This is a genomic window from Micromonospora sp. WMMD956, from assembly GCF_029626125.1.
Lineage (GTDB): Bacteria > Actinomycetota > Actinomycetes > Mycobacteriales > Micromonosporaceae > Micromonospora > Micromonospora carbonacea.
The window spans coordinates 247,705-305,375 of record NZ_JARUBI010000005.1 but is presented as its reverse complement, the minus strand read 5'-3'; the positions used below and the strand labels follow the sequence as shown (position 1 = coordinate 305,375).

The following is a 57,671-nucleotide window of genomic DNA, read 5'->3' as shown; positions in this document are numbered from 1 at the left end:
GGGCCCCGGGCTGCTCGCGATGAGCGCCGCCGCGCTGGCCGAGGCGGCCCCCGGCCGCTTCGCCCTCGGCATCGGCGCGTCCTCCCCCGTGGTGGTGGGCGACTGGAACGCCGTCGCCTTCGACGAGCCGTTCAGGCGCACCCGGGACGTGCTGCGCTTCCTGCGCGCCGCCCTGGCCGGGCAGACCGTCGACGGCGCGTACGACACCTTCGCGGTGCGCCGGTTCACCCTGGAACGGCCGCCGGCCGTGCCGCCACCGCTGCTGCTGGCCGCCCTGCGTCCGGGCATGCTGCGGCTGGCCGCCGCCGAGGCCGACGGGGTGATCCTCAACTGGCTGGCCGCCGACGACGTGCCCACCGCCGTCGCCGAGCTGGGCGGGCGACCCGACGGGTTCGAGGTGGTCGCCCGCATCTTCGTCTGCCCCACCTCCGACGCCGGCCACGCCCGCGCCCTCGGCCGCCGGCTCATCACCACCTACCTGACCGTGCCCGCCTACGCGGCGTTCCACCGCTGGCTGGGCCGGGCGGAGATCCTCGACCCGGTGTGGCGGGCCTGGGCGGCCGGGGACCGGCGGGGCGCCGCAGCCGCCGTGCCCGACGAGGTCGTCGACGCGCTCGTGCTGCACGGCTCCCCCGAGCAGTGCCGCGACCAGGTGCGCCGTTACGCCGACGCCGGAGTGGACGTACCCGTGCTGGCCCTGCTGCCCACGCCCGAGCTGGCCGCCGGCGGCCCGGCGGCCCTGACCGACCTGATCGCCCGGCTCGGGCCCGCCGGGGGAGAGGGCCCGGCGTGAACCTCACCGACCGGGTGGCCGTGATCACCGGCGGCGCCGGCGGCATCGGCGCGGCCCTCGCGCACCGGTTCGCCGCCGAGGGCGCGGCGGCCGTCGTGGTGGCCGACCTCGACGCCGACGCCGCCCGCGCCGTCGCCGGGGCCGTCGGCCCGGTGGCCCACGCCGCCGGCCTCGACGTCACCGCCGAGGACCAGGTCCGCGCGCTGGTGGCCGACACCGAGCGACGGTACGGCCGCATCGACCTGTTCTGCGCCAACGCCGGGATCGCCACGGCCGCGGGGCTGGACGCCGCCGACGCCGACTGGGACCGGGCCTGGCGGGTCAACGTGCTCGCCCACGTCCACTCCACGCGGGCGGTGCTGCCCGGGATGCTGGCCCGGGGCCAGGGCTACCTGCTGCACACCTGCTCGGCCGCCGGGCTGCTCACCGCCGTCGGCGACGCCCCGTACAGCGCGACCAAGCACGCGGCGGTGGGCCTGGCCGAGTGGCTCGCCGTCACCTACCGCGACCAGGGCCTCCGGGTCAGCGCGCTCTGCCCGCAGGGGGTGGACACGCCGATGCTCGCCGAAGGGCTGGCCACCGGGCACCTCGGGGCGCGGGTGATCGCCGCCTCCGGCGCGGTGCTGCACCCCGACCGGGTCGCCGACGCGGTGATCGCCGGTCTGGCCGAGGAGCGGTTCCTGATCCTGCCCCACCCCGAGGTCGCGCAGCACGCCCTCCGCCGCGCCGAGGACCCGGACGGCTGGCAGGCCGGCCTCCGCAAACTGGTCCGCCGCCTCCGCGCCTGACCTGAGGACCGCCGCGGCTCGGCGTGCGTCCGTGTCTCCGCGTGCGTCCGTGTCCTCGCGTCTTCGCCGGCTCCGCGTGCTGCCGCATCTCCGCGTGCTGCCGTGTCTCCGCGTGCTGCCGTGTCTCCGCGTGCTGCCGTGTCTCCGCCTGGGCCCGCGTCTTCGCCGTGGCCCGCCGTGCCGGTCTTGATCGCGCTCGATCCGGGATTGAGTGGCCTCCACGCGACGCCGATGCCACTCGATCCGTGTAGCAGCGCGATCCTGCCGCGGGCGGGGCGGGCCGGCTCCGCGCGGGTTCGGTACCCGGCCCGGCCCGCACCGCCCGTCGTCGTCCCTCTGCCTCCGCGATCTTGCACTTGCGGCCCAGGCGTTACGGGGCGAAATGGACTTTCCGGGGGCCGCAAGTGCAAGATCGCCGGTGCGTGGTGCGTGGTGCGTGGTGCGTGGTGCGTGGTGCGTGGTGCGTGGTGCGTGGTGCGTGGTGCGTGGTGGTCGGGTCAGGGGCGCCAGCGTAGGGGGCCCGGGTGGACCGACCAGAGCAGTCGGCGCCACCAGGGGCGGGCGGCGCGCAGGGCGGTGACGTACTCGCCGGCCAGGGCGGCGGCCCGGTCCGCCTGCTCGGCGGCGGCAGCGCCCGGCGCGAAGGCGAGTTGGTTGAGCAGCCCGGCCAGCTCCGCCAGGTCGGGCGGCACGGCACCGGCGGCGGGGTCGGCGGCACCGGCGGTGGTCTGAGCCGTGCGCGTGACGGCCCCGGCGGTGCCGTCGCCCCCGGCCTCGCGGTCGGCCCCGGCGGTGCCGTCGCCCCCGGCCTCGCGGTCGGCCCCGGCGGTGCCGTCGCCCCCGGCCTCGCGGTCGGCCCCGGCGGTGCCGTCGGCCCCGGCCTCGCGGTCGGCCCCGGCGGTGCCGTCGGCCCCGGCCTCGCGGTCGGCCCCGGCGGTGCCGTCGGCCCCGGCCTCGCGGTCGGCCCCGGCGGTGCCGTCGGCCCCGGCCTCGCGGTCGGCCCCGGCGGTGCGGGTGGCACCGGCGGTGCGGGTGGCGCGGGCGTCGGCCAGGGCGGCGCGGGCCTGCTCCGCGACCTCCGTGGCGGCGAGGTCCCCGCCCACCGGCCGGCCCGCCAGCCGCAGCGCGTCGGTGACCTCCCGCCAGGCGCCGGCGATCCGCTGGCCGGGGTCGCCCGTGGACAGCCGCCTCCTCGACCGCGCCCCGCGCAGCCCGGCCAGCGCCACCAGCACCGCCCCCACCACCAGCAGCAGGCCACCCGCGCCGCCACCGACCAGCACCGGCGTCGACAACCCACCCGAGTCGACCGGGCGCGCCGGCCCCGCCTGCGGCGGCGGCGTCTGCGTCGGCTCCACGGTCGGCTCGGGCACCTCCGACGGCGGCGGGTCCTCCGGCGCCGGCCGGAAGTCCTCCTCCACCGGGCGCGGCTCGTCGTCCGGCCGGGGCAGCGGGTCGAACGCCACCCACCCGAGCCCGGAGAAGAGCACCTCCGGCCAGGCGAACGCGTCGGCCGCCCGCACCGGCCCGGTGCCGCTGGAGGAGAAGCCCACCACCACCCGGGTCGGCAACCCCGACAGCCGGCCCAGCACCGCGAACGCCGCCGCGAACTGCTCCGACGTGCCGCGCTGCCCGCCGCCGTTGCGTGGGCCGAAGAGGAAGAAGCCCAGATTCGGGTACGCGTGCCCGCTCGGCGCGTCCGCCACCACCCGGTAGTGCTCGGCGAGGAACTGCTCGATCGCCGCCGCCCGCGCGTACGGGGCCCCGTTGTCCTCGGCGAGCTGGGCGGCGAGCCGGCGCATCGGGTCGGGCACCCCGTCGGCCACCCGCAGCACCCGGGCCACCTCGTCCCCGGCCGGCACGTCCGCCGTGGCGAGCAGGTTGTTGTCGGGCCGCTCCGCCGCCGACGTGACCGTGTACCGCAGCCCCGGCGTCAGCCCCTCCGGCCGGATCAGCGTCCCCGTCAGCGGGTCGTACGCCACCCGGGCCCCGCCGACCTCACGCGGGGTGGCCACGGCCGGCAGCAGCCGCCCGCTCAGGTCCGCCACGGTGATCTCCTGCCGGACCGTCTCCACCGTTGCCCCCGGCGCGGGCTGCGCCGCCGGCAGGATCCGGCCGGCGTTGCGGTAGGTCGCGCCGACCCGCCAGGTCGCCCCGTCGTAGTCGCTGAGCACCGCGAGCCGGATCCGCACCGACCGGCCCCCGGCGGCGTTCCCGGTGGCACCGGGCGGGCCGGTGGGAGAACCGGCCGGACCCGGTGCCCCCGTCGGCGCGTCGGGGCGCTCGGTGGCCACGTCCAGCAGCTTCTGCTGCGGATTCAACGCCCAGCCGGAGATCCGGATCAGCGGGTTCTCGTCCAGCGACTCCACCTGCGGCGGCTCCACGTACCGGCGGGGGTCCACCGGGCGCTCGTCGACCCGGCCCGCCACCACCGGCCCGACCACGGCCGCCAGCCCCACCACCACGACGAGGCCGGCGGCCGCGGTGGCGGCGAGGCGGGCCCGGACGGCCGCCCGCACCCCGGGCGGCAACCCGGCCGTGGGGTCCGGACCGGACGGGCCCGGCCGCCCGGACGGCACCGCCAGCCCCAGCGCGGCGACCGCCGCGAACGCCACCGTGGGCCACACCGCCGGGTCCGCGTTCGGCCCCACCACGTACACCGCCCCGGCGTAGAGCAGCGCCGGCGGAAGGTAGCCCAGCAGCACCCGGCCCGCCCGCAGCGCCACCTCCGCCCCGGCCAGCCCGGCCAGCCACGCCGCGACCAGCGGCACCAGCACCGTGTCCGGCGTCGGCTCCACCGGGATCATCGCGGTCAGCAGCCGGGGGATGCCGTTGCGGGCCGCGTCCGCCGCCACCTCGGCCAGCGAGCCCGGCAGCCCCGCCGCGTCGGCCGACACCCGCAGCGACCACGCCGTGAAACCGGCCAGGCCGGCCACCGACAGCGGGGCGACCAGCCAGGACGGCAGCCGCCGGGCGGCCACGCTGACCAGCACCGAACCGACCGCCGCGCCGACCACCAGCCGGGTCAGCAGCCCGCCCGCGTACACCCGGCCGAGCGCCACCCCGGTCAGCGCGACCAGCGCGACCAGCGCCAGCGGCAGCGGCGCGGCCCGCAACACCCGCCACACCCTCACCACCGGCGGACCCCGTCCCACTCGGCCGCGAACGCCGCCCCGTCGGCGGCGTCGACGACGACCATCCCCGTCGCGCCGGCCGGCGTCGGCTCCGCCGCCCCGAACACCCCCACCACCACCGACGGGTACGCCCCGCGTAGCGCGCCGAGGTGCCCCAGCTCGCCCCGGCCGCCCGGCCCGGTGAGGAAGACCAACGTGTCGCCGAGCCGGTCCCGGCGCAGCCGGGTCGCCGCCGCCCGCAACGCCGCGGTGGCGTCCCCGGTGTCCAGCCGGGCGGCGGCGAGCCGGTCCAGCGGCCCGATCCCCGCACCGGTGGCCTCCCCGGCCGGTCCCTCCGGCGTGGCCAGCCCCTCAGGCGCGACAAGCAGCAACGACACCGGCAGGTCGGCGCGCAGCGCCGCCGCGACCACCGATGCCGCCGCCTCGCACGCCGCCTCGAACGACTCCGGATCCCGGCCCGGGTGGGCGCTCGCCCGGTTGTCCAGCAGCACCACGATCCGGGGCAGGCTGGTGTCGACGTTCTCCCGCACCATCAGCTCGCCCACCCGGGCGCTGGTGCGCCAGTGCACCCGGCGCAGCTCGTCGCCCACCACGTACTCCCGCAGCGAGTCGAAGGTGATCGAACCCTGCGGCACCCCGTCCACCCGGCCGTCGAGGCTGCGCCCCGCCCCCGTCGGCACCGCCGTCAGCGGGTGGATCCGCGGATGCACCCACACCGGCACCACCGACGAGTACGACCGCGCCAACGCCACCAGCCCCAACGGGTCGCGCCGGGTCACCCGCAGCGGACCGACCGGCACCACCCCCCGGCGGTCCGTCGGCACGTCGTAGTCGACCGTCGTGTCCCGCCCCGGCCGCAACCGCAGCACCGGCACCGGCACCGTCCGGTCGCCGCACCGGTCCTCCGCCAGCAGGTTCGCCGTCCGCAGCCGCCCCGCGTTGCGCACCGTCAGCACCATCCGCGCCGGATCGCCCCGCGACACCCGGTCCGGGTCCGCCCGCCGGGTCACCTCCAGCCGGGGCCGCCACAACGCCACCAGCAGCGCATACCCCACCGCCCCCGCCGCCGCCACGCCCAGCAGCGCCAACTCCGGGTAGGCGAACCGGAAACCGGCACCGAGCAGCACCGCCGCGGCTACGAGCAGCCCGACGCCCCGGGCGGTGATTCCCACGCCCCGCAGCCGCCTCAGCCCTGCACCAGGGGCGAGGCCGGGGACGGGGCCGGGGCGACCTGGCCCGACGGCAGCGGCACCGGCACCGAGGCGACCGCCTGGCGCAGCACCTCGGCGGCGCTCACCCCGCGCACCTGCGCGTCGGAGGTGAGCAGCAGCCGGTGCGCGAACACCGGCTCGACGAGGGCCTTCAGGTCCTCCGGCATGATCCAGCCCCGCCCGTCGATCAACGCGTACGCGCACGCCGCGCGGGTCAGCGCGATCACCCCCCGGGGACTCACCCCCACCCGCACCTGCGGGTGACCCCGCGTCGCGGCGGCCAGCCGGACCGCGTACGCGTACAGCGGCTCGGCGATGTGCACCCGCAGGGCCATCCGCACCATCTCACCGACCGTGTCGGTGTCCGTGATCGCCGGCAGCGCCTCGGGGGAGCGGACCGTCGCCCCGCGCAGCACCTCCACCTCGACCGCCTCGTCGGGATACCCGACGGACAGCTTCACCAGGAACCGGTCGAGCTGCGCCTCCGGCAGCCGGTAGGTGCCGTCCATCTCCACCGGGTTCTGCGTGGCCACCACCAGGAACGGCTGCGGCACCGGATGCCGCACCCCGTCCACCGTGACCGTGCGCTCCTCCATCACCTCCAGCAGCGCCGACTGGGTCTTCGGCGACGCCCGGTTGATCTCGTCGGCGATGACGATGTTGGCGAACACCGGCCCCGGGTGGAACTCGAAACCCCGGGTGGCCTGGTTGAAGATGGTCACCCCCGACACGTCCGAGGGCAGCAGGTCCGGGGTGAACTGGATGCGCCGCCACCGACCCTTCACCGTCGCGGCGATCGCCCGCGCGAGGGTGGTCTTGCCGACCCCCGGCACGTCCTCCAACAGCACGTGCCCCTGCGCGAACAACGCCGTCAACGCCAGCCGGACCACCTGCGGCTTGCCCAGCACCACCGAGTTGACGTTCTCCGCCAGCCGGGCGGCGAGGGCCGCGAAGCCCTGCACCTCCGGCTGGGTGAGCGGTTCGTGCGTGTTCACGGCGGTGCTCCTTGCCTGGTGGGCCGGTCAGCAGGTCGGCAGGACGTTGATGTTGTCGCCGCCTTCGAGGTTGAGCCAGGCCCACGGGATGTAGTTCTTCCCCTCGAACTCGACCCGCACCCACCAGCTGCTCTGCTTCTGGTCGTTGTAGATCCAGGAGTCGACGCTCTCGCCCTGCCGCTTGCAGTACGCCTGCAACCGGGTGCCCGGTCGGGCCCAGCCGACCTGCTTGTCGTTGTCCTGCTGGGGAACGGAGAAGATCTCGTTGCCGTTGCGGCCGTCCACGTCCTTGTTGCAGTACGTCCGCTGGTCGCCGTCGGGGCCGTTGTTGCACGTCGCGACCCCGTACAGCGGGTCGGTGCTCTGCGCCCGCCTCGCCGTGCCCGCCCCGGCGGCGTTGCTCGCCGTCACCGTCGCCGTGTACGCCGTGCCCGGCGTCAGCCCCGGCACGGTCGCGCTGGCGCAGTTGCCGGCCGTGACCGGCTTCTCGCCCGGGACGCTGACCGTGCAGGTGGCCTGCCCGCCACCGGCGTCCACCGTGAAGTTCACCGTGACCGCCGTGGCCGTCGCCGACGAACCGGTGACCGTGACCCGGGGCGGTGCCACCGTGCGGGCGGTGCCCGTCGCCGCCTCGCCCGGGCCCGCCTCGTTGACCGCCTGCACCGTCACCGTGACGCTCTGCCCGTCGCCCAGGCCGTCCACCGTGGCCCGGGTGTCGGTCACCTCGCTGCTGCGGCCGCCCGCCGCCACCAGGTACTTCGTCACCGGCCGGCCGTTGGCGGCGGCCGGCGACCACTGCACCGCCACGGTGCCCGGCCGGTTCGCCACCGTCGTCGCCCGCAGGTCGACCGGCGCGCCGGGCGCGGCGAACGGCACCACGCTGTTGCTCACCGGGGACGCCGCCGACCCGGCGCCCCGGTCGTTGACCGACACGACCGTGAACGCGTACTGCGTGCCGTAGTCCAGCTCGCCGGCCGGCACCACCAGCTCGGTCTTCGTCGACTCGCCGGCCGGCGCGTTGGCGCCCGCCGAGGTCGCCGTCACCGCGTACTTCGCGATGGTGTTGCCCTGGCCGTTCGCCGCCGGCCACTTCACCAGCACCGTGCCGTCGGGCCGGGCCTCGGCCGTCACGCCCGACGGCGGGTCCGGCACCGCCGCGGTCGGCGTCACCGGATTGCTGGACCGCGCCGGGCCGTCGCCCTTGGCGTTGACCGCGTGCACCGAAAACCGGTACGTCTCGCCGTTGGTCAGGCCCGTGACCTCCACCGACCGCTGGTTGGCCCCCACCTCGCGGCGCTCCCCGGCGCCCTCCACCACGTACCGGATGATCTCCGCGCCGTTCGCGGCCGCCGGCCGCCAGCTCACCCGGGCCCGCGCGTTGCCGGCCGACGCGGTGACGCTGCGCGGCGCGCTCGGCTTGCCCACCTTCGGCTTCTTCGGCGGGGGCGGCGGCGGGGGCACCGGCGGCGGGTCGCCGCCGAGCACGTCGTTGGCGTACTTGTTGACCTCGCGCACCCGGTGCTTGTCGTCGACCACCCGGGCGGTCGACGAGTCCGGCGCGTTGATGAACAGCCGGTTCTCCCGCACCTCCAGCTCCAGCGGGCCGGTGGAGCCCTTGCCGCCGATCGTGTCGACGAGCTGGCCGGAGGCGTCGAAGGAGTAGACGGTGCCCGTCGACTCGTCGGCGCAGTAGAAGCGGTCCGCCCACGCCACGGCCGGGCTGAGCTCGTCGCCCCGCCCCGGCACGGTGAACTGCCGCTCCTCGCCGCCGGCGCCGATCACGTGCACCTTCCGCTCGCCGGCGACGGTCACCGGCACCTTCGGCCCGCTCGTGCGCGTCGGCAGCGCCCCCGGCCCGGCGATCGTCAGCGGGGTGCGGACCACCTCGCCGCGCTGCACCCGCACCAGCGCGCCGGCCGTGCGGTCGAGCACCGCGACGCCGTCGTCAAGCGTGGAGACCATCAGCTCGTGGCTGGGCTCGGCGACCTCGTACGTCTCGACCCGCTTCGGCGAGATGCCGCCGCCCGGCGGCGCGGCCGGGCCCGGCTCGGACGGCAACTCCGCCGCCGTGACCGCCGAGACGGTGCCCTCGGCCGGCACGGCGACCCACAGCCGGCCCTCGCCGTCGAACGCCCCGCCGGTGATCCCCGGCGGGTAGCGCACCGGCTCGCCCACCGGGGCCAGCGAACGCGGGTCGAGCTGCCGGACGACGCCCTGCACGGCGTCCACCACGAACGCGGCATCGGAGTGCAGCGCCACGTTGACGCCCAGCCCCGGGGTGGTCCGGGTGCTGGCGGTGATCTGGAGGGTGGCCAGGTCCAGCGAGCTGACCTGCCCGGTGTTCAGGTCGCGCAGGATCAGCAGCCGGTCGGTCTGGACGACCTGCACCGGGTGCCGCCGCGCGTCGGGGACCTCCACCCGGGTGTCCACCCGCGCCGTCACGCCGTTGACCCGCGCCAGCTCGCTGCGCGCCGCGCTCCACAGCCAACTGCTGGCGTCGTAGTTGGCCACCGCGTTGTCGGCGGCGCCCAACCCGAGGACGGTGAGGCCCATCGCGGCCAGCAGCGCGGACACCGTGCCGACGGTGACGAGGCCACCGCGCCAGCGCCGGCGGCGGGCGGCACCCGGCCCCGTGCTCACGGCGTCGTCGATGGTGGCCACAAGCGGCTGCCTCCCCGTGTCGTCGTGGCAGGTGAGCGCCGTCCATTGGCGACCCTCCCGTGAGCCGGGTGCCATCATATGACCACCCTGAGACAGGGGAAACCCGCACCGTCGGCCCGCGCGCACCCAGCGTGCACGCCTTGTGGACGGTGGCTCAGCGCGGCGTGGCGGTCCGCTCCCGCTGCGTACACACCTGCCCGGAGGTGGCGAACGCGTCGGTCGAGTACACGGCGAGCACCGTGAAGCAGTAGTCCACCCGGGCGTTCAGCCCGTTCACCGTGTAGCTGGTCTGCCCCGGGTCCACCGTGGCCATCACCCCCAGCTTCTGCCCGGCCCGGCCACCGGCCACCATGAACGGCACCGCGCCGGCCGACGGGTCCGTCCAGGTCAGGGTGATCGTGCTGCTGTCGTCACGCAGCTCCAGGTCACCCGGCGGCGGACCGTCCACCGTCGGCCCGGCCGCCGCCGACGGCGTCGTGGTCGGCGGCGGCCCCGCGGCGCGACCGAGCACCAGCGCCGCGACGCCGACCACGACCGCGAGCACGACCAGGGCCGCCACCACGGCCACGACGACCAGCACCCGTCCGCGCCCGGCCTGCTTCTCCTCGGGGTACGTCGTCTGCCACGCCTCGCGCGGGGACGGGTAATCGTCGTCGGGCCCCCCGCCACCCCGCTCGGGCCAAGCCGGCCCGTCCCGCCCCGGCTGCCCGTCCCGCCCCGGTTGCCCGTCCCAGTCCGCTGCCGCCGGTGCGGGCGGGGCCTGGGCGCTCCCGGGGCCGACCGGTCCCGCCTCGACCGCTTCCCGCCCGGGCCACGGCGGCCGGTGGGGCCGGGCCGCCGGCCGGGGGTCGGGTGCGGGCGGCGGCGGGGACGCGTCCGGCTGCGCCGCCCCGTGGCCCGGGCCGAGTGCCCTCGACGGGTCCTGGAACGCCTGCGGCTGCGGTGCGGGTGCGGGTGCCGGTGCCGCCAGCGGTGCCGGTGCGGCGTCCGGTCCGGGCCCGACCGGGGCCGGACGCCCGGGAGCGGGCCCGAGGGGCGGCAGGGCCGTGCCGTCGGCCGTCGAGTGGCCTGCGCCGCCCGGTGCGGAGAGTCCGTCGTCGACGGGCTCGGCCGGCGACGGCGAGGGCGAGACCCGGCCCCAGGGCGGCGCGGTCATGCCCCACGGCGGCACGGGCGACCCGCTGACCGGCGTGCCGCTGACGGGGGTGCCGCTGACCGGCGTGCCGCTGACGGGGGTGCCGCTCACGGGCACGCCGCTGACCGGCGTGCGGCTGACGGGCGCTCCGCTCACGGGCCCGCTGGTCGGCGGAGCGCCCACGGGAGGGGCTCCGGTCGTCGGGGCCGACGAGGCGTCGCCGCCCGGTTCGGTCGCGGCCCGGAGGCCCTCCTGCCGGGCGGCCTCCTCCCGCAGCAGGGGATCGAGCTGCCGTACCTGGATGGTCGGTTCGTCCCAACCGCGCGCCGGCGCGGGCGGCGACGACGGCTGCGGCCCCGGCTCGGCGGGCGCGCGCGGGCCCGGCGGGTTCGGCGTGGCGCTCGGCGCAGGCGGGTGCGGCACCGGCCCGCCCCGCCTGCCGGGCCCGGGGCGCGGGGGAGCCGGGATCCGTGGCGCCGGTGGCGCCGCCTGCGGAGCCCACGGCGAGACCGGCTGCGGCGGCGCGTCGGCACCGGAAACGGGCCTCGTCGCAGCCGCCGGGGTCGAGGACACCGGCGAAACCGGCGGTGCGCCCGACGCGGTCGCCGGGTGCGGCGGCCCCGGCGCGTGCGGGGCGGGGGCGACGAACTCCGGCGACCGGGACGGCGCCGGGATCCGGGGCGGGGGCGGCGGCGGTTGCCGCGGCGGGCCGGACACCGGCGGCGGTAGCGGCGGCTGGCGCGGGAACGGCAGCGGGGACGTGGTCGAATCGCGCGGCGTCGGCGGTCCGGGTGGCGCGGCCGCGCGCGGGGCGGGCGGGGCGGGAGGAACAGGCGGCGTCGTGCCCGGCCCCGCGCCCCCGAGATAGTGCCGGGCCGCCTGCACCGCCGGGTGGTCGGCACCGAGCACGGCGGGCCCGGCGTCGGCCACCCGGGAGTAGTGGCGGCGGGCCTCGTGCCGGTTGCCCAGCTCCTCGGCGACCGAGGCGAGGTCGAACGAGAACGCGAGCATCAGCGGGTCGGCGGGATGCCACCGGCGCTCGCCGGCCGCGAGGGCCCCCTCCAGTACGCGCCGCGCGGCGGCCGGGTCGTCGGCCTCCCGGTGCAGCCGGGCGAGCAGGTGAGCGGTGCCCAGGACCTCCGGATGGTCCTCGCCGAAGCTGGCCCGCAGCGGGTCGATCGCGTCGGCCAACAGCCGGCACGCGCCCGCGACGTCGCCGGCGGCGCGCAGCGCGAGCGCCCGGTGCTGAAGTGCGGCCAGGGGAGAGGGCTGTGACACGTCAGCCATGCTGCCCGCAGAGGGCGGCCCGACGCCACCCGGCGGGTCGGCCATGATCGCCCGGCGACGCCTCCGAGCCGGCCGTCGTCGCCGCTGAGCTGGGCGGTCGGCGTGGTCCAAGGGTGATGTGCATGATCCACGAGGGTTGTGTAAAGTAAGCCCCCGTGCGGCCCGCCGGGTCGACCGGAGGGCAGCGAAAACCCCTTCAGGCGACACGGTAGGCTGGGCGAGTAGGTCCGGGTGGCGGAATGGCAGACGCGCTAGCTTGAGGTGCTAGTGCCCGTATAGGGCGTGGGGGTTCAAGTCCCCCCTCGGACACGTACAGTTACCCTACAGTAATCAGCGTCAGGCTTAGCCTCGACGCTGATTTTGTTTTGGCCGGGGCTGTAGTTGAGGGCGAGGCGTAGCTCGCGGTAGATGCTGCTCCGGGCGTCGCGCGGGGTGTTGCGGACGTCGTCGAAGCTGCCGACGAGGCTTCGAATGTCGTTTTCGGTGAGGCGGCGGGGAGCAGGTTCTCGTGCTGCGTTGTTGCGTTGGGGGATGGTCTGCGATCGCGCGGTACTGAACGAGGTTGGCGTCGCACGCGGCAATGATCTTGCTCGCCGCGACGATATCCGGAGCGACGAAGCCGGGGCCGGCGTTGGGTTTGGCGGCGTGGAGCCGGCAGATCGTATCGGTGAGCCGGTGCGGGGCGAACGCCTTGAGGGGCCGGTTGTCGAGCGCGGGCACGATGTTCCGCTCGGCGACGTAGACGTTGCGCGTGTGCTGGACGTGGTTGGCGAGGGCGTACTCGTTTGGGGTACCGGCACCGGCAGTAAGCGGCCTCATGTGCCTGGTGGCTCTGCATCTTGCGTCCGCATAGTCCGAGAGCAGCTCGATGGCCTCGCGGACATGACGCCAGGCCGTCGTGACGCCGATCTCGAATCCGGCGGCCAGGCGGGTCGGGGTGTCGCCGTTGCGCAGGTCGGCCAGTGCGAGCAGGGCTTGCCGGCCGGAGTCGAGGCGTCGCCACCGGGACCGGCGACGGATATGGCGGATACGGATACGTTCATGTCGTGGTCGGTCCGGGCGGGATCGCGTCCTGCCCGACCGTGCGTCCACGTCGGCCACGGCACCTGGCAGCCCGTTCACAGCATGGAAACATAAAAATAATCTGGTTCTTCGCTCCTTTGTGGACCTAGGCGGTGGTCGATGTCATGCTCATGCACGAGCGTCTATCGTTGTCGTGCGAGGATGGGGAACGCCTGTGTCGCTTGGTTCGCCATCGACTTCGTCGCCGCCCGCGTGCGGCCGTCGGTATGGGTTTGCCGCCGGGGCTGACGGCCCGCGCCTCGTCGACGACCCGATCCACGGCCAGAACGGGAAGGTGGCGGTGACATGAAGGTTCTCGTAATCGGTGGTGGTCCGGCTGGGAGCACTGCGGCGACGGCAATGGCCCAGGCCGGACTCGACGTGCGGCTCATCGAGAGCGCCCACTTTCCGCGATACCACGTGGGTGAGTCGCTCACGCCGTCGTGCCGGGTGGTGCTGGATGCGATCGGCTTGTCGAAGATAGTCGATGACTACGGTTTCGTGAAGAAGAACGGAGGCGTCATCCATTGGGATGACGACCAGTGGGCGTTCGACTGGCACGAGCAGTCCGGGGTGCAGTCATGGCAGGTGGATCGAAGCGAGTTCGACGCGCTGCTGCTGGAGCACGCCCGCCAGAACGGGGTTGCCGTCACCACCGGCGTCACCGGTCGGTCGGTGCGGTTTGCCGACGGCCGACCAGTGGCCGTGGAGTGCTCCCCGGAGGGCGGTGAGTCGTTCACCATAGATGATTTCGACTTCCTGATTGACGCCACCGGGCGTAACGGGCTGCTCAGCGCCCGTCACTTCGGCAACCGTGAGCCGCTGAGCAATCTGCGGAACGTCGGCATCTGGGGCTACTGGACCGGTGCCAGCCTACTGCCCGAAACGCCGACCGGAGGAATCAACATCATTTCCTCGCCAGAGGGTTGGTACTGGGTGATTCCGCTGGCCGGCGGGCGGATGAGCATCGGTTACGTCACCACCAAGGACGCCTTCGCCCGTGATCGTCGCGAGCACCCGTCGTCGGATGAACTGTACCGGCACCTGATCGCGGCATCGCCGACCGTGGCGGGCCTGACCGCAGGGGCGGCGTTCGTCGGTAGCACGAGGGTCGAGACCGACTACTCGTACATCGCGGATCAGTTCTGCGGGCCAGGTTACGCGATCGTGGGTGACGCGGCGTGTTTCCTGGATCCGCTCTTGTCCACCGGCGTGCATCTCGCGCTCTACAGTGCTTTGACTGCGGCCGCGTGCGTCGCTTCGGTGGACCGTGGTGAGGTCAGCGAAACCGAGGCACTCAGATTCTTCGAGTTTGCCTACCGTCGTGCGTACATGCGTCTCTTTGCGCTGGTGAGCATCATGTACGAGCGCTATCTCGGCAAGGACGGCTTCTTCCTCACGTCCGACCGGTTGATCGGAGACGAGCAACCCGCACAGGCGGAGGAAGGCGTTTCGTCCCGTTCCTTCGCGGAGATCATCGGTGGCCTTTCCGACCTGCGTGAGGCAGCCAACTCGTCCACCCGTGTCATCACCGATCGACTGCGGGAGGAGGCGGTGCGGGTGCAGTTGCGGGCCGTACGCGCACCGGACTCCACTGGGCCCGACTTCACCCCGGTTCGCGGCAACCCTCTCTCCGATGCGGAGTCGGCTGACTACCGCCTCGTCACCAGCCCGCAGCTCGGCCTCGAGCGGGTCCGTGAGCCACGTCCCTGAACTCGGCAAAGGTCGCTCTTCCCCCTGGCCTCGACGATCCGCGCCGGACGCGGGCCCGCCGGGCACGGCAGGTCTGCGCCTGCCGTGGAGGTCGGACGTGCCGACTGCGCGAACCTGTCCCGTGGTCGCGTAGCCGATCGTGGTTGCCCTGGCCGTGCGGCCGGGGCAACCTGGGGGCAGTGCGGCCAGGGTGACCTGGGGCCCGTGCGGGATGCGGACGCCGGGTTGTGCCGGACAGGACATGTCGGAGCCCGCGGCGGACGGAGTGCGGGCGGAGCAGGTGAGCGCGCGCAGAGCGTCGATGCGGGAGACCCGACGTGCCCCCGCTGCCGGTCCGACAGCGGGGGCACGGGCTGCCCGCCTACCGGGTCACGGCAGGGTCCACTTCTGGTTGGCGGCGGCCAGGCAGGTCCAGAGGTGGACGGCCTGGCCGTCGGTGGCGCTGTTGTTGGAGACGTCCAGGCACTTGCCCGACTGTGGGTTGCGCAGGGTGCCGTCGGCCTGGGCGGACCAGTTCTGTGCGCCGCTGCCGTTGCACGTCCAGAGTTGGATCTTCGTGCCGTCGGCGGAGCCTCCGCCCGAGACGTCGAGGCATTTGCCCAGTGCCTTGACCGTGCTGTTCGGGGTGACCGTCCAGGTCTGTGCGGCGGTGCCGTTGCAGGTGTAGATCTGGATCTGGGTGCCGTCGGCGGTGGCCGCGTTGCGCACGTCCAGGCACTTGCCGCCGAGCCCGACGACCGGCCCGGTGCCCGGGGTGCCGGGGGTGCCGCCGCCCCGGACCAGGGTGAAGTCGTCCACGTCGAACAGGCCGGTCCCGGAGCCGGTGAAGGTCAGGTACACGGTCTGCGTACCGGCGGGCACCCCGGCCAGGGTGGTGCTGACGTCGGCGTACGTGGTCCAGCTTCCGGTGTTGGGCACCGCCACCTGACCGAGCAGCGGGCCGGTGGCCGAGCCGGTCCGGATGCCGATGGTGCCGCCCGATCCCCCGGAGACCACCCGCGCCCGCAACGAGGTGACCCCGGCCAGGTCGAGACCCGGGTACGCGGCCCAGTCGCCCGGGTCGACGTAGCCGAGCGTCTGTCCGCCGTTGGCCCCGGCCTTGGTGAACGCGCTGACCCCGTTGGCCGAGCTGAACGCCTCGGCCTGCACGGTGGTGTCGCCGTCCGGCGGCGGGGTGCCGCCCAGCTCCTTGATCCGGACGTTGCGGAACGACACGTCGTCGCCCGTACCGTGGTTCTGGAGCCCGACGTGACCGGCGAGCGAGCGGGCCGGGTCGGTGTTGGTGAAGTCGTTGATCTTCCGCCCGTTGAGGAAGACCTGGAGGCGCTCCCCCTCGACCAGCAGCTCGTAGGTGTTCCACTCTCCCGGCGGGTTCAGGGCGGCGTCCCGGGCGGCCAGGTCGGCGGACTGGAAGGTGTAGACCGCGCCGGTGGTGCGGTCGGCCGCGTCGGTGGCATCGATCTGGATCTCGTACCCGTTGTCCACCGCCGACCAGGGGTCGGTCGACGGCGGGAAGCCGATGAAGACGCCCGAGTTGTCGTCGCCGGACATCCGCCAGTCCAGCTTCAGGGAGTAGTTGGTGAACTGCTTGGCGCTGTACCAGTACAGGCCCATGCCGCCGACGGAGGTGAGGGTGGCGTCGGCGTTGCTGAAGCTGCCCGGACCGGCCTGCGACCAGCCGGTGGTGGACCCGTTGTAGAGGTTGGTGTAGCCGGTCTCCGGACGGCAGTCGGCCTTCGCCCGACCCGCCGCGTACCGGATGCCGCCGAGCAGGTGGCTGCGGAACGCCGCCTCCGAGTACGACCCCTGGGTGTGTCCCAGCCCGGTGTAGAACGACCGACCGGAGTTGACCGTCTTGCACCAGGAAATCGGATGGTCGCCGCCCATCGAGCCGCCCGAGTACGACGATTCGTCCAGGGTGGCCAGGACCCGGGCGCCCGCGCGCGGGTTGGCCTGGTAGTTGTACCACTCGTCGGTGCGGGTCCAGGTCTGCGGCAGGTGCCCGGTGGCCGGGTGCGCCCGGTTCTCGATGCGGACGGTCGCCTGCTGGATGGCCGGGTGCGAGGCGAAGTAGCCACCCACCAGGCTGCCGTAGTACGACCAGCCGTACTCGGTGTCGGCGGCGGAGTGGACGCCGACGTATCCTCCGCCGCCGTTGACGTACGACTCGAAGGCCGTCTGCTGTGCGGCGTCCAGGACGTCTCCGGTGGTGTTGAGGAAGACCACCGCCTCGTACTGGGCCAGGTTGGCGGTGGTGAACCGGGACGCGTCCTCGGTCGCGGTCACGGTGAAACCGTTCGCCGCACCGAGTTCCCGGATCGCCTGGGTGCCGACGGCGATCGAGTCGTGCCGGAACCCGGCGGTCTTGGAGAACACCAGCACGTCGTACGGAGCATCGGCCGCACTGGCCGGAGCCGCCGCCGTCGTGCAGGCAAGAACCGTGGCAGCGGCGGTCACCGCGCCGAGGACGGGTCGAAGGAGTCTGCGCATGTCACTCTCCCGAACGGGGTGGAGGGTGGTGCCGGGGCGCCCCGCGGGTGCCCCGGCAGGCGGGTTACGGCAGGGTCCACTTCTGGTTGGCGGCGGCCAGGCAGGTCCAGAGGTGGACGGCCTGGCCGTCGGTGGCGCTGTTGTTGGAGACGTCCAGGCACTTGCCCGACTGTGGGTTGCGCAGGGTGCCGTCGGCCTGGGCGGACCAGTTCTGTGCGCCGCTGCCGTTGCACGTCCAGAGTTGGATCTTCGTGCCGTCGGCGGAGCCTCCGCCCGAGACGTCGAGGCATTTGCCCAGTGCCTTGACCGTGCTGTTCGGGGTGACCGTCCAGGTCTGTGCGGCGGTGCCGTTGCAGGTGTAGATCTGGATCTGGGTGCCGTCGGCGGTGGCCGCGTTGCGCACGTCCAGGCACTTGCCGCCGAGCCCGACGATCGGCCCGGTGCCCGGGGTGGTGCCGCTGGTGACGAACGCGAACGTGTCGAGGTCGAACAGCGCCCCGGTGCCCCCGGCGAAGGTGAGGTAGAGCGTGCCGGTGCTGGCCGGCGCGCCGGAGATGGCGCCGGTGACGGTGGTGAAGGTCTCCCAGCCGCCGGTGACCGGGACGGCCGCCTGGCCCAGCACGGTGCCGGTGGGCGAACCCATCCGCACCTGGAGGGTGCCGCCGACGCCGTTGGAGGAGACCCGGGCGCTGAACGAGGTGGCCTTGTCGAGCCGGTACGGCTCGAACGCGATCCAGTCGCCGTTGTCGATGCTGCCGACGGTCCGGCCGCCCTCGGCCGGGGCCTTGTCGTAGAGGGTCACCCCCGAGGAGGTCTTGAGGTGCTCGGCCTGGCGCTTGCGCGGCTGGAGGGTGTGCTGCTGGTGGGTGGTCAGCCCGCCGGCGTCGGTGTACTCGGCGTCGAAGACCGCGAAGATGTTCGCCGCGTCGTCGTGCTCGCCGTCGACCGGGATGGTGATCGAGCCGGAGCAGCCGTTCTTCGAGGTGATCTGGTGGCCGTGCTGGTCGTGGCCGAGCACGTAGGTCATCTTGACCTTGGCGCAGTCGATGGTGCCGTCCTCGGGGTCGGTGACGGTGATGCTGAACGGCACCGTGTCGCCGTAGGAGAAGAGCGAGCCGTTGGCCGGGCCGGTGATGGTGACGGCCGGGGCGGTGTTGCCGACGCCGATCTGCACGCTGGCGGTGCCGGTCGCGCCCTGCGGGTCCCGGACGGTCAGGGTGACGTTGTAGGTGCCGTTGGCGGTGAACGTCTTGCTGGGGTTGGCCGCCGTGGAGGTGGTGCCGTCACCGAAGGCCCACGAGTAGGTGAGCGCCCCGCCCTCCGGGTCCGACGATCCGGCCGACGAGAAGTTCACCGTCAGCGGGGCCGCCCCGGAGGTCCTGTCGGCGGTGGCGACGGCGGTCGGCGCGCGGTTGCCGCCGGCGACGTAGTCGTACCGGTACAGCGCCGAGTTGGCGTCACCGTTGAAGTAGCCGGTGCCGTAGTCGAGGACGTACAACGCGCCGTCCGGGCCGAAGGCGGAGTCCATGACCTGCCTGCCGTTCCAGGGAAACGACGCGTCGATGGCGCCCCGGGAGCCGTCGGCGTTGACGTGGATGGGCTTGATCCAGCCCCGGCCCAGCTCGGTCGCGAAGAACTGGCCGTCGAAGGACTGCGGGAACTTCGTGGTGGACGGGTTCGACGCGCTGTAGCGGTAGACCGGCCCGGCCATCGGCGACTCGGATCCGCCACCGAACTCCGGCGGGCTGCCGGCGTCACCGGCGTACCGGATCCAGGCCGGTTGCGCCCCGGGCAGGGTGGGCAGGCCGGTGTTGCGGAACGAGTTGTTGGTCGGTCCACCGGCGCAGTTGTACTTGGCGCCCGCGGTGCCGGCGGCGAAGTCCCACTCCGCGTACGTCTCGGTGGCGGTGTTGGCGCCGGTGCAGTACGGCCAGCCGTAGTTGCCCGGCCCGGTCACCCGGTTGAACTCGACCTGCCCACTGGGGCCGCGCGTGCCGGTGGTGCCGGCGTCTGGGCCGTAGTCGCCGACGTAGACGACCCCGGTGGCCTTGTCCACGCTCATCCGGAACGGGTTGCGGAAGCCCATCGCGTAGATCTCCGGACGGGTCCGCGCGGTGCCCGGGGCGAACATGTTCCCGGCCGGGACGGAGTAGCTTCCGTCCGCGTTCACCTTGATCCGCAGGATCTTGCCGCGCAGGTCGTTGCTGTTGGCCGCGCTGCGCTGCGCGTCGTACGCGGGGTTGCGGTTGGTCCGCTCGTCGATCGGCGCGTATCCGGCGGAGTCGAACGGGTTGGTGTCGTCGCCGGTCGACAGGTACAGGTTCCCGGCCGCGTCGAAGTCGATGTCCCCGCCGACGTGGCAGCACATGCCCCGGTCGGCTGGCACGTCCAGGATGTTGACCTGGCTGGACGTGTTCAGCGTCCAGTTGGCGTCGAGGGTGAACCGGGACAGCCGGTTGACGCCCTGCCAGGCGGAGAAGTCCGTGCCGGTGGCCGGGGCGTCCCCGGCGGGGGTGGACAGCGGCGGGGCGTAGTACAGGTAGACGTGCCGGTTGGTGGTGAAGTTCGGGTCCACGCCGACGCCCTGGAGGCCCTCCTCGTCGTGGGTGTAGACGGGGATCGTGCCGACCACGGTGGTGGTGCCGGCCGCGTCGGTGCGCCGCAGCGTGCCGTTGCGGGCGGTGTGCAACACCGACCGGTCGGGCAGCACCGCGATGGTCATGGGCTCGCCGACCTCGGCTACCCCCTTGGCCAGGGTGACCTGCTGGAAGTCGGTGGGGGTGATGGTGTGGGCCTGGGCGGGGGCCGGGCTGCCGAGGGCAACCAGCCCGGCGGCGGCGACCAGTAGTAGTGCGGAGCTGACCGACGCCGTTTGCCGGCCGAACGCGCCGTCGTGTGTGGACACTGTCTGTCCGTCCCTTCCTGACGTTCGAATGCCAGGGCGGGGCGCGCGCCGTCGCGCCGGATGCCGTAGCGGGGGAGGGGGGTCGATGGATCACCGCGCCGCCGGTTCACCTCGCCGAAACACTTTCGTGTTGGCGAAGACATTAAGCTGCTTCGATCTCGCTGTCCATACCTTCTGCCCGGTCGCGGCGAACTTTCGCTTGAATCACGAAAAGCCCCGCCGTTGCGGCCTGGACGTGCCGTCGGTCTTCGGCAACCCGACCCAGCGGGCAACCCGCGATGCCGATCGGTGATCCGCCCACCCCGCCGGCGCAGGAACCGGCCCCGGGCCGGCGCCGTTGGCCAGGGCGCCGCCCCGGGCCGGCCGCCCACCGGCCCGGGGCGGGGCCGTCAGGGAGCCCAGGGGCCGGCGACGTTCCAGGTGCTGTCCGCCGCCCACAGCCCGGGTGAGTTGTACGCCGCCCCGCCGGCGCCGTTGCTCAGCCAGACCTCCGAGGCGTAGTGGCGCAGGAACGACCCCCGGAAGTTGTACGACTCCAGCGACACGCCGCTGCCGGTGAGCCCGGTCCGGGCGCACCAGGTCGCGTCGGCGCGGAGCAGGGCGGAGCCTTCGTCGGGGGAGTTGCGGACCCGGGACTCGACGTGCCGCAGGTACTGACCCGGGAAGTTGACGGACTCGAACGAGTAGCAGCTCGGGTCGGCCAGGCCGGGCCGGATCGTGTACGTGGCGTCGTTCTTGAGCAGCGCGGGGCTGTCCGCGGTGACGATCTCGGTGTAGGCGAGGCTGTCCCGGTGCCGGAGGTACCGGTCGGTGTAGCCCGGGGTCGTCACCTGCAACGACCGCCGGGTGTCGACCGGCAGGGCGACCGGCTGGCTGCTCCCGACCGACCGGGACGCGTCGATCAGCCCCCGGTTCGCCGCGCGGACCCGGCCCTCGTCCATCTTGACGACCCGACGGTCGTAGGTGAGGAACCCGTTCAGCTCGCCTTCGACATCGGTGATCTCGGTGTAGACCGAGGCGCTGAGGCCGGTGCCGAGCATCAGGTTCCGGGTGCCCTGCACGAGGCCGACGTACCGGTCGGTGAGCGCTGTGGAGTTCGGCAGCCACTCGTACGCGAAGAAGCCGCCGCTCGGGCTGTGCTCGTGCCCCGGTGTCCGCAGCCCCAGGCCGCCGAACTCACCGAGCACCGCGATCCGGGAGGCTGACGGGGCCGGCGAGGCGGGGCCGAGATAGACGTGCCAGTCGTCGATGTCGCCGTTGCCGGGGTCGCCCAGGGACTGGCAGCAGTTGTGGCCGCTGTGCACGTTCACCAACCGGGTCGGGTCCTGGTTCTTCACGTTCTGCCCGACGCGGCGGGTGTCGGCCAGCGCACGCTCGCCCCACCCCTCGTTGTAGACCGTGTAGGCGACCACCGCGGGGCTGCTCCGGTGCTCGTCGACGATCTCCCGCGCCTCGGCCTCGAACTGGGCCTGCTGGGCGTTGTCGGCGTTGACGTCCTGCGCGGTCATCGACGGGAGGTCCTGCCACACCAGCAGGCCGAGCCGGTCGGCGTGGTAGAACCACCGCTGCGGTTCGACCTTGATGTGCTTGCGCACCATGTTGAACCCGAGGTCCTTGTGTTTTTGCAGGTCGAAGGCGAGCGCGGCGTCGGTCGGCGCGGTGTGGAGGCCGTCGGGCCAGTAACCCTGGTCGAGCGTGCCGACCTGGAACACGAACTGGCCGTTGAGCTTCGGCCGCAGCACGCCGCCGGCCAGGCCGGTGGTGATCTCCCGCATCCCGAAGTAGTGCGTCGTCCGGTCCACCTGGCCGCCGCCGGGACCGCGCAGGGTGACCCGCAGGTCGTAGAGGAACGGGTCGTCGGGGGACCAGCGTCGGGCGTTCGGCACGGGCACGCTGAACTCGGCGAAGCCACCGACGGCGGACCCCACCACGGTCGCCCCGGTCAGCGCCTCGGCGAGGACGCTGTGCCCGGTGACGTCGCCACGGGTGAACACCCGGACCCGGAGGGTGTCGTCGGCCAGGTTCGGGTACACGTCCACGCTGCTGATCGACGCGGTCGGCACCGGTTCGAGCCAGACGGTCTGCCAGATGCCGGAGCTCGGGGTGTAGAAGATGCCGCTCGGCGTCTTGGTCTGCTTGCCGATCGGGGGCAGGCTGCCGTTCTGTCGGCTGTCGGTGGGGTCCCACACCTTGACGACGATCTCGTTCGTGCCGCCGTTGAGCTGCGCCGTGACGTCGAGGGTGAAGCCGTCGTAGCCGCCGGTGTGCTGGCCGGCCCGGGTGCCGTTGACCCAGACGGTGGTCTGCCAGTCGACCGCGCCGAAGTGCAGGAGCGTCCGCCGGCCGGACCAGTGGGACGGGACGGTGAAGGTGCGCCGGTAGAACAGGTAGTGGCGGTTGTCGGCGGCGGCACGTTGCACGCCGGACAGGGCGCTCTCCACCGGGAACGGCACGTTGACGCGTTCGGGAAGGTCGGCGCCGAACTGCGGGGCGTCGTTGGTGGCGGACTGGCGTAGCTGCCACTCGCCGTTGAGGTTGAGCCAGTCGGGGCGGGTCATCTGCGGTCGGGGGTACTCCGGCAGGGGGGTGCCGGCGAGCGCCTGGCTGGTCCACGGGGTGGTCAGCGGGGGCGTCTTGGCGGGCACCGCGTGCGCGGTGGCCACCGGCGCGAGCAATCCGGCCAACAGGGCGAGGGCGGCCAGGAGGGGAAGGCTGCGGACGCGGACGTGTCGTGTCATGCCGTCTCCGATGGGGGCGGGCCGGCGCGGGCGGTGGGTGGGCCCATGGGGCGGGGGCCGGCGTCGTCCGGCCCCCGCCCCGCGCCGGTCAGGGGTAGTTGGTCAGGTAGACCACCTGGTTGGCGGTGTAGGCGGTGCCGCCGCTGTTGTTGACGACCCGGTTGATGGTGCCGACCCCGCCGAGCGAGACGGTGACCATGTTGGTGAACCGGACGTTCGGGTTCGTCGGCGCCTCGATGGCCCGGTCGGCGACCACCGCCGGGTTGACGTTGAAGTAGCAGTAGCTGCCCAGCCCCCACGCCTGGTGGCTGGTGACCGAGTCGGCCACCTTGTACGCGGCGTAGCCCCGGATCGCCCCGTTCGTCCAGGCGGCCTGGTTGGGTGGGTCGTACGGCATCTCGTTCTGGTAGAAGTACGTCCGGCCGCCGTTGCCGTTCCAGACGGTCTGGTACTTCTGGTAGTGCTCGACGAACAGGCCGTACATGGTGACGTCGTCGCCGTTGACGGTCAGCCCGGTGTCGGCGGTGTTCACCGTCCAGCCGACGCCGTCGCCGTGGTCGGCGCGCCACAGCCACATGTGGTCGCCGATGACGTCGTCGCTGTTGACGGTCAGGGTGGTGGTGGCCCGGCCGACGCCCGGCCCGCCGATGCGGAAGAAGACGTCGTGCAGCGAGATCGGGTTGGCCGAGTGGTCGGCCGACGACCCGGGCGGACCGACCTCCATGAGCACCGGCGAGGCGGTCTGCCCGGCCTCGAACATGATGCCGGCCACCTTGACCCCGTCGACGTCGGCGACCCGCATGCCGACCGCGCCGTTGTCGGTCTGGATGGTGGCCAGGCCGAGCCCGAGGATCACCGTGTCGGCGCGGTTGACCTTGATCGGCTCGGTGACGCGGTGCACGCCGGGGGTGAACAGCAGGTGCCGGCCCTGGGCGAGCGCGGCGTTGATGGTGGCCGCGCTGGTGCCCGGCCGGACGACGAAGAACTGGCTCAGCGAGATGGACGAGCCGGCCGGGGTCTTGCCGTACCAGCTCGTGCCGGTGGAGTTGGTGCGCAGGGCCGGGACGAACACCCGGTACTCGCCGGTGCCGTCGACGTAGAGGAACGGCTTCTCGCGGATCTGCGGGGTCTGCGCGATGACGGTGTGCGACGGGTTCGGGAAGTGCGGCGGGGGCGCGCCGGTCACGCCCTGGAAGACCATGTTCCACACCGAGCCGGTCCAGCCGTTGCCGAACTCGCTGTTGCGCGAGTACCACTGCTGCTGGGAGCCGGAGACGACGAGCCCGTCGATGCGGGTGTCGGCGAGCAGGCCGCCGCTGGACCAGCCGTCGCCGCCGTTCCAGAGCTGAATCTGGTTCTGCGCGCCGCGCAGGTGCATCCGGCGGTACGGCGCGGCCTGCGACACCGCCCAGCGTTCGACGGTCACCCCGGCGGGCAGGGTGACCGACAGGTTCTCCGCGGCGCGCCAGAAGTTCTGTGTCGCGTTGCCGCCGAACCAGCCCGCCTCGACCCGGACGTGGCCGTTCAGGTTCACGTCGTCGGGGCTCATGCCCAGCCCGGCGACCTGGGTGAAGAAGCCGAGGTTGACGTCGGCGGTGTAGGTGCCGGGCTTGAACAGCACGGCGTACCGCTGCGGGCCGAACTGGTTGGTCTCCTGCTGGGAGAAGAGGGTGTTCAGCCGGCCCTGGATGGTGGCCGTCGGCGTCGACGGGTCGAAGACGAAGGTGTTCGGGCCGAAGTTCGGGTTGCGCGGGTCGGTGGGCTCGACCGGGTCGACGACTCCGCCGCTCTCGCCGTAGACCTGGAACTCCCACAGCGAGTAGCCGTAGCCGGTGGCCCGGGTGGTGCCGTACATCCGGACGTACCGGCCGCTGCCGGTGACGGGCACCGTCTGGGTGCCACCGGTGCCGGTGGTGGTGCTCCAGACGGTGGTCCAGGTGGTGCCGTTGTCGGAGGTCTGGATCTGGAACGCCCGCGCGTGCGCGGCCTCCCAGACCAGGGTGACCTGGCTGAGGGTGGCCTGGACCCCGAGGTCGACCTGAAGCCACTGGGGGTCGCTGAAGGCACTCGACCAGCGGGTGCCGGTGTTGCCGTCGACCGCCGCCGACGCCGGGAAGCCGGCGCCCTCGGTCGACGACGCGGTGGCCGGGCGGCCCTGGGACAACAGCGCCGGCGCGGCGTGCGCCGGCGGGGCCAGGGCGGTCGGCGTCAGGGCCGCGACGAGCGCGACGACCACGCCGACGACGGTACGCCGCCAGGGCCGTCGGCCCGTTCTCGGGCGTGCGGGGGTGACACGAGATGTCATGGCTTCGCCTGTCGGTAGGGGGTGCGGACGCCGGGCGCGACGGGGCTGAGGAGAGCGGCCACGGGTGCCGGGATGGTGCCGCCGGGCCGGCCCCGCGACCGGAGAGCGCTCTCTCCCGAGTGTTGCGGCCGTGTTGCGCGGGCGTCAAGACATCGATCTATAGCAGTTTTATTTATCCCGCTTTGCTATTTATGGTGGTTATCGACCGCCGGCCGCAGCCCTCCGGTGGCGAGCAGCCGGGCCACCGGCAGGGTGGCGGCGCCGAGCGCGACCGCGTCCACGCCGAGCCGGCACAGTTCGATCGACGCCTGCTCGTACGGCTGGCGCAGCGCCTGCCGCCCGGCCGCCTCGCGGACCTCGGGCAGCAGGCCGCCGAGCGCCATCGCCACCCAGCCGCCCAGCACCACCCGCTCGGGATTGAACAGGTTGATCAGGTTGGCGACCCCGGCGCCGAGGTAGCCGGCGGTCTCGTCCAGCACCCGACGGGCGGTGGGCGAACTGGCGGCCGCCTCGACCAGGGCGGCGATCCGGGACTCCTCGTCCTCGCCGGGCACCGCCCGGCCGCCCTGGGCCTCCCGGTAGCGGTCGATGATCGCCTCGGCGCCCACGTACGCCTCCAGGCAGCCCCGGGCCCCGCAGCGGCAGGCCCGGCCGCCGTACGCCAGGGTGGTGTGCCCCCACTCGCCGGCGCTGCTGGACGCTCCCCGGTAGGAGGCCCCGTTGGTCACCAGGGCTGCGCCGACGCCGGACCCGACCAGGGCGAACACGGCGTGCCGGGCGCCGCGTCCGGCTCCGAACCACATCTCCGCCTGGCCGAGGGTGTTGGCGCCGTTGTCGATGTGCAGCGGCAGGTCGGTGCCCGACCGGATCAACCGCTCCAGCGGCACCCGGTCCCAGCCGAGGGCCTGGGCGTGCACCACCGCCTCGGCGCCCTGCTCCACCACGCCCGACACGCCGATCCCGACGCCGAGCACGTCGGCGGGGGACACCCGGGCCTGGGTGGTGACCGCGTCGATGCCGGCCAGCACATGTCCGGCGACCGTCGCCGGTTCGGTGCGCGCCGGGTCCAGCGGGTAGCCGGCGCGGGCCAGCAGGGTCATGGCGAAGTCGAACAGTTCGACCCGGATCAGGGTCTCCCCGACGTCCACCCCGATGACGAAGGCGAACCGGGGCGCGACCCGCAGCAGCATGCTGGGACGGCCGCCGTCGGACTCGGCCGCGCCGGCCTCGACGACGAGCCCCTCGCCGATGAGGTCGCTGACCACGTTGCTGATCGCGGGCTGGCTGAGACCGGTGCTGCGCATCAGGTCCTGCCGGGTCAGCGGGCCGTCGAGGAAGAGCCTGGACAGCAGCGCCGACCGATTCCGCAGCCGCACGCTCCGATTCGTCGCTCGCGCCAACTCCACCCCGCCACCTCGATCCCCGGGCCGTCCGGGGCGACTGTACGACCCGGGGGTTGACGGCCCTGCGGACAACCACTTTAATGACGACATTAATTAAGCCGTGATGTAACTTCCACGACACGGTGCGCGAACCTTCGGATCGACGGCCCTGGATCTCCGGCTGCCGGGCCCTCGCGCACGCCACCGCACCGACACACCCCCACCACCAGAACCGGAAGGGCCGATCGTGTCGAGACGTCGCCTCGCGATATTCACCGCCGCCGTCCTGGCTGCCGCCCCGCTCACCGCCTGCGGTGGCTCGGACGACCCGTCCGGCGGATCCGCCAGGACCCTCACCTACTGGGCCAGCAACCAGGGGGCGAGCCTGGAAGCCGACAAGCAGATCCTCCAGCCCGAGTTGGACCGGTTCGAACAGCAGACCGGCATCAAGGTCACCGTGGAGGTGGTGCCCTGGTCGGACCTGCTCAACCGGCTGCTCGCCGCCGCCGCCTCCGGACAGGGCCCGGACGTGGTGAACATCGGCAACACCTGGTCGGCGTCGTTGCAGGCGACCGGGGCGATGGTCGAGTTCGACGACGCCACCCTGGCAAAGGTCGGCGGCAAAGAGCGGTTCGTCCCGGCCGCGCTCGCCGCCGCCGGGGCCCCGGGCAAACCGCCCGCGGCGGTGCCGCTCTACAGCCTCGCCTACGCCCTCTACTACAACAAGAAGGCGTTCGCCGACGCCGGCATCACCACCCCGCCGGCCACCTGGGAACAGGTGGCCGAGGTCGGCCGGAAGCTGACCGGCGGCGGCCGGTGGGGCCTCGCCGTCGAGGGCGCCAACCCCTCGGAGAACGCGCACCACGCCTTCACCTTCAGCCAGCAGCACGGCGGCGAGTGGTTCGACGCCGCCGGCAAGCCGACCTTCGACACCGCGCAGAACGTCGCCGCGGTCAAGCGGTACGTCGACCTGATGGCCACCGACAAGATCATCAACCCGAGCAACGCCGAGTACGCGCAGAACCAGTCGGTGTCCGACTTCGCCAACGGCAAGGCGGCGATGCTGCTCTGGCAGGCCGTCGGGGCGAACCTCAAGTCCCAGAACATGGCCGCCGACGCGTACGGCGTGGCCCCCGTGCCGTTCCTGGCCGCCCCGCCGGCCGGCGGCAGGAAGGTCAACAGCATGGTCGCGGGGATCAACATCGCCGTGTTCAAGCACACCAGGAACCCCGACGCCGCCCTGGAGTTCGTGAAGTTCATGACCAGCGACGCCGAGCAGGTGACGCTCAACAGGACGTACGGCTCGCTGCCGCCGGTCACGACCGCCGCCGGCGATCCGGCGTTCGCCGCACCCGAGCAGAAGGTGCTCCAGGAGACCCTCGCCACCACCGCGGCCCCGCTGCCCCAGGTGCCCGACGAGAGCACCTTCGAGACGCTCGTCGGCACCGCCATCAAGGAACTCTTCGCCGACGCGGCCAGCGGCAAGCCGGTCACCGAGGAGAGCGTCCGACACAAGCTGAGCCAGGCCCAGCAGCAGATGCGCTGACGCGCCGGACCGGTGGCCGTGGCAGGGACGCCGACCCCGCCACGGCCACCCCAGCGAGAGGACCACGATGGCCACCACCACCGTCCACGACGCCACCGGGCGGGACGGGCCGCCCCGGGCCGGGACGCCGGAGAACCGCCCCCGCCGCCCCCGCCGGTCACTCCTGCCGTACCTGCTGCTCGCCCCGGCCGTCGTGCTGGAACTGGCGATCCACGTCGTGCCGATGCTCGTCGGCGCCTGGATGAGCCTGCTCCAGCTGACCCAGGTCCACATCCGCGACTGGTCCACCGCCCCGTTCGTCGGCGCCGAGAACTTCCGGATGGTGCTCGACTTCGACTCCGCCGCCGGAGCCGAACTGCTGCACTCCTTCCAGGTGACCGTGCTCTACACGGTCTGCTCGGTCGGCCTCTCCTGGGTGCTCGGCACCACCGCCGCCGTGCTGCTGCAACGCCCGTTCCGCGGCCGGGGCCTGCTGCGCGCGCTCTTCCTCACCCCGTACGCCCTGCCGGTCTACACCGCCGTGATCACCTGGAGTTTCCTGTTCCAGCGCGACAACGGCCTGGTCAACCACGTGTTGGTCGACCAGTTGCAGCTGCTCGGCGACCGGCCGTTCTGGCTGATCGGCGACAACAGCTTCGTCGCGTTGCTGACCGTGTCGGTCTGGCGGTCCTGGCCGTTCGCCTTCCTGTGCGTCATGGCCGGCCTCCAGAACATCCCGGCCGACCTGTACGAGGCCGCCGCGATGGACGGCGCCGGCTTCTGGCGGCGGTTGCGCTCGGTGACCCTGCCCATGCTGCGTCCGGTCAACCTGGTGCTGCTGCTGGTGCTGTTCCTGTGGACCTTCAACGACTTCAACACCCCGTACGTGCTGTTCGGCGGCTCCGCGCCGGAGCAGGCCGACCTGGTCTCCATCCACATCTACCGCAGCTCCTTCAAGACCTGGGACTTCGGCTCCGGCTCCGCGATGTCGGTGGCGCTGCTGCTGTTCCTGCTCCTGGTCACCGTCGGGTACCTGCTGCTCACCAACCGCCGGAGGAACGATGCGTGAGACCACCGCCGAGCGCTGGGCCCGCCGGACCGTGTTGACCCTGCTCACGCTGTTCGTCCTCGTCCCGCTCTACGTGCTGGTCAGTTCGGCGGTCAAACCGCTCCAGGACGTGCAGAACGCGTTCACCTGGTGGCCCCGCCGGCCCACGGTCGACGCGTTCGTGGACATGTGGTCGACCGTGCCGCTGGGCCGCTATCTGGTCAACAGCCTGGTCGTCTCCTCGGTGGCGGCGGTCCTGTCGGTGGCCGTGGCGATCTTCGCGGCGTTCGCGGTCAGCCGCTACCGGTTCCGCGGCCGGGGCCTCTTCTCGGTGACCGTCCTGTCCACCCAGATGTTCCCCGGCATCCTGTTCCTGCTGCCGCTGTTCCTGATCTACGTCAACCTGGGCAACGCCACCGGCATCCAGTTGTACGCCAGCCGCACCGGCCTGATCCTCACCTACCTCACCTTCTCGCTGCCGTTCTCGATCTGGATGCTGGTCGGCTACTTCGACTCCATCCCGCGCGGACTCGACGAGGCCGCCCAGGTCGACGGCGCCGGCCCGCTCCGCACGCTGTTCCAGGTGGTGCTGCCGGCGGCAGTGCCCGGAGTGGTCGCGGTGACCGTGTACGCGTTCATGACCGCCTGGGGCGAGGTGCTGTTCGCCTCGGTGATGACCGACGAGGGCAGTCGGACCCTGGCCGTCGGCCTCCAGGGCTACTCCACCCAGTTCAACGTCTACTGGAACCAGGTGATGGCCGCCTCGCTGGTGGTCAGCATCCCCGTCGTCGCCGGCTTCCTGGCGTTGCAGCGCTACTTCGTCGCCGGCCTCACCGCCGGCGCGGTCAAGTGAGTCCCGCCACCGTGTCCCGCGAGGAGAACCCCGACGTGCCCGACCTGTCCACGCTGCCAGCCGACTTCGTCTGGGGTGTCGCCACCGCCGCCTACCAGATCGAGGGCGCCGTCGCCGCCGACGGCCGGGCACCGTCGATCTGGGACACCTTCTGCCAGGTGCCCGGGGCCATCGACAACGGCGACGATGGCACCGTCGCCTGCGACCACTACCACCGGTGGCCGGAGGACGTGTCGCTGGCACGCGGCCTCGGCGTCGACGCGTACCGGTTCTCGGTGGCCTGGCCCCGGGTGCTACCCGCCGGTGTCGGCCCGGTCAACCCCAGCGGGCTGGACTTCTACGACCGGCTGGTCGACGCGTTGCTGGCGGTCGGGATCCGGCCGCTCGTCACGCTCTACCACTGGGACCTGCCGCAGGCCCTCCAGGACCGGGGCGGCTGGCCGGAACGGGCCACCGCCGAGGCGTTCGCCGACTACGCCGCGGTCGTCGCCGCCCGCCTCGGCGACCGGGTCGCCGACTGGACCACCGTCAACGAGCCGCTCTGCGTGTCCTGGATCGGGCACCTGGAGGGCCGGATGGCACCGGGCGAGCGGGATCTCGCCCGCGCGGTGCGCACCTCCCACCACACCCTGCTCGGCCACGGCCTGGCCACCCTGGCGGTCCGCGCCAACGCCGCCCGCCGGGCCTCCGTCGGGGCGGTGCTCAACCTCAGTCCCTGCGAGCCCGCCACCGACGACCCGGCGGACGTCGCCGCCGCCCGCCGGATGGACGGCCACGTCAACCGCTGGTGGCTGGACCCGCTGCACGGCCGCGGCTACCCCGCCGACATGCTGGCCACCTACCGGGTGGAACCGCCGGTACGCGGCGACGACCTCGCCGTGATCGCCACGCCGACCGACTTCCTCGGGGTCAACTACTACTTCCGGCAGGTCGTCGTCGACGACCCCGAGGGTCCCCCGCCGTACGCCCGGCAGGTGCCGGTGCCGGGGGCGGTGGAGACCGCGATGGGCTGGGAGAACCATCCGGCCGGGCTGGAACGGCTGCTGGTCGCGGTGCACGAGGAGTACGCGCCGTCCCGGATCGTCGTCACCGAGAGCGGGTCGGCCTGGCCGGACCACGTCACCGCCGACGGCGCCGTGGAGGACCGGGAGCGCACCGAACACCTGGAGCGGCACCTGGCGGCCTGCGCGGCGGCCGTCGGCCGGGGCGTTCCCCTCGCCGGCTACTTCGTCTGGTCGCTGCTCGACAACTTCGAGTGGGCGTACGGCTACGACAAGCGGTTCGGCCTGGTGCACGTCGACTACCCCACCCAACGGCGCACGGTCAAGGCGAGCGGGCTGCGGTACGCCGACCTGATCCGCGCACACCGGCAGCGCGCCGGACCGGCGAGGGCGGTCCCGGTACGCCGATGACGGGCCGACGGGGCCCGGGAACCCCTGGGTGTCGCACCGGGTGACGCCCAGGGGCCCGACCCGACGGCCCTCGGCGTGCCGGTTGAGCCGTTGATCCCGAAGGTGACCCTGGTCGGCGACCCCGGGTAGGCGCCGTCGGGCCGCCGCGGCCCTCAGCTAGCCCAGCACACGGCTCCGACACGCAACGCCAGGTAAGCCGGTCTGACGTTTTCCCCGGCTCCAGCAAAGCGGGGGGCATTCAGACCTGCGCGTGCCCTCTGGCTGGCGTGAGCTCGTCCTGCCCCTGTGCTCCAATCCCGTCATGCATGTCGTCGTCTGCGGCGCACTCGTGGAGAACGGCGCGGTGCTGCTGGTGCACCGCAGCCCGACCCGCCGGGCATACCCGGATCTCTGGGATCTGCCCGGGGGGCACGTCGAAGCGGGTGAGTCGGAACTACAGGCACTCTCGCGCGAGATGCACGAGGAGCTGGGGGTTCACATCGTGGCGGAGTCCTCGTCGCGGTTGGGCGACCTGCATGCCGGCAGCGGCCAGGAGGCCGTCCACGTAGGTGTCTGGCGCATCAGAGACTGGGTCGGCTCTCCCGCCAACCGTGCCCCTGAGGAGCACGACGACATCGCATGGGTCGGGATCAGCGAGCTGGGAGGCCTTCCCCTCGTGTTCGGTGCCCTGCCGGCATTGCTCCGTTCCCTGCCTGAGCCTGACCGGCTGTCTCGTGGCGGCGAGGCACGGACAACCGCATCGCCGAGCGGCCCGTAGATCCAGCGCTGCTCGCACTTCGTCCGGGCTGGAACCCGTCGCAGGAGCGCCGAGGTGAGGCGGCACGCGCCTCACCTCGGCCCCGCAGGTGTGCGACACCAGGCCGCAGGGACAGACCCCCTTTGCCCCGGTGGGTGCGCCCCCGGCGCGATGTGCCTGATCCGTCGGCTCGGTGACCATGGCGGTACGAATGCTCTTGACTCGGATAGTTTTGACTCGGACTTTCTTGGGTCGTACGGTTTCGCGTATGGTCATCTCACCGTCCTCATACTGGACAGGCCGGCTGCCCGAGGCGGCTCCGCCGGCGGACATGGCGCTCTACCGTCTGCCCACCGGCACGTACACGACGCGAGCGGTGTTCGCCGTGACCGGAGGGTCCGTACGGGACAGGCGGGACTTCGCGGCCACCGCCGTGCTCATCTCCCACCCGAAGGGCGACCTGCTCGTCGACGCCGGGTTCGGCGAGCAGGTGGCAGAGCACATCAAGATGCTGGCGCGCATGGAGCGCGCTCCCCACCGACTCGGCCGGACCGTGGCGCAGCAGCTCGATGCGGCCGGCTATGACCGGTCCCGTCTTCTGGGCGTGCTCGTCACGCACGTGCACTGGGATCACGTCAGCGGCCTGGACTCCCTGCGGGTGCCGGTGTGGATCAACGAGGCCGAGATCCGCTACGGCGCCGACGACTCGCACGGCAGGGTGTTCCGCGCGGTGTCGCAGGGCCTGGAGATCCGGGAGTACGCCTTCGACGGCCCGGAGCATCTCGGCTTTCCGGCGAGCTTCGACGTCTACGGAGACGGCTCGGTGGTCGTGGCCCTCGCCGCGGGGCACACCCCGGGCTCCGTCGTCGTGTTCGTCACGCTGCCCTCCGGGAAGCGGTATGCGTTCATCGGCGACCTCACCTGGCAGCTGGACGGCATCTCCCGTGGCGCGCAACGCCCGTGGCTGATGCGCCGCGTCGCCGATGTCGACGCCGGGGCCGTCCGGGTCGGCCTGCGGCGCAGCATCGCCCTCAGCCGCGTGGCGCAGGTCGTTCCGGCCCACGACGTCGCCGCCTACGACAGCATCCCGCTCCTGCCGTCCCGGTTCCCGGGCGTGACACTGTGACCATGCCCGCCTCACCCGTCCCGAGCCGCCCCGATCCGACGACCGACGACGAGGCGCCGCAGCGCCCCACTCTGGGACCGGGGCCCGACTCCGAGCTGACGTGGCTGCTCCACCGGGCGGCCCAGCGGATGCACGCACTCGTCGGCGCGGAAGCGGAACGCCACGGCCTGTCGCTGCGCGACCACATCGTCCTCAGCGCCCTGCACAAGACCGCCGATCTCACCCAGGTCGAACTCGGGCAAGCCCTCGGCATGGACAAGACGACCCTCGCCGCGGAGATCGACCGGCTTGAGCGCATGGAACTCGTCTCGCGGCGCGTCAACCCGCGAGACCGGCGGGCCCGCATCATCGCCATCACCCCGAAGGGCGACGCGGCGCGGGCGGCTGTCGCTGCCGGCACCGAGGCCCGCGAGGCCGACGCGGTCCGGCCCATCCCGGCGGCCGAGGTCGCACAGCTACGACGGGCCCTCTACCTCATCATCGGCTCGGCCGAAGACCCGGGATCGTGCATATGAACGCCTCCGACGACGTGGCCGACCGCATCGCCGCCGGCCGCGCCGCGTACGCCCGCAACCTCGGCGTCCCGGAGGACGAAGCCGAGCGCATGCTCGCGGGGCGAGCCGGCGCACAGTACGCCCGGGAGGCCTTCCTCGCGGCCGGCGGACCCGGATGGTCCGGAACGGGGCTGACCGACCGCGACCGCAGCGTCGCCGTCATCGCCGCCCTCGTCGGCCAACACGTCGTCGATGCCCGGCTGACCACCTACCTGAACGCCGCCCGCGCCGCCGGTGTCACCGAAGAGGGCCTGGCCGAGTTGATGGTGCTGCTGACCGCCTACCTCGGTCAGCCGGCGGCATCGGTCGCCATGGCCACCGTCCTGGGCACGGCGCCACGACCCGCCGCGGTCGCCGCCGACTGAGGCCGGACCCCGTCGATCAGCTGCACGGCGGGGCCGGCTCTCCCGATCGCCCCGTTCTGCTCGGCCAACTCGTTCGGTTGCGCTGTGTCCGGTCGGGGCACGGCGATCCAGGCGTGGCGGTCGAGCCACGGAAAGTAGCGGATCTTCCGAAGCGTGCCAGGTGCCTTGCGCTGAGTGGCGAATCAGCATTCACGGTCGCCCGAACCCCGGGTCCGCATCGCGGAACTAGGGGTTCAACTGGACAAACATTCGTTGTACGTTGCCGTCTACAGCTCGTGGCGTGGATCACGAACTGACCTGTAGTGCGGAAGGCAAGGTGATTGCAATGTCCACCATGACCGACGCGGCCATCACGGAGAGTGCCGCCATCGAGCTCACGGACACCACCGAGGTCGAGGTGGTCGAGATCGAATTCGACGAGCTGGGGCGTTTCGAGTCGCTCTCGATGTGCTGCAACGTCGCGTTCTGACCGATCTGATCTGAGCAGTACGAACGCCGGCGGGACGGGGCAACCGGCAGTGCGCCCCGTTCCGCCGGCACCCGGCGCTCGGAGGAGAGCCTCGCTGTGCAGACCTCTCTGATCTTCCCCCCGGCCACCTACTACCACATGCCCTACCTCGCTCCGTTCCTGCTCAAGGGGCACCTGCACGCCAGCAGCACGGTGACCTGCCGGACCGACGACGCGAACATCCGGTTCTTCCATGCCCTGTGGACCGGCGGCGTCGACCCGGCGGCGGTGGACCCCTCGGCCCCGGTGCGGGTCCGGCTCAGCCTGGAGTACCTGGCGGCGCGCGGAAAGCCGGCCTGGCACGCCCTGCGGGACCTGGCGACCTACCGGAGCACCCGCGCGGTCTCCCGGGCCTCCCGGACGCTGCGCTTCGCCGACCTGGCGCTCTCCTACGACCTGCGGCACCACGGGCTGACCCGACCGGTGCCCACGCCCGAGCAGGACTGGCCCACCCTGGTCGACCGCCTCCGGCACACCGTCCTCGGCCGGTGGCTCGAGCAGGACGTCCGGGGCGGGCGCTACCGGCACTCCGCCGTGGTCTGCCTCAGCGCCGCCTACCTCGAACAACTCGCGCCGGCCCTGCTCACCGCCCGGCTGGTCAAGGAACACCAGCCGGGAACGGTCGTGGTGATCGGGGGCAACGCCGTCACCCACGTCCGGCGGGAGGTGCTGGCGCACGACACCTCGTTCTGGCGCGACGTCGACTACGCGGTGGCCTTCCAGGGCGAGGAGCCGCTCACCGCGCTGCTGACCGCCCTGGCCGACGGGGCGACCGACGTGGACGTCGACGGCGTCGCCCGGATCCGGGACGGCGTCGTCGCCTACCGCCGCGCCGCGCCGCAGACCGGTCCGCCGGCCGGGGCACCCGACTTCACTGACCTCGACCACCTCTATCCCACCCCGGAGCCGATCTATCCGCTGCTGACCAGCAAGGGCTGCTACTGGGGGAAGTGCGCGTTCTGCACCCACCACGAGGGCTACGGCGACGGGTACTTCCGGCTCGGCGCCGACGCCGTGGACGACGCCCTGAAGGCGATCAGCGCGGTCGACGGCTCCTACCTGTACTTCGTGGACGAGGCCATCCCGCCGCGGGAGATCAACGACCTGGCCCGCCGGCTCGCCGCGATCGCGGACGTCCCGACGGGGACCACCACGCCCCCGCCGGCCGGCGAGCGGCGGTTCCGGTGGACCGCCGAGGCGCGGGTCGACAAGCCGATGCTCACCGAGGCGGCCGTCCGCAGCCTGGTCGACTCCGGCTGCGTGCTCCTGGTCAACGGCATCGAGGCCGGTTCCCAGCGGGTGGCCGACCTGATGCGCAAGGGCATCCGGCTGACCGACGTGGAGCGGCACGCCGAACTGCTCAAGCAGGCCGGGATCCCGGTGGGCTGGATGTTCTTCATCGGCTTCCCCGGCGAGACCGACGAGGAGGCCCGCGCCACCTTCGAGATGATCCGCCGCAACCGGGACCACATCTCGTACGCGTCGGTCGGGACCTTCGCGCTCGAACGGGACTCGCCCGTCTGGAACGACCCCACCCGCTACCAGATCAACCTGCTCGAGGCGCACGTGCCGTACGCCCTGGCGCAGAACTACACGACGGCCGACGCCCCGGGCCCCGAGGCGGACCGGCAACGCGCGCGGCTGGACCGCCGGCTGGCGGAGCTGCACGCGGAGTTCGCCGACCTCGACCCGATCTTCGAACGGGCGGTGGACCGGTCCTTCGCGATGTTCATGGCCGTGGCGCAGGACGGGCGGCCGGACGTGCCGGACGACGCCGGCGAGCCGGCCGCCGAGTCCTTCCGGTCACCGTCGCTGGACCGCACGGTCACCGTCGATCTCGACCGCTGGAAGATGAGAGTGAACCCATGACCACACAGACCATCGGTGACCTCCCGGCCGAGCTGGTGCTGGCACCGTTCGTCAAGCTCACCGGCACCCGGCGGTACACCGACGACACCCCCCGGGTCTACCGCCGGCTCGACCTCTGGCGGGGCGCGAAGCAGGGCGTGGCCGCCACCGACCGGATCACCCGCCTGCTCGGCCGGTTCGAACACCCGCAGTCCACCGCCGCGCTGGTCCTCTCCGCCGGGTCACGCGCCGACGACCTGGCCCGCACGCTCGCCACGCTGGTCGAGGTGGGGCTGCTGGTGGACGTGTCGGCCATCCGTACGCCACGGCCGTCGTTGGAGTTGGAGATCACCAACAGGTGCAACGCGGACTGCATGATGTGTCCGCGCCAGGAACTGCGCCCACTCGGCGACATGAGCGAGGAGACGTTCGAGCGGTTCCTGGAGTTCGCCGCCGCGATCGAGGCGCCCGGCATCATCCTCCAGGGCATCGGCGAGCCCACGCTGCACCGGCAGTTGGTGCCGTGGGTCCGGCGGATGCGGGAGACCCTCGGACCGGAGGAGCGGTTCCCGATCGTCGCGGTCACCAACGGCTTCCGGATGGACGCCGACACCGTGGCGGCGCTGCGCGACGCCGGCCTGTCGTTGCTGAAGTGGTCGATCCACAGCCTGCGTCGGGAGCGGTTCGCCACCATCTTCGGGCGGGACAAGCGGGACGTCTCGGTGGCCAACCTGGAGGCCGCGATCCGGGTGGCACCCGACCTGGTGGCGCTCAACTTCGTCAAGATGGACATCAACCAGGACGAGGTGGACGACTTCCACCGCTGGATCGAGGAACGTGGCCTGTCCCGGGGCAGGTTCCGCCAGATCGAGGTGCAGGGCCGCGGCGGCACTTTGCCGATCATGCAGCTCACCTCGCGGCCCGGCGCTGCCGACCAGGCGCACTGCCTGTTCCGCAAGCAGTCGCTCTTCGTCGCCTGGGACGGCGACCTGCTGCCGTGCAGCAACGACGTCGGCAGCCGCCACCGCTACGCGAACCTGACCGTGGACGACACCGACACGATCATGAGTCGTTGGCGTACCGAACTCCTCGGTCGGCCCGCCGAGTTCCCGATCTGCGCGGGCTGCGATCACGGCAGCCGGGGGAACCTGCCGACCGACTGGCACGCGTTGGCGAGCAGGGCCAGCCTGGAGCCGGCGTGACCGTCCCCACCGTCGCGGGGGGCCTCGAAGCGTGGCGAGGCGTCGCTGCGGCCTGCGACATCGTCAGCGTCGACGACGCGGGTGCCGCGACGCTGATCCGGCGCGGGGCGCGGGGCTGGCAGCTGCGCTCCGCGGCGCCGGCGGCGGTGCTGGCCGAGGCCCGCCGGCTGGCCGGCGGCGACCCGGCCCCGCCGACCGGCGCGCGGGACGACAGGGCGGCGCCCCGGCCGGAGCACATCTTCCTCGACGGCCCCGACGAGGGGTGGCGGCTGGGTCGCTGGGCGGCGGCCGGCGATCTGGTCGCGGCCTGCCGGGGCGTCCCGGCCGAGGCGGTCCCGGTGGCGGCGTGCGCGCACCGGCCCCGGCCGTGGGCCGCCGCGCTGGCGGACCTCGCCGGCGCCGTCGTGCACCAACCGGTCCTCGTGCTCGGCCGCTGGCTGGTCGTGGGGCCGGTGGTCCGGAACCGCACCGATCACGGCTGGCTCTGGTCGGTGCTGGGACAGCTCGACCCCCACCTTCCGGGTCGGGTCGACGGCGACCACCGGCTGGTGCACCCGGCCGGCCGCGCGCCGGCCGCCGCGGTGGTGTCGGCGGTGGTGGCCGCCCGCGAGGTGGACCCGGACGGCGTCGACGTGCACCTGCGCGACCTGCGTACCGGATCGCGGCAGCGGGTCCGGCCGCCGCGCTCGGTGCGGCAGGCGGGTGCCGCCGCAGGCGTCGACGGGCCGGTCTTCCAGCCCTGGGTGGACCTCGAGGAGACCGACGCGGCGATTCCGTTGGCCGTCGCGTTCGGCGCGGCCACCGATCCGGTCCGCCCGGTCCGGTCCGCCGCGGTCTCCCCGCTGGCGGGCCTCGCCACCGCCCGGGCGGCGCTGGAGGCCGCCGAACGGTTCGCGCTCAACCGCCGGCCGGCCCGCACCTCCACCTGTGCCCGCGAGGACCTGCCGGCAGGCCAGCCCGTCGTGGTCCCGGAGCCGTTCACCGACGGGCAGCGGGCCGCGGCGGACTTCCCCTATCCGGCCGTGGACCCGCGCGCGCCCCGGCCGTGGACACCGGCGACCTCGCTCGTGGACGGACGGTCGTGCTGGGTGCCGACCGAGGTGGCCTGCCTCGTCCCCGCCGTGGCCGGTGACCGCCCGTGCGCCCCGCGCACCAGCACCGGCACCGCGGCCCACACCAGCGCCCTGCTCGCCGAGCAGGGCGGGCTGCTCGAGGTGGCGGAGCGCGACCTGGTGGTGCGCCACTGGCCCGCCGGGCGGCTGCACCGGCTGGAACCGGGCGTCTGGGCCCGGGAACTGGACCAGGTCGCCCGGCAGCTCGGGCGGGATCCCCACCTGTACCTGTGCGCCGACCCGCTGGTGCCGGTCTGCGTGGTCACGCTGCACGACCCGGACACCGGGGCGGCGCACGTCGGCGGCTGCGCCGCCGCGCCCACCGTCGCCGAGGCCGCCGCCCACGCCTTCGAGGAGGCCCTGATGCTGCACCACCGGGGCGTACCGGCCGACGCGCCGGCGCCGTTGGCCGCGCCGGTGGCGGCGGACCCGCTCGACCGGGCCGGCGTGGCCGCGTTCGAGGCGGACTTCCACTTCGACCGGCTGCGGCGGCACTACCGTGCGGTGAGCGTGGACCTCGACACCCCCGGACTGCGCGCGGAGGGCATCGTGGTGCGCAAGGTCGTCTCACCTGTCGCGGCCGACCTTCCGATCCCCGGCGGGCCGCTGCCCGAGCGGCTGCTGGACCCGGCGGCCGTCCGGGGCGCCGGACTGCTGCGGCTGTTCCAGACGGGCTGAGGCGGTGCCGGTGCGAGACCTTGACCGGGAGCCCACTGCCGACGGCGCGACGACCGACCCACGGTCGGCGGCCCTGGTGTTCCACGACCTCACCCGGCTGCCGCCGGAGGGCCCGCCGGTCGCCACCCTGCGGGTGCCCCGGCAGCAGCCCGGCCGACGTCCGACGGTGGCGCGGACGCCGTCGGCACGGCACTTCGGCCCGGCCGACCCGGAGGTCGACGCGGCGGCCCGCGCGGTGACCGGGGAGGTGTTCGGCCGGGACCGCGACGGACGGCGCGGGTATCCGTCGGCGGGGGGCCTGTACGCGGTCCGCGGGCACCTCGTGCAGTCGCACGCCGGCACGGTGCTGGCCTGCGCCGGCGACCACCAGCCCACGGTCGGCGTGGTCGATCCCGGCGCGGTGCGGGCGAACGCCTTCGACCAGGTGTCCGGCGCGCCGAACTGGGTGGTGCTGACCGCCCGCCAGCCGCGCTACCAGGAGCGCTACGGCCTGCGCGGTTACCGCTACCTGCTGCTGGAGGCCGGGCACCTGGCACAGTGCCTGCTCGACGCGGCCGCCCGGGCCGGCCTGCGCGCGTTGCCGGTCGGCGCGTTCGACGACGAGGGCCTCGCCGGGACCCTCGGTCTGCGCGGAGCGGACCAGCTGCCGCTGTACCTCATCGCGCTGGGCCGCTGAGGCGGGCCCCGCGACCACCCCGCACACACCCGGAGGACCCGATGCGGCCGACCATCACCCACCGCTGGCTCGAACGCCCACTGGCCAACACCTACCTCTGCCTGGCCACGGTCGGCGGGCCGGCGCTGGAACAACTGGTGGGCGCGCCCACCGGCACCAGCCATCTGCTGGAGCACCTGCTGTTCCGTCGGGTGGAGAGCGAACCGCCGGACTCGCCGCTGCGCGGGGCCCGGCTGGGCATGTTCACCTCACGGGAGACCATGCAGGTCGACGTCGTCTGCGCGCCCGAGGCCGCGCCGGGCATCGTCGCCCTGCTCGAACGGTGGTGGCTCGACTTCCAGGTCACCGCCCGCCTTGTCGCCGAGGAGCTGCCGGTCATCCGCGAGGAGCTGGCGGAGCGGCGCTTCGAGCTGATGCCCCGGCTGTGGCCCCTGGTGTTCGACAGGTACGCGCCGGGCAGCTGGGCCGCCCGGCCGCTCTCCGGCCCGGTCGAGGACCTGGCCGGGCTCGGCGTCGACCAGCTGCGCGACTGGCAGCGCGCGGCGGTCGGCCTCGGCGCCCACCTGAGCGCGGTCGGTCCCCGCGACCCGTGGCGGGGCTCCGGCCGCTACACCGAGCCGAAGCCGGGGGACGCGGTCCCGCTCCCCGAACTGCCCTGGACGCCGTTCACGGCGTCCCCGGTGCCGCGCGACGTCCCGGAGGCCGAGCGGGTGGTGGTGTGCTGCGCCCGGGAGGTGCCGGGCCGGCGGTCCCCGCACGCCGCGGCGGGGCACTGCCTCAACGGGGCGCTCGACCGGGGGCTGACCGTCGAGATCCAGCGGGAGCTCAAGCGTCGGCACGCGATCCGTTCGGTCGAGTACCGGCAGGAGTTCCTCGCCGACCGGGCCGTGGTGGTGGCCGTCACCGAGTGCCGGGGCGAGGTCGCCGCGGAGGTCTGCCGGCTGCTGGAACGCTCCTTCGACGTGCTGCGGCACGAGGTCGACCCGGCGAGCCTGGCCACCGCCGGCGCCGGCTACCTGGGCGCGTACCTGGACGAGCCGAAGACGCTCGCGCAGCACGACGCCCGGGCCGGTCTCCTCGCCGTCGACGCCGGCGTGGACACGCCGGAGACGTTGCGCGACAGCACGCCGGAGGCGATCCGGGCCCTGGTCCGCGACCACGTCGCGCCGGCCGGGCCCGCGGTCCTGGTCCGCCGGCGGTGACGGCGGTGCCCCGCCCCGGAGGCCGCGCCGGCCGGTTGATCCTCGCCGCCACCAGCTTCTCCGCCCTGGGCGACGGCTTCCGCTACACCGCGCTGCCGCTGCTCCTGCTGTCGGTCGGCGCGGGGACGGACAGCCTGTCCACGGCGTACGTGGTCAACAGCGTTCCCGGTGTGCTCTTCGTGCTCTTCGGTGGCCTGCTCTCCGACCGCTACCCGTCGAAGGCGGTCGTCGTCCTGGTCGATCTGGCGCGGGCCGTCGCGGCGACGGTGTTCACCGTGGCCCTCGTGCTCGGCGCGGTCTCCGTGTGGTGGGTCTACGCGCTGGTCTTCGTGCTCGCCGCAGCGGAGGTCGTCTACTTCAGCGCGGTCCAGGTGTTCCTCGCCGACGCGCTCGACGGGGCCGACCTGGGGGTGGTCAACGGCCGGGTCGCGTCGATCACCACGACGGCGAACAGCCTCGCCGGGCCCGGTGCCGGCGCCTTCCTGTTCGGGCTCGCGCCGGCCCTCCCGTTCCTGGTCGACGCCGTGTCGTTCGGCGCCGCGGCCGTGTGCAACGCACGGGTGCCCGCCCGGCGGACCGGGCAGCGCGAGACGTCCAGCCCGTCCCCGCGACCCGCCGGTATGGCTGCGCAGCTCGCGGCCGGCTTCCGGGTGACCTTCGGTGACGCCGTCCTGCGCTGGTTCTTCGTCTTCGCGGTGACCCGGGCGCTCGCGGCGGCGGCGGTGCTCTCCGTGCTGGCCGTCTTCGTGGTCACCGACCGGCGGTTGCCCATCGCCCACTACGGGTACGTGCTCGCGGTCGGCGCGGTCGGCGGGGTGGTCGGCGGCTGGCTCGTCTCCCGCTACGGGGACCGTGTCCCGATCTGGCGGAGCATGTGGGTGGCGAACGTCGCCTTCGGGCTCTCCTTCGCGCTGTTGCCGCTGGGTGCCGGGGTGCCGGTGATCGGTGCCCTGCTCGCGCTGAACCTCGCCGCCGCGGTCTGGGCCGCCGTCCTGGCGGCCACCTACCGCCAGCGGGTGGTGGCCCGCGGCGAGCTCGGCCGGACGAGCAGCGTGCTGCGGCTCGGGGTGGGGGTGGCGACCATCCTGGGCGCGGCCACTGCGGGGCTGCTCGGTGACGCGCTGCCGCTGGGCGGGCTGTTCGTCGGCCTGGGCCTGCTGGTGGTGGCCGTGTGCGGCCCGCTCGTCCGGTCGCCGCGGGAACGGTCCGACAAGGACCTGACGACTCCCCGTCCCACGCATCACGAAAAATCGATATTAGATCGGCTTTAGCGGACCGACCTACCCTGGTCGGTGCGGAGGAGTGTGCACGGAGATCTGGATCGGCGAGGGGGCGGGCGACGTGCTTTCCGTGGGTGCCCGGTTCCCGGCCTCGTCACGACCGAGTCTGGCACTGGAGCTGACATGAACTGCTGCGCGGCACGCGGTCGGGACGTCGAGGCGGGCGCGAACGGACCTGTCTCCACAGAACTCCCGACGGGCCGGAGGACGACGTCGCCACTGCGGGGTCGTCCGTGGCGCCGACCCGCCTGAGCCGCCCGCCGACCCTCCGCCCGGTCCCGTCCCCGGACGCCACCGACGTCCCGTCCTCCCCGAGTCCGCACCGCACGTTCGACAACGGTCAGCGCCGGCGCAATGGCCGCGGACCGCGCCGCCTGGTGATCCGCTGCGCGGCGCGTCCCCCGGCGCTCCCGGCCCGCCGGTGATCCGCCCGCTCATGATCGTCGAATCGAAGGAGGCACGGTGCGTACGTCCGATGTGTATCTCAAAGGGCTCGGAGTGTTCCTGCCGCAGACGGTGAGCGTGGAGCAGGCCGTGCGACGGGGCCTGTACCCGCGCGACGAGGTCGAGGCGCACGATCTGGGCGGTGCCGCGGTCGCGGGCATGATCTCGGCCCCGGAGATGGCGCTCGCGGCGGCCCAGGAGGCGTTCAAGCGGTGCGGCCAGCGGCCGGAGGAGACCGATCTCATCCTGTACGCGGACTCCTGGCACCAGGGCCCGGACGGCTGGCAGCCGCAGTTCTTCATCCAGCGCAACCTCGGCTGCGACCGGGCCCTCGGGATCGAGATCCGGCAGGGCTGCAACGGCATGTTCGGGGCGCTGGAGCTGGCCGCCAGCTACCTGCGCGCCGACGGCGAACGGGAGTCGGCCCTGCTCGTCGCATCCGACAACTTCGGCACCCCGCTGATCGACAGGTGGCGCACGGGCGCGGGCTTCATCCTCGGCGACGCCGCCTGCGCGGTGCTGCTGGGCAGGGAGCCCGGGTTCGCCCAGCTGCTCTCGGTGTGCACGACGACCGTCCCCGAGGCGGAGGAGGTGCACCGCAGCGGCGAAGCGCTGTTCCCGCCCGGCTGCCTCGTCGGCCGGGACCTCGACCTCGCCGGCCGGGGCGAGTCCTTCAACGCGAAGGCCATGGCCGAGACGGGAAGCACCGCGGTGTGGGACCGGGTGTACCAGACGGTCCCCGACGTCATCGGGCGGAACCTCGCCGAGGCGGGCATCACGATCGACGACGTCAGCCGTATCGCGGTCATGAACTTCTCCCGGGAGATCATCGAGAACCGCTACCTCGCGATGCTCGGGCTGCCCCTGTCCCGGTCGACGTGGGACTTCGGCCGCACCGTCGGGCACATCGGCGCCAGCGACCAGGTCGTCTCCCTGGACCACCTGCTGACCACGGGGGAGATCGGCGCGGGGGACCACGTGCTGCTGTTCGGCCTCGGCCCCGGAATGACCGCGTGCAGCGCCGTCGTCAAGATCCTGCACCGCCCGTCCTGGCTCGGCTGAGCCGGCATCCGCCCCTGTCGGTCAGTCCGGCGTGCGGGGAACGACGCCCCGTCGTCAGAAGGTGAGACACGCCAATGGTCGCTACGGAAGGCCCCGGACAATCCTCGCCGGCCGACACCGGTCCGGTGGCGGTGATCGGCGTCGGGTGCCGGTTCGCCGGCGGCGCCACGAGCCCGGCGGGCTACTGGGAGATGCTGCGCGCCGGCCGCGACGGCATCGGCCTCCTGCCGGAACGGCGGTGGCAGCCCTACGCCGACCTGGGGGGCGACTTCGCCGCCGCGCTGCGGCGGGCCACCCGCTGGGGCGGCTTCCTGCCGGACATCGAGGGCTTCGACGCCGAGTTCTTCGGGCTCAGCCCCCGCGAGGCCGAGCTGATGGACCCCCAGCAGCGGCTGCTGCTGGAGGTCGCCTGGGAGGCGCTCGAGCACGCCGGCATCCCCCCGCACTCCCTGGCGGCCAGCGACGCCGGCGTCTTCGTGGGCGTCGGCTCCGACGACTACGGGCGGCGGCTCCTGGAGCACCTGCCCACCATCGAGGCGTGGACCGGCATCGGCTCCGCCATGTGCGCGGTGGCCAACCGGATCTCGTACGCCCTGGACCTGCGGGGGCCGAGCCTGGCCGTCGACACGGCGTGCTCGGCGTCGTTGGTGGCCCTGCACCTGGCCTGCCAGAGCGTGCGGACGGGCGAGAGCCCGGTGGCGCTGGCCGCCGGCGTCAACCTCGTCGTCTCCCCGGGCCTCACCCTCACCCTGGACGCCGCAGGAGCCACCGCCCCGGACGGGCGGTGCAAGTCGTTCGACAGCTCGGCGGACGGGTACGGGCGCGGCGAGGGCGCCGGCGTCCTGGTGCTCAAGCGCCTCGCCGACGCGCGCCGGGACGGCGACCGGGTGCTGGCGACCATTCTGGGCAGCGCCGTCAACCAGGACGGGCGTACCAACGGCATCATGGCGCCCAACGCGCAGGCGCAGCGGCACGTGCTGGCCCGCGCCTGCGCGCAGGCCGGGGTGGACCCGCGGTCCGTCGACTACGTCGAGGCCCACGGCACGGGCACCAGACTCGGCGATCCGCTGGAGGCCTCCGCCCTGAGCGCCGTGTACGGCGCGGGCCGGGAACCCGGCCGGCCGTGCCTGATCGGCTCGGTCAAGTCCAACATCGGCCACCTCGAGGCCGGCGCGGGCGTGGCCGGGGTCATCAAGGCGATTCTCGCGCTGGGCCACGGCGAGATACCGCCGACGCTGCACCACACCACCGGCAACCCCGCGATCGACTGGGACGACGCCGGTCTGCGCGTGGTCACCGAACCGACCGCCTGGCCCCGGACCGACCGTCCGCGCCGGGCCGGGGTGTCCGCTTTCGGGTACGGCGGAACCGTCGCCCACCTCGTGCTGGAAGAGGCCCCGCAGCCGGCCCGGTCGGAGCCCGCGCCGACGGGGGCGACCGCCGCAGGGCTGCTGTTCCCGCTGTCCGCGGCGTCGGAGGCCGCGCTGCGGGAGCAGGCGGGTGACCTGGCGGCGTGGCTGTCGGACCCCGCCGCCGGGGGAACGCTCGCCGACGTGGGGCACACCCTGGCGCTGCGGCGGTCGCACCTCGGCCGCCGGGCGGCGGTGGTGGCGGCCGACCGGGAGGAACTCGTCACGCGGCTGCGCCACGTCGCCGACGGCAGGCTGGGGGAGGGGACCGTCTCCGGCGTCGTGCCTCCCGAGCCGGGCAGGGGCGTGGTCTGGGTCTTCTCGGGGCACGGCTCCCAGTGGACCGGGATGGGCCGGGAACTGCTCGCCACCGAACCGGCCTTCGCCACCGTCGTCGACACGCTGGCCCCCGTCTTCACGCGCGAGATCGGCTTCTCGCCGCGGTCGGTCCTCGCCGAGGGCGACCTCGTGGAGGTCGACCGGATCCAGACGATGATCTTCGTGTTGCAGGTCGGCCTCGCGGCGGTCTGGAACTCCTACGGCGTCACGCCGGACGCCGTCATCGGGCACTCCGTCGGCGAGATCGCCGCGGCGGTCGTCAGCGGCGCGCTGACGCTGGAGGAAGGCGGCGTGCTGATCTGCCGGCGGTCGCGGCTGCTGCGCCGGGTCGCCGGGCAGGGCGCCATGGCGATGGTCGGGCTGGGCTTCGACGAGGTGACCCGCCGGTTGTCCGGACGCGCCGACGTGGTGGCCGCCATCGCCTCCTCGCCCGTGTCGACAGTGGTCGCCGGCGACCCCGCCGCGGTGGAGGAGGTCATGGGGCGGTGGGCCGCCGAGGACGTCGACGTCCGGCGCGTCGCCTCCGACGTCGCCTTCCACAGCCCGCACATGGACCCGCTGCTCGCCGAGCTCGCCGAGGCGGCGTCCGGCCTGTCGCCCGCATCGCCGCGGATTTTGATGTACAGCACCTCGATGCCGCAGCCGTGCGCCACGCCGTTCGTGGACGGCGACTACTGGGCCGCCAACCTGCGCAGCCCGGTACGGCTCGCCGCGGCGGTCCTGGCGGCGGCCGAGGACGGACACCGCACGTTCGTGGAGATCTCCAGCCATCCGGTCGTGGCCCACTCGGTCAAGGAGACGCTGGCGGACCCGCACGGCGACGCCTTCGTCGGCACGTCGCTGCGGCGCAACCAGCCCGAACGGGCGACGCTGCTGGCCAACGCCGGGGCCCTGTACTGCCGCGGCGTCGCGCTCGACTGGGCGACGTTGCAGCCGGCGGGCGGGCTGGCCGCCCTGCCCACCGTCGCCTGGCAGCGCCGCCCGCTCTGGCGGGACACCCGGCCCCGGGGGGCCGGGGCCGGGCTCTGCCACGACGGCGACTCGCACACCCTGCTCGGCACCGAGGTTCCCGTCGGCGGACACGGCCTGCGGCTGTGGCGGACCCTGCTGGACGGGTCCTGCCGGCCGTACCCGGGCAGCCACACGATCAACGGCGTCGAGATCGTCCCCGCCGCCGTCCTGATCAACACGCTGCTGCGGGCCGCTGCGGACGGCGGGGCCGGGCCCGTGCTCAGGGACGTCTCCCTCCGGGTGCCGCTCACCGACGAGCACCGCGAGGTCCAGGTCAGCTACGCCGACGGCGTGCTGCGGCTGGCCTCCCAGGCGCAGGATCAGGACCACGGCACCGGCACCGAGCGGCCCTGGCTGGTGCACACCAGCGCACTGGTCCCGGCGTCGCCCGTCGCGCCGCCCCCGTCGTCGCCGCCGGACGTCCTGGAGACCACCGCCGAGGACCCGGCTGCCGTCGCGCGGCACCTCGCCTCGGTGGGCGTACCCACCATGGCCTTCGACTGGACCGTCGAGGAACTGCGCCGCGGCCCCCGCGGGCTCCGCGCCCGGGTCCGTGCCGAGCGGCCCGGGCACCCGGCGGGGACGTGGGCGCCGATGCTCGACGCCGCCCTGTCCGTCGCCCCGGTGGCGGATCCGGTGCCCGCCCTGCGCATGGTCGCCGGGGTACGGGAGGTGCGCATCGTCGGCGAGCCGCCGGAGACGGCCGTCATCGACGTCGTCGTGAGCGACGCTGGCCCGGACCTCGTGGACGTGTCGATCAGCGACGGGCACGGTGCCGTCCTGGCCACGCTGGCCGGCCTGCGGTACGCGGGCATGCCGGACGTCACGGCCGACTCCGTGGCGCCGCAGCACCTGGTCCACGGGACCGTGTGGCGGAAGCTGGAGCTCGCGGAGGCGGACGGGCAGCCGTACCGCCGCGAGGTGGTCCTGGTCGCTGCCGACGCGCGGGCGGCGGACGACTGGCGGGAGCGCCTGTCGGCGGCCGGGGCGCCGGTACGCGTGGTGCCCGACCCCGCCGCCCTCGCCCGGCTGGTGCCGGCGCCGGGCGCGTGGACGGACGTGCTGCTGCTGCCGGCGGTGTCCGACGACCCGCCCGCCGAGGCGGCGACCCGCGCCACCTGGCTGCTGGCGTCGGTGGCACAGCACCTAGCCGGCGGACCGCCGGCGCAGGCGCCGCGACTGTGGTGCCTGACCACGGGCGTGCGGGACGGCCGCACCGGGGCCGGCCTCGCGCTGGCCCCGCTGTGGGGGCTCGGGAGGGTGCTGCGCAGCGAGCTTCCGCAGCTGTGGGGCGGCACCCTGGACGTCCGGTGCGCCGACGACGTGCCCGCGGACCTCGTGCTCCGCCTGTTCGGGGCGGCCCCGGCCGAGGACGTGGTCTCGGTGCGCGACGGTGGCTTCGAGGTCGCGCGGATCACCGCCGTGGACGGCGCGCCGACCCGTGCGCCGTTCACCTGTCGGGCGGACGGCACCTATCTGGTCACCGGTGGGCTGGGCGCGCTCGGGCTGGAGGTCGCCCAGTGGCTGGTCGAGCGGGGCGCCCGACGCCTGGTGCTGACCGGTCGCCGCGCGCTGCCGCCACGGGCCACCTGGGACGACCCGGCCGACGACGGCCGGCGTGCGCAGATCGAGGTGGTGCGCGACCTGGAGGCGCTCGGCGTCACCGTCCACTCGGTCGCCCTGGACATCGGCGACGCCGAGCGGGCCGCCGCGCTGCTCGACACCGACGCGCTGGGGCTCCCCCCGATCCGTGGCGTCGTCCACGCCGCCGGTGTGCTCGACAACCGGATGCTCGCCGACGTCGACGAGGAGTCGGTGCGCACGGTCCTGCGGCCGAAGGTCGCGGGCGCGTGGACGCTGCACGAGCTGTTCCCGCCGGGCACCCTCGACTTCCTCGTGCTCTTCTCGTCGTGCGGGCAGTTGCTCGGGCTGCCCGGCCAGAGCACCTACGGGCCGGCCAACGTCTTCCTGGACGCGCTGGCGGCGTTCCGGCAGGCCACCGACGGCGACGTCACCCTCAGCCTCGGCTGGACGTCGTGGCGGTCCAAGGGCATGTCGGTCAACGAGGTCGTCGACCTCGAACTGCGGGCCCGCGGGGTGGGCGCGATCTCCGTCCGGGAGGCGTTCGACGCGTGGGACTGGGCGTACCGTCATGGCGCGGGGCAGTGCACCGTGCTGCGGGTCCTGCCCGTGGAACCGGGCATGGACCGGCCCGTCGTGCTGGCCGAGACGGTGGCCGACGCCGGCGCGGCCGACCCGGCGCAGGCCGGACCGGCCGAGGTCGTCGACCTCAGCGGCCTGACCCCCGAGGAGCTGCGCAGCCGCCTCCTGGCGGAGGTCACCGAACGGATCGTCGCCGAGACGGGGCTGTCCGGCGAGGCGCTGGACCCCCGCCGCTCCCTGTCCGAGCAGGGCCTGGACTCGGTGATGACCATCGTCGTACGGCGGAGCCTGGAGAGCAGGTTCGGCCACGTGCTCCCGGCGACGCTGCTGTGGCACCAACCGACAGTGACCGCCATCGCCGACCACCTGACCGAGCTGTTGACCGCCGGGGACGGGGAGCGGGAGGTGACCCCGGCGGTCTCCTGACCCGCCCGCGCGACGGGGCCCTGGCGACGCCCGGGTCGGTGCGTCAGGCCCGGGCGGCGTTGGTGGCGACGGCGTCGACGATCCGGTCCCACACCCCCTCGGGCAGGTCGTGGCCCATGCCGGCGATCAGCACCAGCTCGGCGTCGGGGACGGCGGCGGCGGTCGCCCGGCCGCCGCTCACGTCGACCATCCGGTCGGCCTCGCCGTGGATGACCACGGTGGGCACGCTCAGTGTCCGCAGTCTCGGGGTGCGGTCCGCAGCCGTGACGATCGCGGCGAACTGCCGGGCCGTGCCGGCCGGATGGTAGGCGCGGCGGACCTTCGCGGCGGCGCTGGCGACCCGCTCCTCCTCGCTGGTCGCGAAGCCGGGTGAGCCGATCAGGCGGTAGAGGGAGACGTCCGCGGCGATGGCGGCCTCGTGGTCGGCGTCGGGCCGGGGCATCAGGACGGAGACGTCGTCGAGGGTGGGCTGACCGACCGAGCGGTCGCCGGTGGTCGACGAGATCGAGGCGAGGCTGGCGACGAGGTCGGGCCGCTCGGCGGCGACCAGTTGGGCGATCATGCCGCCCATCGAGACGCCGACCAGGTGCGCCGGGCGCGCGCCGAGGGCCTCGATCAGACCGATGGTGTCGGCGGCCAGGTCGGACAGCCCGTACCGCGCCGAGGACGGGTCGCCGGCGAACAGCGCGGGCAGGTCGACGTCGCCGAGGTGATCCAGCCAGGTCGACAGGCCGATGTCGCGGTTGTCGAACCGGACCACGTGGAAGCCGCGGGCGGCCAGGGCCGCGCAGAACCCGTCGGGCCAGGTGATCAGCTGTTCGCCGAGGCCCATGACGAGCAGCATCGTCGGGTCGGCGGGGTCGCCGAACGTCTCGTAGCAGAGGTCGACGGAGTTCGAGCGTACGAAAGGCACGGTGTGCTCCTGTTCTCGCTTTCTCGGGTCCGGTCAGTGCTCGTTCCTGGCGAGTCGCTCGGCGAGCCGCCCGCCTTCGACGTCGACGTTCGGCAGGGCCCTGTCCAGCCAGCGCGGCAGCGACCACGCGGACCTGCCGAGCAGCGACAGCACGGCCGGGACGATGGTCATGCGGACGAGCAGGGCGTCGACGGCGACGCCGAACGCGAGGGCGAACCCGAGCGACTGGATGACGATGTCGTCGACGAGGACGAAGCCCGCGAAGACGCTCATCATGATCAGTGCCGCGGCGGTGACGACCCGCGCGCCGTGTCGCAGGCCGGACACGACGGCCTCGTCCGGGGCGGCCCCGCGCACGAACTCCTCCCGGGCGCGGATGATCAGGAACAGTTCGTAGTCCATGGCCAGGCCGAACAGGATGCCGATCAGGAAGATCGGGATGAAGCTGACGATCGGGCCGGTCGACGCGACGCCGAGGACGCCGGCGAGGTTGCCCTGCTGGAAGACGAAGACCAGGGCGCCGAACGAGGCGGCCACCGACAACAGGAACCCCGCCGTCGCCTTGATCGGCACCAGGATGCTGCGGAACACCACCATCAGCAGGATGAACGCGAGGCCGACCACGACGGACAGGTACGGCAGCAGCGCGTCGTTGATCTTCTCCGACACGTCGATGTCGACGGCGGTCCGGCCGCTGACGGCCAGGGTCGCGCCGCCGGTTGCCGCCGTGAAGTCCGCCTGCCGGGCCCGCAGGTCGTGCACGAGCTCCCTGGTCTCCTCGCTGGTGGGGCCGCCGCGGGGGACCACGGTGAGGGTGGCGGTGTCGCCGGCCTGGTTCGGCGTCGCCGGGGTGACGAGCACCACGCCGTCGAGGCCGGAGGCGAGCTGCCGCGCCTGCTCGCCCGCGGCGGCGACCGCGCCGGCGGGGGCCTCGACCACGAGGAGCAGGGGGCCGTTGACGCCCGCCCCGAAGCCCTCGGCGAGCTGGTCGTACGCCTTACGCTGGGTGGACGCGGGGGAGGCGGAGCTGTCGTCGGGCAGGGCCAGCCTCAGGTCGAGCCCGGGGACCGCGACCACGCCGACGGCGACGACCGACAGGACCAGCGCCGGGACGCGGTGCCTGAGCACGGCGCGCGCCCAGCGCTCGCCGTACGGGGTGCTGGCGGGCCGGCCGCCCCTGCCGTCGCGCTGGGCCCGGGGCAGGACCCTGCGGCCGGCGAAGCCCAGCAGGGCCGGCAGCAGCGTCAGGTTGATCACGACGGCCACGGCGACGGCTGCGGCGGCCGCGACGCCCATGGCGGCCAGGAACGGGATCCCGATCACCGCGAGCGCGGCCAGGGCGATGATGACGGTCAGGCCGGCGAAGACCACGGCGGACCCGGCGCTGCCCGCAGCCCGGCCGGCGGCCTCCTCGCCGTCGTGGCCGGCGGCGAGCTCGTGGCGGTAGCGCGACAGGATGAACAGCGCGTAGTCGATGCCGACGGCCAGGCCCAGCATGGTGGCGAGGTCGGCGGTGTTCGAGGTCAGGTCGAGGAAGCCGGTGGTGATCTCGATGCCGAGCAGGCCGACGGCGACCCCGACGACCGCGGTGAGCACGGGCAGGCCCGCGGCGACGAGTGAGCCGAAGGTGACGAGCAGGACGACGGCGGCCACGAGGATGCCGAGCGCCTCGCTGCCGTCGTCGGCTCCGGCCTGCTCGGTGACCTCTCCGGAGTATTCGACGCCGAGGCCGGCGTGCCGTGCGGCGTCGCCGGCGGCGAGCAGCGCCGCGCGGGAGGCGGCGTCCACCCCGGTCGCGTCCACCGCGTAGGCGACGGTGGCGTAGCCGGTCTTCCCGTCCGGTGCGATCGTTCCGGCCCGGTACGGGTCGGTGACCGCCGTGACCTGGGGCGCCGTGCGCAGGGTGGCGAGCGTGGCCCGCACAGCGGCCTGCGGCTCCCGGTCGGTCAGCGCGGCGTTGCCGGAGACGGTGAACACCACCTTCGCCGTGGCGGTGTCCCCGCCGTCGCCGAACCTGTCCGCCACCACGTCCAGCGCCTGTAGCGACTCGGTGCCGGGGATGGTCAACTCGTCGCTGGTCGGCCCCGACAGCTGGGCCGCCCCCACGCCGAACAGGCCGAGGAGGAGCGCCCACACGACCAGCGTCAGCCGGCGACGCCGGAAGGAGAGCCGCCCCAGGCGGTACAGGATTGTCGCCACGAGTGTTCCTCCGTCGGTCGTACGGCCCCGGTTCCGAGAGCGGTTCCACGATCCCGTCCGGCACCGGGTCACGTCGTCCCACCGACGCAGGCGTCCGGGTACTGCGAACGCGGTAGGCACGCGGCGTGGCGCTACCGCGGGAACAGGTCGATCGGGGCCGGCCTGCCGCACTACCGTCGTGACCATGGACGCGGCGATCAGGCAGTGGTGGCCCCGACGCCTCGACCGCTACCGCGGCCCGCTGGGCGACGTGCTGCTCGCGGCGGCCGGGGGCGCGCTGGTGCTGTACCTGGGCCCGAACGCGGTGCACCGCGGCACGGCGCTGCTGGCGGCGGCGTGCGCCGTGCTGATCCTGGCGCGCCGCCGGCATCCCGTGCCGGTCGTGCCGGCGGCCAGCGCCGTCTTCGCGCTCACCGTCGCGCTGGGCCGCCCACCGGACGGGATGTTCCTGGTGGCGGGCCTGCTGACCTACTCCGCCGGGCTGGCCAGCCCGCGTCGTCGGCCCTGGGTCTACGCGTCCCTCATGTGGGGATCGCTCATGCTCACCGGTTTCGTGGTGTACCGCGCCGACTGGTGGAACACGGACCAGTTGACCGCGTTCGCGATCATCTTCGGCGGGGCGGCGGCGGGCGACGCCGTCCGGATGCGCCGGGCCTACGTCGCGGAGGTGACCGAGCGGGCCCGGCAGGCGGAGCTCAACCGCGAGGAGGAGGCCCGCCGCCGGGTGATGGACGAGCGGCTGCGCATCGCCCGGGAGCTGCACGACGTCGTCGCCCACCACATCACGGTGATCAGCGTGCACGCCGGCGCCGCCAACCACGTGCTGCGCAACGAACCGGACAAGGTGTGGCCCGTGCTCGGGCACATCCGCACCGCTGCCGACACCGTGCTGGAGGAGATCAAGTCGGTGATCAGTGTGCTCCGTGATCCGGAGGAGGCCCGCAGCACCGAACCGGCGCCCGGCGTGGAACGCCTGCCGGAGCTGCTGGCCGCGCTGCGCGCGACGGGGTTCGCCGTGCGGCACCGGCAGCACGGCGAGCCCCGGCCGCTGCCGGCGGTGGTGAGCCTGGCCGCGTACCGCATCGTGCAGGAGGCGCTGACCAACGCCCACCGCTACGGCGCCGGCGGCGCCACCGTGGACCTGGAGTACACCGCCGACACCGTGCGCATCGAGGTCACCAACCGGACGGCCGGGTCCGGCGGACGCCGGACCGGCTTCGGGTTCGGGCTGCTCGGCATGCAGGAACGGGCCGCGGCCGCGCACGGCACCATCGTCGCCGGACCGGTCGACGGCGGCCTGTTCCGCGTGCACGCCGAGCTGCCCACCGACGAACGGGCGGTCAACCGCCTCAACCCCCACGCCCCGCAGCCACCCGGGGCTTCCGCCCGGCGACCGGAGGGACAGGTGACATGAGCATCCGCGTGCTGCTGGCCGACGACCAGGCGCTCATCCGCGCCGGCTTCAAGATGATCATCGATGCGGAGCCGGGGCTGGAGGTCGTCGGCGAGGCCGCCGACGGCCGGGAAGCCGTCGACCTGTGCCACCGCAGCCGGGTCGACGTCGTGCTGATGGACATCCGCATGCCCGTCCTGGACGGCATCGAGGCGACCCGCCGCATCGGCGCCGACGAACGCCTCGCCGGCGTGCGGGTGCTGGTGCTCACCACCTTCGACGACGACGACAACGTGATCTACGCCCTCCAGGCCGGGGCGAGCGGCTTCCTGGGCAAGAACGTGGCACCCGGCGACCTGGTCAACGCCATCCGGGTGGTCGCCGGCGGGGAGGCGCTGCTGTCGCCCCGGGCCACCAGCGGGTTGATCAGCCGGCTGATCCATCACCTCCAGCCGCCGGCCCGGCAACTCCCGGAGCTCGACCTGGTCACCGGCCGGGAGAAGGAGATCCTGCTCCTGGTCGCACACGGGCTGTCCAACGACGCCATCGCCGAACGGCTCCACCTGTCTCCGCTGACGGTCAAGACGCACATCAACCGCACGATGATGAAGCTGGGCGCGCGCGACCGGGCCCAACTGGTGGTCTTCGCCTACCAGCACCACCTGGTCCGGCCCGGCGACCCCCTGCCCGACACGTGAGGACACGGACGCGGCGGCGCCCCGTGCCGGGTGACCGGCCGCACCGGGACACGGAGCGCCAGCTCGCGCAGCTACCGCACCCGCCACCGGGTCACGCCTCCGGTGTGCCGTCGGTGGAGAAGGCCACCTCGCGGCCGTTCTCGACGTCGTCTGCCAGCGCTTCGATGCGGGCCCTCGCCAGCCCGTACGAGTCGGAGCCGAGCAGCTGGTGCAGCGGGGCCCTGCCGTCGGCGGCCACGTCGATGATCGCGGCGGCGGCCTTGACCGGGTCGCCGAGCTGGGTGCCGGGCATCGCCAGGTGCGCCTCGGTCATCTCCCGAATCGCCTCGTAACCGGCGATCGTGGCCGACGGCAGGCCGAGAGACGTGGTGCGCAGGAAATCGGTGCGCGTGTAGCCGGGCTCGATGAGATTCACGTCGATGCCGAACCCGGCGACCTCGGCGGCCAGGGCCTCGGTGAGGCCCTCCAGGGCGTACTTTCCGGCGCAGTAGAGACCCCAGCCGGGGAACGCGGTCAGGCCGAGGATCGACGAGATGTTGATGATGCGGCCACCGCGCCGGGCCCGCATGCCCGGCAGCACCGCCCGGAGCACGTTCCAGACTCCGAAGACCTGCACGTCGAACATCCGCCGGGCCTCGGTGTCGGAGACCTCCTCGACCGCGCCGAGGAAGCCGTAACCGGCGTTGTTGACCACCACGTCGATCTGGCCGAAGCGCCGGGTGGACTGCTCGACGGCCGCCGCGACGGCCGCCTCGTCGGTGAGGTCGAGCTCAAGGATCAGCAGCCGGGACCGGTCGACCTCGCCGAGCGCCTCGTCGAGACGCCGCGCCGTGCGGGTGGTGGCGGCCACGGCGTCGCCGCGGCGCAGCAGCTGGGTGACCAGCTCCAGTCCCAGGCCACGCGAGGTGCCGGTGACGAACCAGGTGGTGGGGTGCGGCATGGTGCTCTCCTCGTGGAGTTCGGATCTCGACGGGTTCCATCCTGGGAGCTGTGTCGCCGGCGTCGACAGGTCCGATCTGGCCCAGCGCTGCCTGGGAACGCCATGCCCCCGCACGGTCTTCTCGCCGGAGAACTGGCCGCGCCATAATTCCTGACATGGCGGCGAACACGGACCTGAGCGACTTTCTGCGGACGTGCCGGGCGCGAACGACCCCCGAGACGGCCGGGATCGTCGCCCCGGACGCGGCGGCCGGGCGACGGGTACGCGGGTTGCGTCGGGAAGAGGTGGCGCAGCTCGCCGGGGTGAGCGTCGACTACTACACCCGCCTGGAGCAGGGCCGCCACAGCACCCCGTCGGACGCGGTCGTCGACGCCCTGGCCCGGGTGTTCCGGCTGGAGCCGGCGGCCCGCGCACACCTGGCCGACCTCGCGCGACCGGCCCGGCGACGCGCCAGGCAGACACCGCCGCAACGCGTGCGCCCGGCCATGCAGCAGATGATCGCCTCGTTGACCGAGCACCCGGCGCTGATCCTGGGCCGGCGCACCGACGTGCTGGCCGCGAACCTGCTCGCCCGGGCCCTGCTCACCGACTGGACGCGGCTGCCGCCCCGGGACCGCAACTACACCCGGTGGATCTTCCTCGATCCCGACGCCCGAGCCGCCTTCATCGACTGGCCGTCCGTGGCCGCCGACGTCGTCGGCACGCTGCGCCTCTACGCCGGCCGCCACCCGGACGACACCAGGCTCAGCGAGCTGGTCGGCGAGCTCACGATCAAGAGCCCCGAGTTCCGTACGTGGTGGAACGGCCACAAGGTGCACGAGCGCACCCACGGCGTCAAACACATGGTCCACCCCGCCGTCGGGCCGATCACCCTGCGGTACGAGGCCCTGACGCTGCCCGGCGACGAGGACCAGACCCTGTTCCTCTACACCACGGACCCGGGCAGCCCGTCACAGGAGAACCTGCGGTTGCTCGGCCTGACGGTCGGTGAGCCGGTCCGTCGGGCGGATCCGGCCCGGTAGCGCGTCCACAGAACTCGCCATGTGAGCGGTCGCCCACGCATCGTTGACCGGCCGTGGTGGCGGCCGGAAGATGCATTCATGCAGAGCAATGTCAATGGACAGTCCTACGTGGACGTCGCCGCCGAGCTCGGGCTGGGTGAGACCGTCGGCCGCTACCGGCCCTCCGTCGGCGCCGACATCGCCATCACGGTGGCCGTCGCCGTGCTGGGCGTCGTCCTGATCCTCGTGAGCGGCGACGCCAGGGCGGTCACCGCGTTCGGCGTCGGCCTGCTGGCGCTGGCCGCGCTCGCCGCGTGGGTGACCCGACGCAAGGCGGGCAGGTGCCGTTACCTGTACGACAACGGCTCGCTGACCATCGACCACACCGGCGCCGTCACCTCGTTGTTCACCTGGGACGACGTGGCGCACGTGCGGGTCTGGGTCCGAGTGCTCTACCTGGTCACCGCGTACGCGGAGGTCCTGCAGGGCCGCGTCGAGCTCAAGGACGGCACGGTCGTCGACCTGGCCAAGCCCGACTACAAGGACAAGCACGAGCTGGTCGCGCACGTGGAGAAGTTCGCTGCCGCCGCCGTGCTGCCGGTCAAGGTCGACGAGGCGCTGCGCACCGGCGCCGCGACCTTCGGGCCGGTCACGCTGACCGGCGCGGGGGTGCGCCGAGGCAGTGAGTTCGTCACCCGTTCCGCCATCACGAACGTGGAATGCGGCAAGACCCGCCTGAAGATCTGGGCCGGGCAGCGCCGGCCGGTCATCTCCGAGCGGCTGCGCAACATCCCCGACGTGGCCGTCCTGCTGCACCTGATGCGGCGCTGGCCGGTCGCCGACGAGCCCGAGGGCAAGGCCGGCGTCACCGCGTAGCCGGGCATTGCGGCAGCCAGGGCGGGGCAGGCGCCCCGGCGTCAGGTGACAGGCCGGTCACCGTCCCTGCGGAGTC

General features: G+C 73.5%; 39 protein-coding genes, 1 tRNA gene and 1 pseudogene (2 of these 41 only partly in view). 26 read left to right on the top strand and 15 right to left on the bottom strand.

Annotated features, from left to right (window positions below; all coding sequences use genetic code 11):
- Together O7628_RS01590 and O7628_RS01585 are read left to right on the top strand one after the other, a co-directional pair.
- Positions 1–793, top strand: the 3' portion of a protein-coding gene (locus tag O7628_RS01590; RefSeq protein ID WP_278136177.1) for an LLM class F420-dependent oxidoreductase. Its footprint begins 191 nt before the window's first position; the window shows 793 of its 984 coding nt (coding positions 192–984); the start codon falls outside the window, past its left edge; it ends in the stop codon at positions 791–793.
- The gene (locus tag O7628_RS01585) at positions 790–1,581 is read left to right on the top strand and encodes an SDR family oxidoreductase (RefSeq protein ID WP_278127791.1); all 792 of its coding nucleotides are present in this window, start codon (positions 790–792) and stop codon (positions 1,579–1,581) included. The genes O7628_RS01590 and O7628_RS01585 overlap by 4 nt, the downstream gene beginning before the upstream one ends.
- Before the next feature lie 497 nt (positions 1,582–2,078).
- Here the strand turns inward: O7628_RS01585 and O7628_RS01580 are convergent, their stop codons facing one another.
- The 5 genes from O7628_RS01580 to O7628_RS01560 form a co-directional block, all read right to left on the bottom strand.
- Positions 2,079–4,706, bottom strand: coding sequence for a transglutaminaseTgpA domain-containing protein (locus O7628_RS01580; protein WP_278136175.1), 2,628 nt, complete (start codon positions 4,704–4,706; stop codon positions 2,079–2,081).
- A gap of 2 nt (positions 4,707–4,708) precedes the next feature.
- Positions 4,709–5,884, bottom strand: coding sequence for a DUF58 domain-containing protein (locus tag O7628_RS01575; protein WP_278127790.1), 1,176 nt, complete (start codon positions 5,882–5,884; stop codon positions 4,709–4,711).
- 14 nt (positions 5,885–5,898) lie between these two features.
- The gene (locus O7628_RS01570; protein WP_278127789.1) at positions 5,899–6,918 is read right to left on the bottom strand and encodes a MoxR family ATPase; all 1,020 of its coding nucleotides are present in this window, start codon (positions 6,916–6,918) and stop codon (positions 5,899–5,901) included.
- Positions 6,919–6,945: 27 nt separating this feature from the next.
- Entirely contained in the window at positions 6,946–9,579 is a 2,634-nt protein-coding gene (locus O7628_RS01565; protein WP_278127788.1) for a fibronectin type III domain-containing protein, read from the bottom strand.
- A 154-nt stretch (positions 9,580–9,733) separates the two neighbouring features.
- Positions 9,734–11,992 (bottom strand): tetratricopeptide repeat protein, encoded by a 2,259-nt coding sequence (locus tag O7628_RS01560; RefSeq protein WP_278127786.1) that lies wholly within the window; start codon positions 11,990–11,992, stop codon positions 9,734–9,736.
- 234 nt (positions 11,993–12,226) lie between these two features.
- Here O7628_RS01560 and O7628_RS01555 point away from each other — a divergent pair.
- Positions 12,227–12,310 (top strand) — tRNA-Leu (locus tag O7628_RS01555).
- 534 nt (positions 12,311–12,844) lie between these two features.
- Here O7628_RS01555 and O7628_RS01550 read toward each other — a convergent pair.
- Positions 12,845–13,036, bottom strand: a pseudogene (locus O7628_RS01550) (transposase family protein); the annotation flags it as partial.
- A 333-nt stretch (positions 13,037–13,369) separates the two neighbouring features.
- Here O7628_RS01550 and O7628_RS01545 point away from each other — a divergent pair.
- Positions 13,370–14,776 (top strand): NAD(P)/FAD-dependent oxidoreductase, encoded by a 1,407-nt coding sequence (locus O7628_RS01545; protein ID WP_278127785.1) that lies wholly within the window; start codon positions 13,370–13,372, stop codon positions 14,774–14,776.
- Positions 14,777–15,145: 369 nt separating this feature from the next.
- Here O7628_RS01545 and O7628_RS01540 read toward each other — a convergent pair whose 3' ends face one another.
- A complete protein-coding gene (locus O7628_RS01540) occupies positions 15,146–17,266 on the bottom strand; it encodes a ThuA domain-containing protein (RefSeq protein ID WP_278127784.1) in 2,121 nt (706 codons plus the stop codon).
- Between the two features lie 64 nt (positions 17,267–17,330).
- On the bottom strand, positions 17,331–20,171 hold the full coding sequence (locus O7628_RS01535) for a PQQ-dependent sugar dehydrogenase (RefSeq protein ID WP_278127782.1): 2,841 nt from the start codon (positions 20,169–20,171) through the stop codon (positions 17,331–17,333).
- Positions 20,172–20,256: 85 nt separating this feature from the next.
- Here O7628_RS01535 and O7628_RS01530 point away from each other — a divergent pair, with 85 nt between their 5' ends.
- A complete protein-coding gene (locus O7628_RS01530) occupies positions 20,257–20,463 on the top strand; it encodes a hypothetical protein (protein WP_278127780.1) in 207 nt (68 codons plus the stop codon).
- A 97-nt stretch (positions 20,464–20,560) separates the two neighbouring features.
- Here O7628_RS01530 and O7628_RS01525 read toward each other — a convergent pair whose 3' ends face one another.
- The 3 genes from O7628_RS01525 to O7628_RS01515 form a co-directional block, all read right to left on the bottom strand.
- Complete coding sequence (locus tag O7628_RS01525) at positions 20,561–22,909, bottom strand: AbfB domain-containing protein (protein ID WP_278127778.1); 2,349 nt, start codon at positions 22,907–22,909, stop codon at positions 20,561–20,563.
- Positions 22,910–22,997: 88 nt separating this feature from the next.
- Entirely contained in the window at positions 22,998–25,214 is a 2,217-nt protein-coding gene (locus O7628_RS01520; protein WP_278127776.1) for a discoidin domain-containing protein, read from the bottom strand.
- Positions 25,215–25,399: 185 nt separating this feature from the next.
- Entirely contained in the window at positions 25,400–26,590 is a 1,191-nt protein-coding gene (locus O7628_RS01515) for an ROK family transcriptional regulator (RefSeq protein WP_278127774.1), read from the bottom strand.
- A gap of 253 nt (positions 26,591–26,843) precedes the next feature.
- Between O7628_RS01515 and O7628_RS01510 the strand changes: the two genes are divergently transcribed.
- The 17 genes from O7628_RS01510 to O7628_RS01430 all read left to right on the top strand — a co-directional run bounded on the left by O7628_RS01510 (position 26,844) and on the right by O7628_RS01430 (position 49,575).
- Positions 26,844–28,142, top strand: a complete 1,299-nt coding sequence (locus O7628_RS01510) for a sugar ABC transporter substrate-binding protein (protein WP_278127772.1) — start codon at positions 26,844–26,846, stop codon at positions 28,140–28,142.
- Positions 28,143–28,209: 67 nt separating this feature from the next.
- Positions 28,210–29,190: a sugar ABC transporter permease gene (locus tag O7628_RS01505; protein WP_278127770.1), complete on the top strand. Its 981-nt coding sequence runs from the start codon at positions 28,210–28,212 to the stop codon at positions 29,188–29,190.
- Entirely contained in the window at positions 29,183–30,022 is an 840-nt protein-coding gene (locus O7628_RS01500; RefSeq protein ID WP_278127769.1) for a carbohydrate ABC transporter permease, read from the top strand. The genes O7628_RS01505 and O7628_RS01500 overlap by 8 nt, the downstream gene beginning before the upstream one ends.
- Positions 30,019–31,434, top strand: a complete 1,416-nt coding sequence (locus tag O7628_RS01495; protein ID WP_278127767.1) for a GH1 family beta-glucosidase — start codon at positions 30,019–30,021, stop codon at positions 31,432–31,434. Before O7628_RS01500 ends, O7628_RS01495 begins: the two co-directional genes overlap by 4 nt.
- Positions 31,435–31,735: 301 nt before the next feature.
- Positions 31,736–32,191 (top strand): NUDIX domain-containing protein, encoded by a 456-nt coding sequence (locus tag O7628_RS01490; RefSeq protein WP_278127766.1) that lies wholly within the window; start codon positions 31,736–31,738, stop codon positions 32,189–32,191.
- Between the two features lie 247 nt (positions 32,192–32,438).
- Entirely contained in the window at positions 32,439–33,296 is an 858-nt protein-coding gene (locus O7628_RS01485) for an MBL fold metallo-hydrolase (RefSeq protein ID WP_278127764.1), read from the top strand.
- Between the two features lie 2 nt (positions 33,297–33,298).
- A complete protein-coding gene (locus tag O7628_RS01480) occupies positions 33,299–33,811 on the top strand; it encodes a MarR family winged helix-turn-helix transcriptional regulator (RefSeq protein WP_278136174.1) in 513 nt (170 codons plus the stop codon).
- Complete coding sequence (locus O7628_RS01475; RefSeq protein WP_278127762.1) at positions 33,808–34,215, top strand: carboxymuconolactone decarboxylase family protein; 408 nt, start codon at positions 33,808–33,810, stop codon at positions 34,213–34,215. The genes O7628_RS01480 and O7628_RS01475 overlap by 4 nt, the downstream gene beginning before the upstream one ends.
- Before the next feature lie 280 nt (positions 34,216–34,495).
- Positions 34,496–34,684, top strand: a complete 189-nt coding sequence (locus O7628_RS01470; protein ID WP_278127761.1) for a hypothetical protein — start codon at positions 34,496–34,498, stop codon at positions 34,682–34,684.
- A gap of 96 nt (positions 34,685–34,780) precedes the next feature.
- Positions 34,781–36,592 carry a radical SAM protein gene (locus O7628_RS01465; RefSeq protein ID WP_278127759.1) on the top strand — a complete coding sequence of 604 codons (1,812 nt, stop codon included), beginning with the start codon at positions 34,781–34,783 and terminating at the stop codon, positions 36,590–36,592.
- Positions 36,589–37,773: a radical SAM protein gene (locus tag O7628_RS01460; protein ID WP_278127757.1), complete on the top strand. Its 1,185-nt coding sequence runs from the start codon at positions 36,589–36,591 to the stop codon at positions 37,771–37,773. The genes O7628_RS01465 and O7628_RS01460 overlap by 4 nt, the downstream gene beginning before the upstream one ends.
- Positions 37,770–39,563, top strand: coding sequence for a YcaO-like family protein (locus O7628_RS01455; protein WP_278127756.1), 1,794 nt, complete (start codon positions 37,770–37,772; stop codon positions 39,561–39,563). The genes O7628_RS01460 and O7628_RS01455 overlap by 4 nt, the downstream gene beginning before the upstream one ends.
- 10 nt (positions 39,564–39,573) lie before the next feature.
- Positions 39,574–40,239, top strand: coding sequence for a nitroreductase family protein (locus O7628_RS01450; protein ID WP_278127755.1), 666 nt, complete (start codon positions 39,574–39,576; stop codon positions 40,237–40,239).
- 41 nt (positions 40,240–40,280) lie between these two features.
- Positions 40,281–41,441: an insulinase family protein gene (locus O7628_RS01445; protein ID WP_278127754.1), complete on the top strand. Its 1,161-nt coding sequence runs from the start codon at positions 40,281–40,283 to the stop codon at positions 41,439–41,441.
- A gap of 5 nt (positions 41,442–41,446) precedes the next feature.
- Positions 41,447–42,712 (top strand): MFS transporter, encoded by a 1,266-nt coding sequence (locus O7628_RS01440; protein ID WP_278127752.1) that lies wholly within the window; start codon positions 41,447–41,449, stop codon positions 42,710–42,712.
- Between the two features lie 471 nt (positions 42,713–43,183).
- Positions 43,184–44,227, top strand: a complete 1,044-nt coding sequence (locus tag O7628_RS01435) for a ketoacyl-ACP synthase III family protein (RefSeq protein ID WP_278127751.1) — start codon at positions 43,184–43,186, stop codon at positions 44,225–44,227.
- Positions 44,228–44,301: 74 nt separating this feature from the next.
- Positions 44,302–49,575: a type I polyketide synthase gene (locus O7628_RS01430; protein ID WP_278127750.1), complete on the top strand. Its 5,274-nt coding sequence runs from the start codon at positions 44,302–44,304 to the stop codon at positions 49,573–49,575.
- A gap of 43 nt (positions 49,576–49,618) precedes the next feature.
- Here the strand turns inward: O7628_RS01430 and O7628_RS01425 are convergent, their stop codons facing one another.
- Positions 49,619–50,488 (bottom strand): alpha/beta hydrolase, encoded by an 870-nt coding sequence (locus tag O7628_RS01425; RefSeq protein WP_278127749.1) that lies wholly within the window; start codon positions 50,486–50,488, stop codon positions 49,619–49,621.
- Positions 50,489–50,521: 33 nt separating this feature from the next.
- Positions 50,522–52,687 (bottom strand): MMPL family transporter, encoded by a 2,166-nt coding sequence (locus O7628_RS01420; protein ID WP_278127747.1) that lies wholly within the window; start codon positions 52,685–52,687, stop codon positions 50,522–50,524.
- Between the two features lie 184 nt (positions 52,688–52,871).
- Here O7628_RS01420 and O7628_RS01415 point away from each other — a divergent pair, with 184 nt between their 5' ends.
- Both O7628_RS01415 and O7628_RS01410 read left to right on the top strand, forming a co-directional pair.
- Positions 52,872–54,101: a histidine kinase gene (locus O7628_RS01415; RefSeq protein ID WP_278127746.1), complete on the top strand. Its 1,230-nt coding sequence runs from the start codon at positions 52,872–52,874 to the stop codon at positions 54,099–54,101.
- Entirely contained in the window at positions 54,098–54,778 is a 681-nt protein-coding gene (locus O7628_RS01410; protein WP_074474103.1) for a response regulator transcription factor, read from the top strand. The genes O7628_RS01415 and O7628_RS01410 overlap by 4 nt, the downstream gene beginning before the upstream one ends.
- Positions 54,779–54,869: 91 nt before the next feature.
- On the opposite strand, the gene O7628_RS01405 is transcribed toward O7628_RS01410, so the two are convergent.
- A complete protein-coding gene (locus tag O7628_RS01405) occupies positions 54,870–55,718 on the bottom strand; it encodes an SDR family NAD(P)-dependent oxidoreductase (RefSeq protein WP_278127743.1) in 849 nt (282 codons plus the stop codon).
- Positions 55,719–55,873: 155 nt separating this feature from the next.
- Here O7628_RS01405 and O7628_RS01400 point away from each other — a divergent pair, with 155 nt between their 5' ends.
- Positions 55,874–56,740, top strand: coding sequence for a helix-turn-helix transcriptional regulator (locus O7628_RS01400; RefSeq protein ID WP_278127741.1), 867 nt, complete (start codon positions 55,874–55,876; stop codon positions 56,738–56,740).
- Positions 56,741–56,818: 78 nt separating this feature from the next.
- Complete coding sequence (locus O7628_RS01395; RefSeq protein WP_278127739.1) at positions 56,819–57,595, top strand: DUF6585 family protein; 777 nt, start codon at positions 56,819–56,821, stop codon at positions 57,593–57,595.
- Between the two features lie 57 nt (positions 57,596–57,652).
- Here O7628_RS01395 and O7628_RS01390 read toward each other — a convergent pair whose 3' ends face one another.
- A protein-coding gene (locus O7628_RS01390) for an iron-containing alcohol dehydrogenase (RefSeq protein WP_278127738.1) crosses the window boundary here: on the bottom strand, positions 57,653–57,671 show its 3' portion. 1,217 nt of this gene lie beyond the right edge of the window; 19 of the gene's 1,236 nt are visible here — the last part of the coding sequence; its start codon lies beyond the right edge, outside the window; the stop codon is at positions 57,653–57,655.

What these genes read in the sequence shown, in the direction of transcription:
- O7628_RS01545 (WP_278127785.1), top strand. Translation starts at nt 13,370, where the DNA reads ATGAAGGTTCTCGTAATCGGTGGTGGTCCGGCTGGGAGCACTGCGGCG.
- O7628_RS01540 (WP_278127784.1), bottom strand. Translation starts at nt 17,266, where the DNA reads ATGCGCAGACTCCTTCGACCCGTCCTCGGCGCGGTGACCGCCGCTGCC.
- O7628_RS01530 (WP_278127780.1), top strand. Translation starts at nt 20,257, where the DNA reads ATGGATCACCGCGCCGCCGGTTCACCTCGCCGAAACACTTTCGTGTTG.
- O7628_RS01525 (WP_278127778.1), bottom strand. Translation starts at nt 22,909, where the DNA reads ATGACACGACACGTCCGCGTCCGCAGCCTTCCCCTCCTGGCCGCCCTC.
- O7628_RS01520 (WP_278127776.1), bottom strand. Translation starts at nt 25,214, where the DNA reads ATGACATCTCGTGTCACCCCCGCACGCCCGAGAACGGGCCGACGGCCC.
- O7628_RS01505 (WP_278127770.1), top strand. Translation starts at nt 28,210, where the DNA reads ATGGCCACCACCACCGTCCACGACGCCACCGGGCGGGACGGGCCGCCC.
- O7628_RS01500 (WP_278127769.1), top strand. Translation starts at nt 29,183, where the DNA reads ATGCGTGAGACCACCGCCGAGCGCTGGGCCCGCCGGACCGTGTTGACC.
- O7628_RS01490 (WP_278127766.1), top strand. Translation starts at nt 31,736, where the DNA reads ATGCATGTCGTCGTCTGCGGCGCACTCGTGGAGAACGGCGCGGTGCTG.
- O7628_RS01485 (WP_278127764.1), top strand. Translation starts at nt 32,439, where the DNA reads ATGGTCATCTCACCGTCCTCATACTGGACAGGCCGGCTGCCCGAGGCG.
- O7628_RS01480 (WP_278136174.1), top strand. Translation starts at nt 33,299, where the DNA reads ATGCCCGCCTCACCCGTCCCGAGCCGCCCCGATCCGACGACCGACGAC.
- O7628_RS01475 (WP_278127762.1), top strand. Translation starts at nt 33,808, where the DNA reads ATGAACGCCTCCGACGACGTGGCCGACCGCATCGCCGCCGGCCGCGCC.
- O7628_RS01460 (WP_278127757.1), top strand. Translation starts at nt 36,589, where the DNA reads ATGACCACACAGACCATCGGTGACCTCCCGGCCGAGCTGGTGCTGGCA.
- O7628_RS01445 (WP_278127754.1), top strand. Translation starts at nt 40,281, where the DNA reads ATGCGGCCGACCATCACCCACCGCTGGCTCGAACGCCCACTGGCCAAC.
- O7628_RS01430 (WP_278127750.1), top strand. Translation starts at nt 44,302, where the DNA reads ATGGTCGCTACGGAAGGCCCCGGACAATCCTCGCCGGCCGACACCGGT.
- O7628_RS01415 (WP_278127746.1), top strand. Translation starts at nt 52,872, where the DNA reads ATGGACGCGGCGATCAGGCAGTGGTGGCCCCGACGCCTCGACCGCTAC.
- O7628_RS01410 (WP_074474103.1), top strand. Translation starts at nt 54,098, where the DNA reads ATGAGCATCCGCGTGCTGCTGGCCGACGACCAGGCGCTCATCCGCGCC.
- O7628_RS01405 (WP_278127743.1), bottom strand. Translation starts at nt 55,718, where the DNA reads ATGCCGCACCCCACCACCTGGTTCGTCACCGGCACCTCGCGTGGCCTG.
- O7628_RS01400 (WP_278127741.1), top strand. Translation starts at nt 55,874, where the DNA reads ATGGCGGCGAACACGGACCTGAGCGACTTTCTGCGGACGTGCCGGGCG.
- O7628_RS01395 (WP_278127739.1), top strand. Translation starts at nt 56,819, where the DNA reads ATGCAGAGCAATGTCAATGGACAGTCCTACGTGGACGTCGCCGCCGAG.